46 protein-coding genes and 3 tRNA genes are annotated in these 53466 nt (G+C 71.1%); 32 read left to right on the top strand and 17 right to left on the bottom strand.

The window, feature by feature from the left end:
* Positions 1-8: 8 nt before the first annotated feature.
* Positions 9-743 carry a fumarylacetoacetate hydrolase family protein gene (locus ACWEV3_RS39230; RefSeq protein WP_452618757.1) on the top strand — a complete coding sequence of 245 codons (735 nt, stop codon included), beginning with the start codon at positions 9-11 and terminating at the stop codon, positions 741-743.
* A gap of 357 nt (positions 744-1100) precedes the next feature.
* Here the strand turns inward: ACWEV3_RS39230 and ACWEV3_RS39225 are convergent, their stop codons facing one another.
* Positions 1101-2330: an FAD-dependent oxidoreductase gene (locus ACWEV3_RS39225; protein WP_452618755.1), complete on the bottom strand. Its 1230-nt coding sequence runs from the start codon at positions 2328-2330 to the stop codon at positions 1101-1103.
* Positions 2331-2433: 103 nt separating this feature from the next.
* Here ACWEV3_RS39225 and gltX point away from each other — a divergent pair, with 103 nt between their 5' ends.
* The 7 genes from gltX to ACWEV3_RS39190 all read left to right on the top strand — a co-directional run bounded on the left by gltX (position 2434) and on the right by ACWEV3_RS39190 (position 7633).
* Positions 2434-3930: a glutamate--tRNA ligase gene (gltX, locus tag ACWEV3_RS39220; protein WP_452618754.1), complete on the top strand. Its 1497-nt coding sequence runs from the start codon at positions 2434-2436 to the stop codon at positions 3928-3930.
* Positions 3931-4122: 192 nt separating this feature from the next.
* Positions 4123-4896: an HAD family hydrolase gene (locus ACWEV3_RS39215; RefSeq protein WP_452618753.1), complete on the top strand. Its 774-nt coding sequence runs from the start codon at positions 4123-4125 to the stop codon at positions 4894-4896.
* 175 nt (positions 4897-5071) lie between these two features.
* Positions 5072-5143: transfer RNA gene (locus tag ACWEV3_RS39210), tRNA-Gln, on the top strand.
* Positions 5144-5176: 33 nt separating this feature from the next.
* Positions 5177-5249 (top strand) — tRNA-Glu (locus tag ACWEV3_RS39205).
* 449 nt (positions 5250-5698) lie between these two features.
* Complete coding sequence (locus ACWEV3_RS39200) at positions 5699-6715, top strand: GlxA family transcriptional regulator (RefSeq protein ID WP_452618752.1); 1017 nt, start codon at positions 5699-5701, stop codon at positions 6713-6715.
* Between the two features lie 38 nt (positions 6716-6753).
* Complete coding sequence (locus ACWEV3_RS39195) at positions 6754-7455, top strand: DJ-1/PfpI family protein (RefSeq protein ID WP_452618751.1); 702 nt, start codon at positions 6754-6756, stop codon at positions 7453-7455.
* A gap of 105 nt (positions 7456-7560) precedes the next feature.
* Positions 7561-7633, top strand: a tRNA-Glu gene (locus tag ACWEV3_RS39190).
* Positions 7634-8303: 670 nt separating this feature from the next.
* Here ACWEV3_RS39190 and ACWEV3_RS39185 read toward each other — a convergent pair.
* On the bottom strand, positions 8304-9005 hold the full coding sequence (locus ACWEV3_RS39185; RefSeq protein ID WP_165968088.1) for an IclR family transcriptional regulator: 702 nt from the start codon (positions 9003-9005) through the stop codon (positions 8304-8306).
* 88 nt (positions 9006-9093) lie between these two features.
* On the opposite strand from ACWEV3_RS39185, the gene leuC reads away from it, so the two are divergent.
* The 3 genes from leuC to ACWEV3_RS39170 all read left to right on the top strand — a co-directional run bounded on the left by leuC (position 9094) and on the right by ACWEV3_RS39170 (position 12018).
* Positions 9094-10497 carry a 3-isopropylmalate dehydratase large subunit gene (leuC, locus tag ACWEV3_RS39180; RefSeq protein ID WP_452618750.1) on the top strand — a complete coding sequence of 468 codons (1404 nt, stop codon included), beginning with the start codon at positions 9094-9096 and terminating at the stop codon, positions 10495-10497.
* A 26-nt stretch (positions 10498-10523) separates the two neighbouring features.
* Positions 10524-11126 carry a 3-isopropylmalate dehydratase small subunit gene (gene leuD / locus ACWEV3_RS39175; RefSeq protein WP_452618749.1) on the top strand — a complete coding sequence of 201 codons (603 nt, stop codon included), beginning with the start codon at positions 10524-10526 and terminating at the stop codon, positions 11124-11126.
* 232 nt (positions 11127-11358) lie between these two features.
* Positions 11359-12018: an HU family DNA-binding protein gene (locus ACWEV3_RS39170; protein ID WP_452618748.1), complete on the top strand. Its 660-nt coding sequence runs from the start codon at positions 11359-11361 to the stop codon at positions 12016-12018.
* A gap of 582 nt (positions 12019-12600) precedes the next feature.
* Here the strand turns inward: ACWEV3_RS39170 and ACWEV3_RS39165 are convergent.
* The 3 genes from ACWEV3_RS39165 to cofC form a co-directional block, all read right to left on the bottom strand.
* Positions 12601-13578, bottom strand: coding sequence for an NUDIX hydrolase (locus ACWEV3_RS39165; protein ID WP_452618747.1), 978 nt, complete (start codon positions 13576-13578; stop codon positions 12601-12603).
* Positions 13579-13583: 5 nt separating this feature from the next.
* Positions 13584-15863 (bottom strand): RNA degradosome polyphosphate kinase, encoded by a 2280-nt coding sequence (locus ACWEV3_RS39160; RefSeq protein WP_452618746.1) that lies wholly within the window; start codon positions 15861-15863, stop codon positions 13584-13586.
* Between the two features lie 114 nt (positions 15864-15977).
* Positions 15978-16598, bottom strand: coding sequence for a 2-phospho-L-lactate guanylyltransferase (gene cofC, locus ACWEV3_RS39155; protein ID WP_452618745.1), 621 nt, complete (start codon positions 16596-16598; stop codon positions 15978-15980).
* A 136-nt stretch (positions 16599-16734) separates the two neighbouring features.
* On the opposite strand from cofC, the gene ACWEV3_RS39150 reads away from it, so the two are divergent.
* The 4 genes from ACWEV3_RS39150 to ACWEV3_RS39135 all read left to right on the top strand — a co-directional run bounded on the left by ACWEV3_RS39150 (position 16735) and on the right by ACWEV3_RS39135 (position 20599).
* Entirely contained in the window at positions 16735-17511 is a 777-nt protein-coding gene (locus ACWEV3_RS39150) for a lysophospholipid acyltransferase family protein (protein WP_452618744.1), read from the top strand.
* Complete coding sequence (locus ACWEV3_RS39145) at positions 17498-18505, top strand: NAD(P)H-dependent glycerol-3-phosphate dehydrogenase (RefSeq protein WP_452618743.1); 1008 nt, start codon at positions 17498-17500, stop codon at positions 18503-18505. The genes ACWEV3_RS39150 and ACWEV3_RS39145 overlap by 14 nt, the downstream gene beginning before the upstream one ends.
* Positions 18506-18594: 89 nt before the next feature.
* A complete protein-coding gene (locus tag ACWEV3_RS39140; RefSeq protein WP_452618742.1) occupies positions 18595-19713 on the top strand; it encodes a cystathionine gamma-lyase in 1119 nt (372 codons plus the stop codon).
* 415 nt (positions 19714-20128) lie between these two features.
* Complete coding sequence (locus tag ACWEV3_RS39135) at positions 20129-20599, top strand: cysteine dioxygenase (protein WP_452618741.1); 471 nt, start codon at positions 20129-20131, stop codon at positions 20597-20599.
* An 84-nt stretch (positions 20600-20683) separates the two neighbouring features.
* Here the strand turns inward: ACWEV3_RS39135 and ACWEV3_RS39130 are convergent, their stop codons facing one another.
* Together ACWEV3_RS39130 and ACWEV3_RS39125 are read right to left on the bottom strand one after the other, a co-directional pair.
* Positions 20684-21109 (bottom strand): GNAT family N-acetyltransferase, encoded by a 426-nt coding sequence (locus ACWEV3_RS39130; protein WP_452618740.1) that lies wholly within the window; start codon positions 21107-21109, stop codon positions 20684-20686.
* Positions 21106-21768: a pyridoxamine 5'-phosphate oxidase family protein gene (locus ACWEV3_RS39125; protein ID WP_452618739.1), complete on the bottom strand. Its 663-nt coding sequence runs from the start codon at positions 21766-21768 to the stop codon at positions 21106-21108. Before ACWEV3_RS39125 ends, ACWEV3_RS39130 begins: the two co-directional genes overlap by 4 nt.
* A 60-nt stretch (positions 21769-21828) precedes the next feature.
* Between ACWEV3_RS39125 and pdxR the strand changes: the two genes are divergently transcribed.
* Both pdxR and ACWEV3_RS39115 read left to right on the top strand, forming a co-directional pair.
* Positions 21829-23241, top strand: coding sequence for a MocR-like pyridoxine biosynthesis transcription factor PdxR (gene pdxR, locus ACWEV3_RS39120; RefSeq protein ID WP_452618738.1), 1413 nt, complete (start codon positions 21829-21831; stop codon positions 23239-23241).
* A gap of 96 nt (positions 23242-23337) precedes the next feature.
* Positions 23338-24429, top strand: a complete 1092-nt coding sequence (locus ACWEV3_RS39115; RefSeq protein ID WP_132484744.1) for a D-alanine--D-alanine ligase family protein — start codon at positions 23338-23340, stop codon at positions 24427-24429.
* 68 nt (positions 24430-24497) lie between these two features.
* Here ACWEV3_RS39115 and ACWEV3_RS39110 read toward each other — a convergent pair whose 3' ends face one another.
* Both ACWEV3_RS39110 and ACWEV3_RS39105 read right to left on the bottom strand, forming a co-directional pair.
* A complete protein-coding gene (locus tag ACWEV3_RS39110) occupies positions 24498-25031 on the bottom strand; it encodes a DUF3515 domain-containing protein (RefSeq protein ID WP_452618737.1) in 534 nt (177 codons plus the stop codon).
* 215 nt (positions 25032-25246) lie between these two features.
* Positions 25247-25480 (bottom strand): Lrp/AsnC ligand binding domain-containing protein, encoded by a 234-nt coding sequence (locus ACWEV3_RS39105; protein WP_452618736.1) that lies wholly within the window; start codon positions 25478-25480, stop codon positions 25247-25249.
* Positions 25481-25553: 73 nt separating this feature from the next.
* On the opposite strand from ACWEV3_RS39105, the gene ACWEV3_RS39100 reads away from it, so the two are divergent.
* Positions 25554-26543 (top strand): thiamine-phosphate kinase, encoded by a 990-nt coding sequence (locus tag ACWEV3_RS39100; RefSeq protein WP_452618735.1) that lies wholly within the window; start codon positions 25554-25556, stop codon positions 26541-26543.
* A gap of 82 nt (positions 26544-26625) precedes the next feature.
* On the opposite strand, the gene ACWEV3_RS39095 is transcribed toward ACWEV3_RS39100, so the two are convergent.
* Positions 26626-27843: an MFS transporter gene (locus tag ACWEV3_RS39095; RefSeq protein ID WP_452618734.1), complete on the bottom strand. Its 1218-nt coding sequence runs from the start codon at positions 27841-27843 to the stop codon at positions 26626-26628.
* A gap of 489 nt (positions 27844-28332) precedes the next feature.
* Between ACWEV3_RS39095 and ACWEV3_RS39090 the strand changes: the two genes are divergently transcribed.
* Together ACWEV3_RS39090 and ACWEV3_RS39085 are read left to right on the top strand one after the other, a co-directional pair.
* Positions 28333-29007, top strand: a complete 675-nt coding sequence (locus ACWEV3_RS39090; RefSeq protein ID WP_452618733.1) for a uracil-DNA glycosylase — start codon at positions 28333-28335, stop codon at positions 29005-29007.
* Positions 29008-29361: 354 nt separating this feature from the next.
* Positions 29362-29955 carry an Rv1733c family protein gene (locus tag ACWEV3_RS39085; protein ID WP_452618732.1) on the top strand — a complete coding sequence of 198 codons (594 nt, stop codon included), beginning with the start codon at positions 29362-29364 and terminating at the stop codon, positions 29953-29955.
* A 59-nt stretch (positions 29956-30014) separates the two neighbouring features.
* Here the strand turns inward: ACWEV3_RS39085 and rpmB are convergent, their stop codons facing one another.
* On the bottom strand, positions 30015-30206 hold the full coding sequence (rpmB, locus tag ACWEV3_RS39080) for a 50S ribosomal protein L28 (RefSeq protein WP_093262649.1): 192 nt from the start codon (positions 30204-30206) through the stop codon (positions 30015-30017).
* A 288-nt stretch (positions 30207-30494) separates the two neighbouring features.
* Here rpmB and ACWEV3_RS39075 point away from each other — a divergent pair, with 288 nt between their 5' ends.
* The 7 genes from ACWEV3_RS39075 (at position 30495) to ACWEV3_RS39045 (ending at position 41270) form a co-directional block, all read left to right on the top strand.
* Complete coding sequence (locus ACWEV3_RS39075; protein WP_452618731.1) at positions 30495-32045, top strand: DAK2 domain-containing protein; 1551 nt, start codon at positions 30495-30497, stop codon at positions 32043-32045.
* A gap of 180 nt (positions 32046-32225) precedes the next feature.
* Positions 32226-32564, top strand: coding sequence for a GntR family transcriptional regulator (locus ACWEV3_RS39070; protein ID WP_452618730.1), 339 nt, complete (start codon positions 32226-32228; stop codon positions 32562-32564).
* Between the two features lie 50 nt (positions 32565-32614).
* Complete coding sequence (locus tag ACWEV3_RS39065; RefSeq protein ID WP_452618729.1) at positions 32615-33565, top strand: DUF1648 domain-containing protein; 951 nt, start codon at positions 32615-32617, stop codon at positions 33563-33565.
* Positions 33566-33576: 11 nt separating this feature from the next.
* The gene (locus ACWEV3_RS39060) at positions 33577-34461 is read left to right on the top strand and encodes a CPBP family intramembrane glutamic endopeptidase (protein WP_452618728.1); all 885 of its coding nucleotides are present in this window, start codon (positions 33577-33579) and stop codon (positions 34459-34461) included.
* A gap of 99 nt (positions 34462-34560) precedes the next feature.
* Positions 34561-35022 carry a hypothetical protein gene (locus ACWEV3_RS39055; RefSeq protein WP_452618727.1) on the top strand — a complete coding sequence of 154 codons (462 nt, stop codon included), beginning with the start codon at positions 34561-34563 and terminating at the stop codon, positions 35020-35022.
* Between the two features lie 84 nt (positions 35023-35106).
* On the top strand, positions 35107-37344 hold the full coding sequence (gene recG, locus ACWEV3_RS39050) for an ATP-dependent DNA helicase RecG (RefSeq protein WP_452618726.1): 2238 nt from the start codon (positions 35107-35109) through the stop codon (positions 37342-37344).
* A 548-nt stretch (positions 37345-37892) separates the two neighbouring features.
* Positions 37893-41270: a pyruvate carboxylase gene (locus tag ACWEV3_RS39045; RefSeq protein WP_452618725.1), complete on the top strand. Its 3378-nt coding sequence runs from the start codon at positions 37893-37895 to the stop codon at positions 41268-41270.
* A gap of 69 nt (positions 41271-41339) precedes the next feature.
* On the opposite strand, the gene ACWEV3_RS39040 is transcribed toward ACWEV3_RS39045, so the two are convergent.
* The gene (locus ACWEV3_RS39040) at positions 41340-42272 is read right to left on the bottom strand and encodes an NADP-dependent oxidoreductase (protein WP_452618724.1); all 933 of its coding nucleotides are present in this window, start codon (positions 42270-42272) and stop codon (positions 41340-41342) included.
* Between the two features lie 134 nt (positions 42273-42406).
* On the opposite strand from ACWEV3_RS39040, the gene ACWEV3_RS39035 reads away from it, so the two are divergent.
* The gene (locus ACWEV3_RS39035; RefSeq protein WP_452618756.1) at positions 42407-42799 is read left to right on the top strand and encodes a winged helix-turn-helix transcriptional regulator; all 393 of its coding nucleotides are present in this window, start codon (positions 42407-42409) and stop codon (positions 42797-42799) included.
* 183 nt (positions 42800-42982) lie between these two features.
* Complete coding sequence (locus ACWEV3_RS39030; protein ID WP_452618723.1) at positions 42983-44407, top strand: M28 family peptidase; 1425 nt, start codon at positions 42983-42985, stop codon at positions 44405-44407.
* Here the strand turns inward: ACWEV3_RS39030 and ACWEV3_RS39025 are convergent, their stop codons facing one another.
* The 5 genes from ACWEV3_RS39025 to ACWEV3_RS39005 form a co-directional block, all read right to left on the bottom strand.
* The gene (locus tag ACWEV3_RS39025) at positions 44408-45565 is read right to left on the bottom strand and encodes a cytochrome P450 (protein WP_452618722.1); all 1158 of its coding nucleotides are present in this window, start codon (positions 45563-45565) and stop codon (positions 44408-44410) included.
* Between the two features lie 395 nt (positions 45566-45960).
* Positions 45961-46614: a response regulator gene (locus ACWEV3_RS39020; RefSeq protein ID WP_452618721.1), complete on the bottom strand. Its 654-nt coding sequence runs from the start codon at positions 46612-46614 to the stop codon at positions 45961-45963.
* Positions 46611-47693 (bottom strand): sensor histidine kinase, encoded by a 1083-nt coding sequence (locus ACWEV3_RS39015; protein ID WP_452618720.1) that lies wholly within the window; start codon positions 47691-47693, stop codon positions 46611-46613. The genes ACWEV3_RS39020 and ACWEV3_RS39015 overlap by 4 nt, the downstream gene beginning before the upstream one ends.
* A gap of 1 nt (position 47694) precedes the next feature.
* Complete coding sequence (locus tag ACWEV3_RS39010; protein ID WP_452618719.1) at positions 47695-49110, bottom strand: alpha/beta fold hydrolase; 1416 nt, start codon at positions 49108-49110, stop codon at positions 47695-47697.
* An 88-nt stretch (positions 49111-49198) separates the two neighbouring features.
* A complete protein-coding gene (locus ACWEV3_RS39005; RefSeq protein WP_358575740.1) occupies positions 49199-51253 on the bottom strand; it encodes a HelD family protein in 2055 nt (684 codons plus the stop codon).
* Between the two features lie 226 nt (positions 51254-51479).
* Here ACWEV3_RS39005 and rsmD point away from each other — a divergent pair, with 226 nt between their 5' ends.
* From rsmD to ACWEV3_RS38990, 3 genes are all read left to right on the top strand, one after another.
* Positions 51480-52040, top strand: a complete 561-nt coding sequence (gene rsmD, locus ACWEV3_RS39000) for a 16S rRNA (guanine(966)-N(2))-methyltransferase RsmD (RefSeq protein ID WP_452618718.1) — start codon at positions 51480-51482, stop codon at positions 52038-52040.
* Positions 52041-52144: 104 nt separating this feature from the next.
* Positions 52145-52627: a pantetheine-phosphate adenylyltransferase gene (coaD, locus tag ACWEV3_RS38995; protein WP_093262682.1), complete on the top strand. Its 483-nt coding sequence runs from the start codon at positions 52145-52147 to the stop codon at positions 52625-52627.
* A 110-nt stretch (positions 52628-52737) separates the two neighbouring features.
* Entirely contained in the window at positions 52738-53163 is a 426-nt protein-coding gene (locus ACWEV3_RS38990) for a ribonuclease domain-containing protein (protein ID WP_452618717.1), read from the top strand.
* Positions 53164-53466: the final 303 nt, after the last annotated feature.

The following is a 53466-nucleotide window of genomic DNA, read 5'->3' as shown; positions in this document are numbered from 1 at the left end:
TCGTCGCACTGGAGCCGGATCCGGCCGCACCGCAGGAGAAGGTGCTCGCGGTCGAGATCGACCAGCACCCGTTCGGCGACCCGACGTTCACCGGTCGCAAGTGGCCGATGGCCGATGTCCGGCTGCTGGCCCCGATCCTGCCCACCAAGGTCATCTGCGTGGGCAAGAACTACGCCGAGCACGCCCGCGAGATGGGCTCGGAACCGCCGGAGAACCCGGTGATCTTCATGAAGCCGTCGACCACGGTGATCGGTCCCAACGCCGCCATCAAGCTGCCGCCGAACTCCGAGCGGGTGGACTTCGAGGGCGAACTCGCCGCCGTCGTCGGGCAGCCGTGCAAGGACGTGCCGGAGGCGCGGGGCACCGAAGTGCTGCTGGGCTACACGATCGCCAACGACGTGACCGCGCGCGACCAGCAGCAGGCCGACGGGCAGTGGACGCGGGCCAAGGGCTACGACACGTTCTGCCCGCTGGGGCCGTGGATCGACACCTCGGTGAGCCCGGCGGACCTGGCGATCCGCACCGAACTGGACGGCGAGCTCAAGCAGAACTCGCGGACGTCGCTGCAGATCCACGACATCGCGGCGCTCGTGTCGTGGATCTCGCGGGTGATGACGCTGCTGCCGGGAGACGTGATCCTCACCGGAACCCCGGCGGGCGTGGGCCCGATGCAGGCGGGCCAGAAGGTCTCGGTCTCCATCGACGGCCTGGGCACCCTGACCAACCCGGTCCAGCAGGGCTGACGCCGGGGCCCCCAGGATCCGCAATTTCCATTGAGGTTTTTCCATCCTCGTTTTGCGTGGCGGTGCGGGTGGCGGAACCTCAGAGGCTCCCTGGTCTGTGGGTGCCCCTCCTGATGTATGCCCAATACACGGCGGAGGGGCCGTCCTCGCCGAGGGAACCCCGGAGGGGTGGGCACCGTGAACCCGCGGCGGTGCCAGTGTCGTAGGTGGGCTATGCGCCTGCGGCGCATGCGACACCCATCGACGTGTGGCTTTGCGACCCGCGGCTGCGGGCCGACCAGCCTTGGGACGGCCGCAATTTCCATTGAAATCGAAGGTCCGATTTCAATGGAAATTGCGGGGTCCGTGGCTCGGTCCTCAGCGGAGGGCCGCCTTGGGCGGGCGCTCGCGGACCGCGCCGTAGGCGAGGATGTACGCCGGGATCCTGCGCAGCCACGGGACGTTCGAGACCGCCCGCAGGGGCAGGGGCAGGCGCGCGGTGTCGCCGAAGTCGATTTCCCCGCGCAGCGCCGGGGAGATCACGTTCTCGTGGATCATCCGCTGCAGCCGCTGGATCAGCACCGTCGTCGGCCAGCGCCGCCGCTGCACCGCCGCGACGTGCCTGCGCTCCAGACGACCGTCGCGCAGCGGCCCGGCCAGGTGGCGGGCCGCCGCGACGGCGTCCTGCACCGCCAGGTTGATGCCGATGCCGCCGACCGGTGACATCGCGTGCGCCGCGTCGCCGATGCACAGCAGGCCCGGCACGTGCCACTTGCGCAACCGGTCCAGGGTCACGTGCAGCACCTTGACGTCGTCCCAGCTGCGCACCAGGTCCCGCCCGGCCAGCCACGGGAAGAAGCGGGCCAGGCGTTCGCCGAGCTCCTCGATGGGCCGGCTGCGGCCCTCCGCGTCGGTGCCCTTGCCGATGATCGACGCGACCTGGAAGTAGTCGCCGCGGTCGAACATGACGGTGAAGGTGCGTTCCCGGATCAGGCCGATGCCGCCCGCCGGATCGCCGGCCTGCCGCGGGACCCGGAACCACCGGACGTCCATCGGCGTCGGGAAGTCCTGCAGCCCGAGCTCGGGCATCTCGCGCACGAACGACTTCCGGCCGTCGCAGGCCACCGTGATGGTGGCGCGCAGCTCGCCGGTCTCGCCGTCGGCGGTGCGGTAGCGCACCCCGTTGACGCGGCCGCCTTCCCGGATCAGCTCCGTCGCCTCGGTGTTCATCCGCAGGGTGAACGTCGGCTCCTGCTTGCCCGCGTCGGCCAGCATGTCCAGGAAGTCCCACTGCGGGACCATCGCGATGTAGTTGTACTTCACCTTGAGCGCCTTGAAGTCGCCGATGGTGAACAGCTCGCCCGCCGGGCCGATCGGCAGCCGCACCTGGCTCAGGCGTCGCTGCGGGAGTTCGGCGAACCGCTCGGCCAGCCCCAGGTCGTCGAGGAGCTGCAGCGTGGTGGGGTGCACCGTGTCGCCCCGGAAGTCCCGCAGGAAGTCGCCGTGCTTCTCCAGCACGGTCACCTCGACGCCGGCCCTGGCGAGCAGCAGCCCCAGCACCATGCCCGCCGGTCCGCCGCCGATCACGCAGCAGGTGGTCCGCTCCATTGCGATCCCCTCCAGTATTTCAACGTGTGTTGAATAAGCTCAGGATGCCCTCCCCGGATGCGCCCGTCAACCGGCGACGGCGAGTGACTACGCTGGATGTGTTATGAGCACGCCAGAAGCCGCAGCACAAGCCGATGCCAGGACCGTTCGCGCCCGGTTCTGCCCCTCGCCGACCGGGACACCGCACGTCGGCCTCATCCGCACCGCCCTCTACAACTGGGCGTTCGCCCGGCACAACAAGGGCACCCTGGTGTTCCGCATCGAGGACACCGACGCCAGCCGGGACTCCGAGGAGTCCTACCAGGCGATCCTCGACGCGCTTCGCTGGTTGGGCCTCGACTGGGACGAAGGCCCCGAGGTCGGCGGCCCCTACGGCCCCTACCGGCAGAGCGAGCGGCGCGACATCTACGCCGACGTCGCCCAGCGCCTGCTGGCCGCCGGCGAGCTCTACGAGTCCTACTCCAGCCCGGAAGAGGTCGAAGCCCGCCACAAGGCCAAGGGCCGCGACCCCAAGCTGGGCTACGACAACTTCGACCGGGACCTCACCGACGAGCAGATCGCCGGCCACCGCGCCGAGGGCCGCAAGCCCGTGCTGCGCCTGCGGATGCCCGACCGCGACATCGCCTTCACCGACCTGGTGCGCGGCGAGATCACCTTCCCCGCGGGCAGCGTCCCGGACCCCGTGCTGGTGCGCGGCAACGGAGACCCGCTCTACACCCTCACCAACCCGGTCGACGACGCGCTGATGCGCATCACCCACGTGCTGCGCGGCGAAGACCTGCTGTCCTCCACGCCCCGCCAGATCGCGCTCTACGAGTCGCTGCAGCGCATCGGGGTCACCGACTTCACCCCCGAGTTCGGCCACCTGCCGTTCGTCATGGGCGAAGGCAACAAGAAGCTCTCCAAGCGCGACCCGCAGTCCAACCTGTTCCACCACCGCGACCGGGGTTTCCTGCCGGAAGGCCTGCTGAACTACCTCGCGCTGCTCGGCTGGTCCATCTCCGACGACCGCGACGTGTTCAGCCTCGACGAGATGGTGGACGCCTTCGAGATCGGTCGCGTCAGCGCCAACCCGGCGCGCTTCGACCAGAAGAAGGCCGACGCGATCAACTCCGCGCACCTGCGCGCCCTCGCGCCCGACGAGTTCGTCGACCGCGTGGTGCCCTACCTCGTCCAGGGCGGTGTGCTCCCGGCCGAGCCGACCGAGCCGCAGCTCGCCACCGTGCGCGCCGCCGCGCCGCTGGTGCAGGAGCGGCTGATCGTGCTCTCCGACGCCGTCGGCATGATGGCCTTCCTGTTCGCCGGCGACGACTTCGCGCCCGAACCCGCCTCCGCGGAGAAGGCCCTCGGCGAAGACGCCAAGCCGGTCCTGGAAGCCGCCATCAACGCCCTCGACGCGCTGCCCGAATGGACCACGGCGGCCATCGAGCAGGCGCTGAAGGACTCCGTCGTCGACGGCCTCGGCATCAAGCCCCGCAAGGCCTTCGCGCCGGTCCGCGTGGCGATCACCGGCCGCACGGTGTCGCCGCCGCTGTACGAGTCGATGGAACTCCTCGGCCGCGACATCTCCCTCGAACGCCTGCGCAAGGCCCTCGGCTGAGAAGCGGGTTTCCAGGGTCGTTCTGCGCGGCGCGACAAGCCGGCCTGCCGGCCTCTGAGCGGTCGGTCGTGAGTGCGAGAACACACCTCGCGCTCACGACCGCCGCCGCCAACCGGACTCAACCGAAACAGGCCAACAGGATCACCGTGTTGGCCGAGTCGGACGCAGCGGGTGAGCGCCTAGCCTCTCGGGGTGACATCCGCGCCTGAAGCACCGACCACCCACGAACTCGGACAGATCAAGGCGGTCTGCCTCGATTTCGACGACACCCTGCTCGACAGCGGACGAGCGGCGCGGCACAGCCTGCGGGAGCTCGTCGGCAGCGACCGTGCCTGGCCGGTGTGGCAGCGCACCACGGACCAGCACTACGCGCGGTACGTCACCAACGAGGTCGACTTCGACGCGATGTGCGTCGAACGCACCCAAGCGTTCTTCGCGGCCTTCGGCGAAAAACTCGACACCGCCGAAGCGGCGCGCCGCGAAACCCTGCGAATGGCCGCCATGCAGCGCGCCTGGGCCCTCTACGACGACGCCTGGCCGTGTCTCGACTGGCTCCGCGCCAGCGGTCTCCGGCTCGCCGTGATCACCAACGCGCCCAGCGCTTACCAGCGCAAGAAGATCGCCGCCGTCGGCCTCGCCGACGTCTTCGACGAACTGATCATCTCCGCCGAGATCGGCGTCGCCAAACCGGACCCGCGCATCTTCCGCACCGCCTGCGACGCGCTCGGCCTGCGCCCCGAAGAAGTCGCCCACGTAGGGGACAAGCTCGACATCGACGCCCTCGGCGCCGCCCGCGCCGGCCTGCACGGCATCTGGCTCAACCGAGGCGGCAACCAGGACCCGGCCGCGAACGTGCCGACCATCGCGGGCCTCCACCAGCTGCCCGAACTCCTCATCGCCGACCTGCCCGCCGTCCCGGCCCCCGCGCAACCACCGCGCCGGACCGCCGAGCTGGTCGGCCGCTGACCCTGCCGCCGGGCCACTGCAGCCGCTGCCACCTGCGACGATCCCCAAAAGAGGGGGGCGATTTCCGGGCCTCTGAAGGGATGGTCTAATATTCTTACCAACGCGGAGGGCAGCGGCCCGGGGCCCGAACTTCTCCCAGAGGAGATCGGAAAACCGAGCTGGCCATCCGGCACCATGGGGTATGGTGTAATTGGCAGCACGACTGATTCTGGTTCAGTTAGTCTAGGTTCGAGTCCTGGTACCCCAGCGAGCTGGTCACCTCGTGACCACTCAACAACGCGGTCCCGTCGTCTAGCGGCCTAGGACGCCGCCCTCTCAAGGCGGTAGCGCGGGTTCAAATCCCGTCGGGACTACAAGGGTGGGAGGGCCCTGTCTACGCTTCGCGTAGACAGGGCCCTTTTCGTTTTTTTGATTGGGGGGCCGAGCCCCCCATGCCCCCCACGGTGCGGGGGTTGCTTTTTGTGGGCTCCATCGCTTTTCGTGGGGTACCCGGCCTGGGTTGCCGACCAGCCAGAAGACACAACCTCATCTGGGCCTTTGGAGCCGGGTTGCTTCTATCCGGGCCTTCGGAGTTGGGTGGCCCTGCGCTTCGCTTGGGCGTTTGGGGGTGGGTGGCCCTGCGCTTCGCTTGGGGGTTGGGGTGGGCCTTCGCTTTGCTTGGGCTGTTGGGGTGGGTCTGGGCTTTGGTTGGGCTTGCTTGGGGGTTGCTTTGTTGGGGTTGGTTGCTTGGGCTTTGTTTGGGGGGTTTTGGTTGCTTGGGGTTTGGGTGGGTTGTTCTTTTTTGGGGCGGTAGCTTTTTCTTGTGGGTCTTGGTGGGGGGCTTGGGCGTCGCTTTGTCGTTGTTGCTTATGACGGGGCTCAGATCCTTGATGTCGCTTGTCCTTTCGGGGCTTTGGAGGTTGCCAACTCCCGTGGGGCCTCTCCTCCTTACGTCGTCGAGTTGGCCACCGTTTCCGGGGCCGGGGCGCGTAGTTCTTCCGGGGTCGTCGTTGGGGGCGCTCGGCGCTTGGCCTCCTTGACCGGGGAGGTCGACACCCTGCTCGTTGTTGGTGGGGCCGGGACTCGGGCTGCGGCCACCGATCAGCGACTGCTGGGGCAGGTTCGGCGGTTGGCTCAGCGGAGCCGGCGGATCGCTTCCGTTTGCACCGGCACCTTCGTGCTGGCCGCCGCCGGATTGCTCGACGATCGGCGGGTCACCACTCACTGGGGGTACGGGGCATCCCTCGCCGCCGAGTTTCCCTCCGTGACCGTGGATCCCGCTCCGCTGTACATCCGGGACGGCAACGTCTACACGTCCGCCGGAGTCACCAGCGCACTGGACCTCACGCTCGCTCTGATCGAGGACGACCACGGCCCGACCTTGGCTCGTGAAGTCGCCCGCGAACTCGTCACCTACCTGCACCGTCCGGCCGACCAGGCGCAGATCAGCACCTTCCTGGCCGCTCCGCCGCCCAGCAACCGGCTGGTTCGGGACCTGCTCGCGCACATCACCGCCAACCTCGCCGACGATCTGAGCCCTTCCGCGCTGGCCGCACGCGCCGGAGTTACCAGCAGGCACCTCAACCGGCTTTTCGCCACGCACCTGGGCACCACTCCGGCACGCGCGGTGCGGGTAGCGCGGACCGAGGCCGCCGCGCAGCTGGTGCGGGCCAGCGAGCTGTCGCTGGCCGCTGTCGCGCGCCGGTGCGGGTTCCGGTCGGCGACGACGCTGCGCCAAGCCTTCCTCGACCACTACGGGGTCAGCGGGGACAAGATTCGCAGGATGCCGGACATGCCGCGTCCGCTCGACCCGGAAACCGCCAAGACTCCCCGGGCATGAGGAGTCAACCAACGACCCGACGGACAGTGCTCGCCGGCATGGCTGCCGTCGCCGCGTTCGGCATCCCGGCCGGCACCGCCGTCGCGGAAGGCAGTGGCCCGCGGATCGGAATCCTGCTCTACGACGGCTTCAGCCTGCTGGACCCCACCGGTCCGGCCGAGCTGCTGTCCCGGCTGCCCGGCGCGACCGTGACGATGATCGCCGAGCGCCGCGGCCCGGTTCGCACCGACACGCGCCAGATCTCGGTGGTGGCCGAGCAGTCGATCGCGGAGGTGGACCGGCTGGACGTGCTGCTCGTCCCGGGCGCCGGTGAGCGCGGCACGGTCGCCGCGATGGAGAACCCGGCTCTGATCGACTGGATCCGCCGCGTGGACCGGCGCACGACGTGGACCACATCGGTCTGCACCGGCTCGCTGATCCTCGGCGCGGCCGGTCTGCTCCGCGACCGCGCGACCACGTACTGGGCGTCGGCGAGCTACCTGGAGAGCACGTTCGGCGTGAAGTACGTGCCGGAGCGGTACGTCCAGGTCGGCAAAGTCATCACCGCCGCAGGCGTTTCGGCGGGCATCGACATGGCGCTCTTCCTGGCCGCCCGCCTCGCCGGCGACGAGATCGCCCGCGGCATCCAGCTCGCCGTCGAGTACGACCCGCACCCGCCGTTCGATTCCGGCAACGCCGCCACCGCGAGCCCGGAGCTCAAGGAACTCGCCCTCCGGCTGCTCGCCGAATCGCAGAAGTAGCTCGTCAACGCCCCGGAAGCGACGCCTCCGGGGCGTTGGGCACCGCTTGCCGGGGGTGGGTGTTCGAGGTGATTCCGGGGTGCTGTAAAGTTCTTCTCGTTCCAAGGTCCCGTCGTCTAGCGGCCTAGGACGCCGCCCTCTCAAGGCGGTAGCGCGGGTTCAAATCCCGTCGGGACTACAAGGGTGGGAGGGCTCCATCTGCGGAAGGCGCAGATGGGGCCCTTTTCGTTTTTTGATTGGGGGGCCGAGCCCCCCATGCCCCCCACGGTGCGGGGGTTGCTTTTTGTGGGCTCCATCGCTTTTCGTGGGGTACCCGGCCTGGGTTGCCGACCAGCCAGAAGACACAACCTCATCTGGGCCTTCGGAGCCGGGTTGCTTCTATCCGGGCCTTCGGAGTTGGCTAGCCCTGCGCTTCGCTTGGGCCTTCGGAGTTGGGTGGCCCTGCGCTTCGCTTGGGCGTTTGGGGGTGGGCGACCCTGCGGTTCGCTGGGGTTCGCCCTGCGCTTCGCTTGGGCTGCTGGGGTGGCCCTGCGCTTCGCTGGGGGTTTGGGGTTGGTTCGTCCTGTGTTCGCTTGGGTCGGTTTGCCGTCGTCTGCCGGTGTGATCGTGGCCGAGTTGGGGCTGTGGCTTCCTCGGCCTTCCGCGGCTTTCCGTGCGATCGTTGGGCGTTGTTGGTTCTGCTTCAGGTTGGTAGTGGGTGGGAACCCGTGCTGCTCGGGCACCTTCGCTTGTGCCGGGGGCGGGATGCCTTCGGCTTTCTTCTTTGGGGGCCGGTGGATGTCGCGCCTCTCCGCTGGTGGGGCGCGTGGGTTTTGGCGATGCGGGCCGTTGGCCCGCATCGCTCGGGTTCACAGGCGGTTTTGGAGGGCGTCCGCCGCCGCCAGCAGGTCCGCCGCCCAGCGGGCCCCCGGGCGCCTTCCCATCCGGTCGATCGGGCCCGAAACCGATATGGCCGCCACGACGTTGCCCTGGGTGTCCCGGACCGGCGCCGAGACGCTCGCCACTCCCGACTCCCGCTCCGCGACGCTCTGGGCCCAGCCCCTTCTCCGGACCTCCATCAGCGTTCGTTCCCCGTAGACCGCTTCCGCCAGGACCGCGCGTTGGGTCGCCGGGTCGGACCAGGCCGCGAGGACCTTCGCCCCCGAGCCCGCCGTCATCGACAGCGCCGTGCCCACCGGGACCGTGTCCCGCAGGCCGCTCGGCGGTTCCGCCGTCGCTATGCACAGGCGTTGCATTCCGTCCCTCCTGTAGAGCTGGACGCTTTCGCCCGTGACGTCCCTGAGCTTCGGTAGGACCGTCGCCGCCGCCTCCAGGAGCGGATCCACCGCTCCGCCCGCCAGTTCCGCCAGCGCCGCACCCGGGCGCCAGCGACCGTCCGAGCCCCTCCGCAAGAGGCGGTGGACCTCCAGGCCCACCGCCAGGCGGTGCGCCGTTGCCCTTGGCAGCCCCGTGCGGCTGCACAGTTCGGCCAGGCCGCAAGGTTCGGCCGCTACCGCCTGGAGGACGGCCACTGCCTTGTCCAGTACTCCGATGCCGCTATGCTGTCCCACGTACCGATACTAACTTCCCGGCATCTGGGAAGTCCACTCTGTGGGAGAGACCCGATCCGGGTCTCGGCAGGCTCGACTGGGAGCAGCGATGGGAAAAACGCTCGCGGAGAAGGTTTGGGAAGCGCACATCGTGCGCCGTGGTGAAGGGCACGAGCCAGACCTGCTCTACATCGATCTCCACCTGGTGCACGAGGTCACCAGTCCGCAGGCATTCGAAGGGCTCCGGCTGGCCGGGCGGCCCGTCCGGCGGCCCGACCTGACGCTGGCCACTGAAGACCACAACGTGCCCACCACCGGCATCGACCTCCCGATCGCCGACCCGGTGTCGCGCACCCAGGTCGACACCTTGCGGAAGAACTGCGAGGAATTCGGCATCCGGCTGCACCCGATGGGCGATGCCGAGCAGGGCATCGTGCACGTCGTCGGGCCGCAGCTCGGGCTGACGCAGCCCGGCACGACCGTGGTCTGCGGCGACAGCCACACCTCGACGCACGGTGCGTTCGGCGCTTTGGCGTTCGGCATCGGCACTTCCGAGGTCGAGCACGTGCTGGCCACCCAGACCCTGCCGCTGAAGCCGTTCAAGACCATGGCCATCAACGTCGAGGGCACGCTGCGGCCGGGGGTCACCAGCAAGGACGTGATCCTCGCCGTCATCGCGAAGATCGGCACCGGCGGCGGCCAGGGCTACGTCCTGGAGTACCGCGGCGAGGCGATCCGCAAGCTGTCCATGGAAGCCCGCATGACGGTCTGCAACATGTCGATCGAGGCGGGCGCGCGGGCCGGCATGATCGCGCCCGACGAAACGACTTTCGCCTACCTGAAGGGGCGGCCGCACGCCCCCGAGGGCGCGGATTGGGACACCGCCGTCGAGTACTGGCGGACGCTGCGCACCGACGACGACGCCACATTCGACGCAGAAGTCACGCTGAACGCCGACGAACTGACCCCGTTCGTCACCTGGGGCACCAACCCGGGGCAGGGCCTGCCGCTGGGCGAGCGGGTGCCGGACCCGGCGGAGATCGCCGACGAGGGCGCGCGGTTCGCCGCCGAGAAGGCCTTGGCGTACATGGGCTTGACGCCCGGGACGCCGCTGCGCGAGGTGTCCGTGGACACCGTCTTCCTCGGTTCGTGCACCAACGGTCGGATCGAGGACCTGCGCGCCGCCGCCGAGGTCCTCAAGGGCCGCAAGGTGGCCGCGGACGTGCGGATGCTCGTGGTGCCCGGCTCGATGAAGGTCCGCAAGCAGGCGGAGTCCGAGGGGCTGCACGAGGTTTTCACCGCGGCCGGGGCGGAATGGCGTTCGGCCGGTTGTTCGATGTGCCTGGGCATGAACCCGGACCAGCTGACGCCGGGCGAGCGCAGCGCGTCGACCTCCAACCGCAACTTCGAGGGCAGGCAAGGCAAGGGCGGCCGCACGCACCTGGTCTCCCCGCTGGTCGCCGCCGCCACCGCCGTGCGCGGAACCCTGTCCTCCCCCGAAGACCTGAGCTGAACCACATCCCACCAGGAGCAGTGACGATGGAACCGTTCAAGACGCACACCGGGGTCGGCGTCCCGCTGCGCCGGTCCAACGTGGACACCGACCAGATCATCCCGGCCGTCTACCTCAAGCGGGTTTCCCGGACCGGGTTCGAGGACGCCCTGTTCGCCGCCTGGCGCGGGGACGAGGACTTCATCCTCAACCAGGAGCCCTTCCGCGCCGGCAGCGTGCTGGTCGCCGGGCCCGACTTCGGCACCGGGTCGTCGCGCGAGCACGCCGTGTGGGCGTTGAAGGACTACGGCTTCCGGGTGGTCATCTCCAGCCGTTTCGCGGACATCTTCCGCGGCAACTCGGGCAAGCAGGGGCTGCTGGCGGCCCAGTGCGAGCAGTCCGATGTGGAGTTGCTGTGGAAGCTGCTGGAGAGCGAGCCGGGTACCGCCGTGACGGTGGATCTGGAGCAGCGGACGGTGCAAGCCAAGGACCTCACGGTGCCCTTCAGCATCGACGACTACACGCGCTGGCGGCTGCTGGAAGGGCTCGACGACATCGGTCTGACCCTCCGGCACGCCGAGACGATCGACACTTTTGAGCAGGCCCGGCCGAGCTTCAAACCGGCGACCCTGCCCGCCCACCAGGGCTGATCGAGGTGCCTTTCGGGGGCGAGTTTTTCCTGTTGTGAAAGGAAAAACTCGCCCGCCGAGGGACAACTGAACAGTTGCTCCAGGAGCTCTGCGGACCCCGTTGCCCGGACGCGAATGCCCACGCCCCAACGAAAAAATGAGGCGTGGCGAATGGCATTTGTTTGTCCGGGGCTTTACCGTTGACATTGAGTCGGCCCAACGGGGCCGTTGTTGTGTCCTGGGAGGGACTGAAGTGAACAAGGCCCAACTCATCGAGGCTCTGGCAGAACGCCTCGGAGACAAGAAGACCGCCAGCCAGGCTGTGGAAAGCGTTGTGGACATCATCGTTCGCAACGTCAACAAGGGCGAAAAGGTCAACATCACCGGCTTCGGCGTTTTCGAGAAGCGGGCCCGCGCCGCACGCACCGCTCGCAACCCGCGCACCGGTGAGAGCGTGAAGGTCAAGAAGACCAACGTCCCCGCCTTCCGCGCCGGCACCCAGTTCAAGGAAGTCGTGGGCGGACAGCGGAAACTGCCGCGCGCCACCACGGCGAAGGCGGCCACCACCCGTGGTGCCACCACGAAGACCGCGGGCGCCGCCAAGGCCGCCGCCGGTACTCGCGCCAAGGCCGCCACCACCACGCGTGCCGCCGCGACGAAGACCGCGACCCGCGCCACCACGGCGAAGGCGACCGCCACCAAGGCCGCCCCGAAGCGGACCGCCACCAAGGCGACCACCGCCAAGGCGACCCCGGCCAAGGCGGCCCCGGCGAAGTCCACCGCCAAGGCGACCCCGGCCAAGTCCACCGCGAAGCGGGCGACGACGGCCAAGGCCGCCACGAAGTCGACGGCCAAGACGACCCGTCCGGCGACCAAGAAGGCGACGACGACGCGCAAGTCCACGAAGAAGTGACTGCTCGCTGCTGCAGCGAGCACCAGTGGACCGAGCGGGCGGCGAGATGACCCGGCAAGGGGTCACCAGCCGCCCGCTCACGGCGTTCCCCGGTCGTCCGGTCATCGCCCCGACGTCAGGCGATGCCCGGAAAACCGCTTGAGAAGGCCGTGACCGCCGGGGCGCCGGCGTTCGCACAGATTCACCCGTGGACGGCGCGCAACGTCCACACGGCGCGATCAGCGCCGGACAGCGCCCGCGCAGCACACCACCGGCCCGGCCGGTTCGGTGCTGGTGCGGTCGCGGTCGTCAGTGGGAGCCGGGGCGTCGGCGGATCATTCGCCGGCACCGAATTCGCCGACGCATCCGTCTCCTGCACAGCCTGGTTTTGCTCTTGAAGCGGCGCGGCCGCTTGGCTCACCTGCGCGGCTTGCACCGCTGCGGGTTCTCAGGCTGTGCCCGCCCTTCTGGGCTACTGGGCGAGGCCAGTCCCCGAAGCCGCGCATTGGTCACGCAAGTCGGGGATCCCGGGGTCCAGACGGCGTCTGTAACTCCCGCAGGGCCGCCACTGGCGCCGCCACGCAAGAGGAGCAGAACAGGCTCTCAGGCCAGCGGGTCCGCGAGGTAGTCCGCCGCGGCCAGTCGCAGCGCCGGGGCGCTGCCGTTCCCGCAAGACCGGTCCCGGGCGAACGTCAGCGTCCAGACGCTGCCCTTCCGGCTGGCCACCTCGCCGAGCGACAGGTCGGCGGAATCGGCCAGCCGCGCCACCAGGTCCGGGATCACGCCGCCCTGGCTGCACACCACCGCCGTGCCGGGGCCGCCGGCCACCCTGCGGAGCACGTCGGCGGCCGCGTCCGGATCGCCGAGATAGCCCTCTTCGGAAAAGAGCGGCTCGGTCGCAATCCCGATTCCGAGGTCCGCCGCGATCGGCGCCACCGTTTGTTCGCAGCGCAGTCGCGGCGCGGAATAGATACGGGCGGGACCGAACAACGACAACAGCGAATGCAATGCGTCGCGCTGCCGCTGTCCGGCTTCGGTGAGCGGGCGCAGGTTGTCGTCTCCGGTCCATTCGGACCTTTTGCCTGCTTTCGCGTGCCGCACCAGCAACACGGTCGCGGATTCGGCGGGCGACTCCTCGAATGCGTCGAGCACCCCGGCGTCGTGCGGATAGCTCAGCAGCTCCCGAGCCCGGCCGGTGGGCAGCCAGCGCAGCTCGTCCACTTCGTCGTTCGGCGTGAACGCCCCGTCGCCGGCCCGGGCTGTGAAGTAGTCGACGACCTTCGGGGCCCGGCCGCCGCCGGCCACCGGCACCGAGTAGTCCACCCGGGTCAGGAATCGCGACAGCACGCAGGGAAACCCGGTCTCCTCGGCCACCTCGCGGACCGCCGCGTGCGCGGGCAGCTCGCCCGGGTCGAGCTTGCCCTTCGGCAGCGACCAGTCGTCGTAGCGGGGCCGGTGCACCAGCGCCACCTCGGTACCGCCGGCGCCCGCGCGCCACAGCACGGCGCCGGCCGCCCGGACCGGTGCGGACGCTTCTTCGTCGATTCCGCCGGGCACCGGCTGGTTCTCGGTCGTGCTCATCTTCCTCAGGACACCTTCGCACCGTGCATGCGCAGCATTTCCACCTGGTGATCGCGGACCTGCTCCCCGCTGCGCGGCGACGCCTCCCAGTCGCCCTTCGCGTTGAGCACCCAGCAGCGGGTCGCCGGGTGCAGCGCCGAATCCAGCATCGCGTCGAGCTGGCGGGTGAGCTTCACGTCGGTCACCCGGACCTGGGTTTCGATCCGCCGGTCCAGGTTCCGGTGCATCATGTCAGCGCTGCCGAGCCAGTGCTCGTCGATGCCGACGAAGTGGAACACCCGGGAATGCTCCAGGAAGCGGCCCAGGATCGAGCGCACCTCGATGTTCTCGCTGAGCCCCTCGACACCGGCCTTCAGCGAGCAGATCCCGCGCACCACCACGCGCACCGGCACGCCGGCCAGCGAAGCCCGGTAGAGGGTGTCGATGATCTGCTCGTCGACCAGCGAGTTCACCTTCATCCTGATGCCGCACGGCAAACCCCGCCGGGCCCGCTCGATCTCGTCCTCGACGCGCTCCACGATGCCGTTGCGGATGCCTTGCGGCGACACCAGGATCCGGCGGTACTCGCCGTGCCGGGCGTAGCCGGTGAGCACGTTGAACAGGTCGGTGAGGTCCGCGCCGATCTCCGGCGAGGCGGTCAGCAGGCCCAGATCCTCGTAGATCCGCGCGGTCTTCGGGTTGTAGTTGCCGGTGCCCAGGTGGCAGTAGCGGCGGATCGTGGAACCCTCCTGGCGCACCACGAGTGCCGTCTTGCAGTGCGTCTTCAACCCCACCAGGCCGTAGACGACGTGCACGCCGGCGCGCTCCAGGGTCCGCGCCCACTGGATGTTGGCCTGCTCGTCGAACCGCGCCTTCAGCTCCACCAGCGCCACCACCTGCTTGCCCGCCTCGGCGGCGTCGATGAGCGCGTTGACGATGGGGGAGTCGCCGGAGGTCCGGTACAGCGTCTGCTTGATGGCCAGCACGTGCGGATCCGCCGCGGCCTGCTCGATGAACCGCTGCACCGACGTGGAGAACGAGTCGTAGGGGTGGTGCACCAGCACGTCGCCCTCGCGCAGCGTGGAGAAGATGCTCTTCGGCGTCTGCCCTTCGGCGAACGCCGGGTGCGTCGCGGGCACGAACGGCGATTCCTTGAGGTCCGGGCGGTGCAACCGGTCCAGCTGGAACAGGCAGGACAGGTCCAGGAGTCCCTTGACCTCCACCACGTCGTGCTGGTCGACCTCCAGCTCGCGCAGCAGGAGTTCGAGCATGTTCTCGCTCATCGTGTCGGTCACTTCCAGCCGCACCGGCGGCCCGAAGCGGCGGCGCGCGAGTTCCCGCTCCATGGCCTGCAGGAGGTCTTCGTCGCGGTCCTCCTCGACCTCCAGGTCGGCGTTGCGGGTGACGCGGAAGATGTGGTGCTCGGCGACCCGCATCCCGGGGAACAGCTTCCCGAGGTGCGCCGCGATGAGTTCCTCCAGCGGCAGGAAGGTGGCGTGCTCGTTCTCCCGGTCGGTTTCGACGCGGATCAGCCGCGGCACGTTGTCCGGCACCTTGACCCGCGCGAAGCGCCGCAGCCCGGCGTCCGGGTCGGCGACGGTGACCGCGAGGTTCAGCGACAGCCCCGAGATGTACGGGAACGGGTGCGCCGGGTCGACCGCCAACGGGGTAAGCACCGGGAAGATGTGGTCCTCGAAATAGCGGGTCAGCCTGTCCTGGTCGGCGGTTTCCAGCTCGGCCCAGCGCAGGATCCGGACGCCGTGCGCCGCCAGTTCCGGCAGCAGCTCGTCGAGGAAGACGCGGCTCAGCTTCTCCATCAGGTCCTGGTTGCGGGCGGCGATCCGCACCAGCTGCTCGTGCGGGGTGAGCCCGTCGGCGCTGCGCACCGAGAGGCCGGTCTCCTCGCGGCGCTTCAGCCCGGCGACCCGGACCATGTAGAACTCGTCCAGGTTGGACGCGAAGATCGCGAGGAACTTGGTGCGCTCCAGCACCGGCTGCGACTGGTCCTCGGCGATCGCCAGCACCCGCGCGTTGAAGTCGAGCCACGACAGTTCGCGGTTGAGGTAGCGGTCTTCGGGCAGGTCGGTGGTGGCCGCCGCGCGGGTCACCGCGGGCGGGGCGGAGGGCACCCGGGCACCGTCGGCGGTGGCGCGGTCGGCGGTCGCCGGCGCCTCGGCAGCGACCGGGTTTCCGACGCGTCCGGCCGCGCGAGGCGCGCGACGCGTCCGGCCGCTGGAGGTCCGCTTGGCTGGCGGCTTCGGGATCCGGTCGCTGCTGTCGGTGCTCACCCTCCCATTGTCGCTCATCCGGGCGGTTCTCCTCGACTTCTGAGGTGCGCGTGTGATGTTCACGGTTGTGGATGAACATTCACGTACGAGCCGCTGAACGCCGCGTCTCTCGCGGCAGCTCGGAGGGCGCCGTCACGACACCCTGCGGGCCGTGTGCGGGCCGAGGCCGAGCGCCGCCGCGGCGGCCAGGTCGGCCTCCGTGTCGACGTCGCAGCGCAGCGAGTCCCACTGCCCGAGGAGCGTTTTCGCCCCGGAGTCGGCGTGCGCGTCCGCCGAGCCGGGACCGAACCGGGGCGCGAGCGGCCCGCCGGGCTCCGCCAGCAGCAGCGTGGTGCCGGTGCCGTGCCGGTCCGGGCAGAACGAGCGGTCGTCACCGGCGGCGGCGATCGCGGCGGCGAGCTCGGCGGGGCGCAGGGCGGGCAGGTCCGCCTGCAGCGCGCCGACCCGCGTCGCGACCCCGCGCCGCCGCAACTCGGCGTCGCCGTGCCGCAACGCGGCGTTCAGCCCGGCCGCCGGGGTGTCCGGGAGCACCTCGACGCCCTCGGCGGCGAACGTCTCGGTGAGCGTCGGGTCGGAGGTCACCACGACGACTCCGGCGACACCGGCCGCCCGGCGCGCGGCCGTCACTGTGTCCAAGGCCACGGCCGTGACCAGGTCGGCGTGCGCCGCGCCCCGCTCGGCGGTGCCCAGCAGCCGCGACTTCGCCAGGTGCAGCGGCTTGATCGGCACTATGAGGTACAAACCTGCGGTCACGTCTGCCATCTTGCCGTCGCGCGGCCCCGGACCGGCACCGCTCCGGCGGCATCCGGCTTCCGCCGTGCGGGATGTCCGGCGACCCGGCCCGGCAGGTAACTTGTCGGGGCGCTTGCGACCAGTTGAAGGAGATGCCGTGGCGGAACCGAAGAGCCTCCGGCGCCAGCGGAGGCAGACCAGCGAAAAGGCGCAGGGCATGGGCAAGTTCTGGCTCGGCCTCGCCCGCGGTGTGTTCTACCCGTTGACCGCCGCGCTGGCCCGCACCAAGGTGACCGGGCTGGAGCGCATCCCCGCCGAGGGCCCGGCGCTGCTGGTGTTCAACCACGTCTCGCACCTGGACCCGATCTTCGACGCCGTCACCGTGCACCGGGCCGGCCGGGTGCCGCGGTTCCTCGCGAAGAACACGCTCTGGAACGTGCCGGTGCTCAAGAGCGTCCTGGTGGGGGTCGACCAGATCCCCGTCTACCGCGGCACCGCCGACGCGCAGAAGAGCCTGCAGGACGCGCACAACGCGCTGGAGCGCGGCAAGGCGATCGTGATCTACCCCGACGGCACCATCACCAAGGACCCGGACGGCTGGCCGATGACGCCGAAGGTCGGGGTGGCGCGGTTGGCGCTGGCGCACGACATCCCGGTGATCCCGGCCGCCCGGTGGGGCACCCGCGATGTCTACGACCACTACAAGAAGCGGTTCCGGCCCTTCCCGCGCAAGACCGTGGAGCTCGTCTTCGGCGAGCCGCTGGACCTGTCGGCCTACCGCGGCATGGAGCACGACACGCAGGCGCTGCGCGAGGTCACGCAGCTGGCGATGACCCGCGTGCGGGAACTGCTCGGCGAGATCCGCGGCGAGCAGCCGCCCGCCGACTTCTACAGCAGCGCCCGCAAGAGCCGGGGCGACGATGGCGCGGCCTGAGCGGATCACCGTCCTCGGCGCAGGATCCTGGGGCACCACGTTCGCGAAGGTCCTCGCCGACGCGGGCAACGACGTCGTCCTGTGGGCGCGGCGCGCGGAGGTCGCCGCGGAGATCAACGAAACTCGCTGCAACGCCGCGTACCTGCCGGACATCCGGCTGCCGTCGACGTTGCGCGCCACCGAGGACGCCGCCGAGGCGGTGCACGGCGCCGGCGCGGTGGTGCTCGCGGTGCCCAGCCAGACGTTGCGCGAGAACCTCGCCGGCTGGCAGCCGCTGCTGCCGCCGGAGGCGACGCTGGTGAGCCTGGCCAAGGGCGTCGAGCTGAGCACGCTGAAGCGGATGAGCGAGGTGATCGGCGAGGTCGCGGACGTGCCGATGGAGCACGTCGCGGTGGTCTCCGGTCCCAACCTGGCCAAGGAGATCGCCGCCGAGCAGCCGACCGCGACCGTGGTGGCCTGCCCGGACCACGACCGGGCCGTCGCGCTGCAGCACGCCTGCTCGACGCCGTACTTCCGGCCCTACACCAACACGGATCTCGTCGGCATCGAGATCGCCGGGGCGTGCAAGAACGTGATCGCGCTGGCCTGCGGGATGGCCGCCGGGCTGGGCTTCGGGCACAACACGATGTCCTCGCTGATCACCCGCGGCCTGGCCGAGACGACCCGGCTCGGCGTCGCGCTGGGTGCCGACCCGATGACGTTCGCGGGCCTGGCCGGGCTGGGCGACCTGGTCGCCACCGCCATGTCGCCGCTGTCGCGCAACCGGACCTTCGGCGAGCGGCTGGGGCGCGGCGAAACGCTGGCGCAGGCGCAGGAGGCCGCGCACGGGCAGGTGTCCGAGGGCGTGAAGTCGTGCTCGTCGATCCGCCAGCTGGCGGCGCGGCACGGCGTCGAGATGCCGATCACGGACGTGGTGCACCGGGTGTGCCACGAGGGCCTCGCGCCCGCACCCGCGGCCGCCGAACTGCTCGGCCGCGAGCGCAAGCCGGAGTGACGGGCGGCTAGGTCGTGAGCGATTGTGGTCGCCGGAGCGGCCATCACCACTCACGACAACCGTTACCGCGAGGGGGCGCCGAACTCGCGATGGGAGAACTTGTGAGCACATCGGATCTTGGCGACGGCACGCGCTGCGTGCGCGGCGGGCACCCGGAGCCGGCCGGCGGGACGCCGCTGCTGCCGGGCCCGGTCTTCGCCGCGCCGTTCCACCTGGGCGAGGACGTCCAGGCCGCCGATTTCTACGGCCGGGCGGGCAATCCCACCTGGCGGGCGCTGGAGTCGGCCATCGGCGACCTGGACGGCGGGCACTGCGTCCTGCTGCCATCGGGCATGGCGGCGATCAGCACGCTGCTGCGCGCGGTGCTCCGCCCCGGCGACGCGCTGATCCTGCCCGGCGACGGGTATTACGCGACGCGCCAGTTCGTCCGCGACGAGCTCGCCGAGCTGGAGCTGGACGTCCGCGAGATCGACACGCCCGGCCCCTGGCACGACGACGTCTTCGCCGGGGTTCGCCTGGTGCTGCTGGAATCCCCGTCGAACCCGGGGCTGGACGTCTGCGACATCGCCGAGCTCGCGGAGCGCGCGCACGCGGCGGGCGCGCTGCTGGCGGTGGACAACACGACGGCGACGCCGCTCGGGCAGCGGCCGCTGGCGCTGGGCGCGGACGTCGTGGTGGCCAGCGACACCAAGGCCCTGTCCGGGCACAGCGACATCCTGATGGGGCACGTGTCGGTCCGCGACGAGGAGCTGGCGCAGCGGCTGGTGCGGGCGCGGACGCTCTCCGGCTCGATCCCCGGCCCCTTCGAGACCTGGCTGGCGCACCGCAGCATGGGCACGCTGGACCTGCGCCTGGCGCGGCAGGCCGAGAACGCGGCGGCGCTCGTCGAGGCGCTGCGCGAGCACCCGGCGGTGTCCGGGCTGCGCTGGCCGGGGTTGCCCGGCGACCCGTCGCACGAGCTCGCCCGGCGGCAGATGCGCCGCTGGGGCGGGGTGTTCCGGTTCGAGCTGGCCGATGCGCGGGCAGTCGAGGAATTCGTCCGGCGCAGCGAGCTGGTCGTGGCGGCGACGAGCTTCGGCGGCCTGCACAGCACGGTCGACCGCCGGGCCCAGTGGGGCGACCCGGTGCCGGAGGGCTTCGTCCGGTTCTCGGCGGGCTGCGAAGACCCCGCCGACCTGGTCGCCGACGTCCTCCAAGCCCTGGCGTAGCCGCTTTCCGGCCCCGCCTCGCGCCGTTGTTTCGGTGAGGTGAACGGCCTGTTCGTCTCGTCTATCGAGGTGAACAGGCCGTTGACTTCGCAGCACCCCGCGAGGTACGCCGCTGTGCAGAGTGAGTCGTCAGCCTCTGCGGCCGCTCCAGTGCTTGCGGGCGGGATTCGTCACCGTGGTGTGAGATCTTGCGGGTTCGAGTTGACGCGGGTCCCCGCGGACTGGTTCAGTTCTCCACGTGTTGCTGCGTGCTATGACCGATCGACGGGGTCACATCGACCTGCGCCGCGTCGCCAGCGCGCTCTGTCTGTGTTCTTCGTGTTGATCGTTCTCCCGTAATTCCCGGGCGTTTCCGGGCGCGCACGCACGCGCGCCGACGGCCCGGGGCTCATCACGATCCCGAAGGACATCCGCCGTGTTCGCCGTTCCGCCGAATACCCTTGCCGCACCTGCCGATCTCTCCATCGCGCACCCGGTCCGCATCGCCCGGGAACTCGCCGCCGACCGCGGCTCGTGGACGCACCTGCTGCGCTACGACCCGGACCAGCGCTGGTCGGGCCTGCTCGCGCGCACCGAGAGCTACGAGGCGTGGCTGCTGAGCTGGCTGCCCGGCCAGCACACCGAACTGCACGACCACGGCGGCGCCACCGGCGCCTTCACCGTGATCACCGGCAACCTGACCGAGCGCGTCGTCCAACCCCGGGGCGCCGAGGTGCTGCACCCGTTGACCGCGGGCCAGTCCCGCGTCTTCGGCCCGAACTACGTGCACCAGGTGCACAACAACGGACCGGACCCCGCGGTGAGCGTCCACGTCTACCGCCCGGCCCGGGCCGGGATGACCCTCTACACCCACGACCCGGTCACCGGCCTCCACCAGGCGCGGTGACGCGCGCGGGGCACCCGGGGGACCGGGCGCCCCGCGCCGCAACGGCTTTCGCGCCGTGTCCACAATCGACCCGGCCGCGGGGACTCAGTCCCCGGGCGCGGGTTTCGAGAAGTGGAAGGCCGCGATCGCGAATCCCGTCCCGAGGTAGCGGCGGTGCGCGTCGTGGCGGTGCGTGCCCGAATCCAGGTGGATTTCCCCGATTCCGAGTCTGCGCGCCTCCGTGTCGATCCAGTCGAGCAGCGCCTTCGCGTGCCCCTGCTTCCGGGCCGTCGGCAGGGTGACGAGGTCGTCGACGTACAGGTAGCGGCCCCACGCGAACGACCGCCCGGTGCGGAACCCGGCGACGGCGGCGACCTCGCCGTCGCCGTCGAGCGACGCGATCAGCCGGTAACCCGCCGCCCGCTGCTGCTCCGCCTGCGCGCGGAACTCCTCCGGCGAAGCCAGATCCGGGCGCAGCTCGCGGAGCACCGGGTAGGCGGGCTCGACGTCTTCCAGTTCCACGACGCTCATGCCCGGTACTGCCGCTCGCCGACGTGCCGCGGCACCTCGAACCCCGCCGGCAGGTCCGGCGCGGATTCCGGCGCACCCCAGTGCATGCGCAGCGGCAGCACCCCGGCCCACGCCTTGCCCGCCTCGACGTCCTCGGTGTCGTCGCTGGGGCCGCCGCTGCGGACCTTCACCGCGGCTTCGGCGAGGTCGACGGCGAGAACCGCCGTCGCGGCCAGCTCCCGCTTGTTCGGCTGCCGCGCGTGGTCCCACGAACCCGGCGCGAGCTGTTCGGTGATCACCCGCAGCGCCCGCAGCTTCTCGTCGTCGTCGACGACGTTCCGGGCGCGCCCGTGGATCATCGCGGAGCGGAAGTTCACGGAGTGGTGGAACAGCGAGCGCGCGTAGACGATCCCGTCGAGGTGGGTCACCGTGACGCACACCTCGACACCCTCGGCGGCCTCCCGCAGGCTGCGCGCGCCGGTCGAGCCGTGCACGTAGAGCGTGTCGTCGCTGCGTCCGTAGCCTGTGGGCACGACCCGGGGCGAGCCGTCGACCAGCAGGCCGAGGTGGCAGATCAGGCCGTCGTCCAGGGCGGCGTGCAGCTCGCTGCGCTCGGTGCGGGCCCGGTCGCTGCCGCGGCGGATGGTGGTCCGTTCGGTGGTGGAGAGCTGTCGGGTCACGAGGGACAGGATCTTTCAGCAAGTGGCATTATCGAAGTGCCAATCAGGGAGAATTTCGAAATGCCACATTCCGTGCCCGCAGCCAGCTCCCCGCTGCTGGAGCTGGCCATCGAGCTGCGCCGCGACGATCCGCGCCCGCTCGCCGTTCAGCTCGCCGACGCGTTGCGGCACGCCGCCACCCTCGGCCAGCTCCGCGGCGGCGACCGCCTGCCGTCCACGCGCGCGCTCGCGCGGCACCTCGAAGTGAGCCGCACGGTGACCGCCGCGGCCTACGAGCAGCTGCACGCCGAGGGCTGGATCGCCGGACGGCACGGCTCGGGCACCTACGTCACGACCAGCCCGCCCGGATCGCGGACCGGGGCCCCCGCCGGCGCCGACCGCGGCGCGCGGCAGGCGGACGAGCCGATGGTGGTGCTGACGCCCGGCGTGCCGTGGGCGGGCGGAGTCGACCGGGCGGCGTGGCGGCGGGCCTGGCGTGCGGCGGCGGACACCCCGCCCGATTCGAAGCCGCATCGCGGCGGGTCGATCGAATACCGCGAGGCCATCACCGAGCACCTGCTGCGCCACCGCGGTCTGGTCGTCGGCGGGCTGACGGTGGACAACGTGCTGGCCACCGGCGGCACCACGGCGGCGGTCGTCGAGCTGGCCGGCTCGGTGCTCCGCCGCGGCGCGGCGGTCGCCGTGGAGGAGCCCGGATATCAGCGGGCGGTCGGCGCGCTGCGGTCGGTGGGCGTGCGGGTGGTGGCCGCACCGGTCGATCACGCGGGCATCGTGGTCGACGCCATTCCGCGCGGCGTGCAAGCGGTCTACTGCTCGCCCGCGCACCAGTACCCGATCGGCGGCCGGTTGCCGGCGGAGCGCCGGATCGCGCTGGTGGAGCGGGCGCGCGCCGAGGGCTGGCTGATCATCGAGGACGACTACGACGGCGAGCTCCGCTACGACGTGGCGCCGCTGCCGGTGCTCGCGTCGATGGCCCCGGACGTCGTCGTGCACCTCGGCACGACGAGCAAGATCCTCACCCCGACCCTGGGCGTGGGCTGGATGCTGGCGCCCGACGACGTCGCGGCTTGCGTGCTGCAGCACCGCGATCGCACCGGGACCAGCCCGGCTCCGGCGGGGCAGCGCGTGCTGGTGGAGCTCGCCCGCCACGGCGACCTCGGACGGCACCTGCGACGCCTGCGGCGGGAGCTGTCGCAGCGCCGGGCGTTCGTCGTGGAGAAGCTCGCCGCCGAAGGCGTCGAGGTGTTCGGCGACCGCGCCGGGGCGCACGTGGTGCTGCCGCTGCCGGATGCGGAGACCGAGCAGCACGTGGTCGCGATGGCGGCGGAGCACGGACTGGTGCTCGACGGCCTGCGGCGGCACCACTGCGGTCCGCAGCAGTGGTTCGGGTTGGCGCTCGGCTACGCCGCGTGCTCGCGCGATGAACTGGAACGCGCGCTGCCGATTCTGGCCCGGCTGTGCGGGAACGCGTGAAACAGCTCGCTCACGGCGGGGGAGTCGATCGGTTCCACTGCGAACCGGTCAACCTTTGTGAAACGGGCCTTCGGCACGGCAGGTAGGGTCCGGCGCATGACACAGCGCAAGACCCGGGTGGCCGTCGTCTTCGGCGGGCGCAGCACCGAGCACGGCATTTCCTGCGTGTCCGCCGGTAGCGTGCTCGCGCACCTGGACCAGGACCGCTTCGAGATCCTGCCGGTCGGCATCACCCGAGAGGGCGCCTGGGTGCTCGGCACCGACGACCCGAAGCAGTTGGAGATCCGGGACCGCCAGGCACCCGAGGTCGCGCCGAACACCGCGCTCGCGCTGCCCGGCGACCCCACCCGCCGCGAGCTGGTGCTGCTGGAACCGGGCCGCGGCGGTGAGGTGCTGTCGTCGGTCGACGTGGTGTTCCCGGTGCTGCACGGCGCGTTCGGCGAGGACGGCACCATCCAGGGGCTGCTGGAGATGGCCGACGTGCCCTACGTCGGGGCGGGCGTGCTCTCCAGCGCCGTGTCGATGGACAAGGAGTACACCAAGAAGCTGCTCGCCGCGGAGGGCCTGGGGGTGGGGCGCTTCGAGGTGCTGCGCCGCGATCAGGCCACGCTGGACGAGCGGCAGCGCGAACGGCTCGGGCTGCCGGTGTTCGTCAAGCCGACGCGGGCCGGATCGTCGCTGGGCATCACCAAGGTCACCGACTGGGCGGACCTGGACGCGGCGATCGCGGAGGCGCGGCGCACCGACCCGAAGGTGATCATCGAGTCGGCGGTGGTGGGCCGCGAGATCGAGTGCGGCGTGCTGGAGTTCCCGGACGGCCGGATCGAGGCGTCGCTGCCCGCCGAGCTGCGGGTCACCGGCGAATCCGACTGGTACGACTACGAGTCCAAGTACCTCGACGACGTCACCGAGTTCGACATCCCGGCCAAGATCGGCGACGACGCGATCGAGGAGCTGCGCGCCGCGGCGGTGCGGGCCTTCCGCGCGCTGGACTGCCAGGGCCTGGCGCGGGTCGACTTCTTCCTCGCCGAGGACGGCGAGCTGATCGTCAACGAGGTCAACACGATGCCGGGCTTCACGGCGATCTCGCTGTACCCGCGGATGTGGGCGGACACGGGCGTCGACTACCGGACCCTGCTGACCACCCTCGTCGAAACGGCGATCTCCCGGGGCACCGGCCTCCGCTGACCCGCGAGCGAACGGCCCGTTCACCTCGTCAGGCGAGGTGAACGGGCCGTTCGCTCGTGTGGTGCCGGTTACGGGAAGACCGGCTGCTTGGGGAAGGTGTTGCGGAGGATCTCGGAGAGGTCCTGGATGGGGCCGGTCCCGGTGCCCTCCGGGGCGGTGAGCGCGACGTACACGGGGCGGTCGACCGCCAGCCACGAGGTGTCGCCGCCCTGGTTGATCTCCAGCCAGCTGACGCCGGAGACGTCCAGCAGCTGCGCCGTCGGCGTCAGCTCCTGCGGGGCGTCGATGCCGCACCGCACGGTCAGCGGGTCGTGCTTCGCATCTCCCCACGCGACGGTTCCCGCCGGCGCCGGCTCCGCCAGGGCGCGGCGCGGCACGCGCGCGTCGCCCACGGCGAGCTCGCGCGGCAGCGCTTCGAGCACCGCCGCGCACTCCGGCGACGACGCCTTCGGCGCCGGGACGGGCGCGAGCGGAAGCGGCCCGCTTCGCCGGGCCGCTTCCGCTTCCGCTTGGGCTTGCTGCGCCTGGTGCTCGCCGTACCAGCCGTACGCGCCGACGCCGGCGACCGCCAGGGCGAGGAGTGCGCCGAGCGTGATCGCCACGATCAACACCGGCCGGGGCAATCCGGGCGCTGATTGGTGAACCACGTCGTCCACTACAGCACGGCCGCCGCCGGGTGCGGTCACCGGCCCGGCCGTGCTCCACTCTGGTGCGGGCTGCCCACCCGCGCTTTCTTCGAGCGGCGCCGCCGCCCGGGGGTGGCTCGCGCCGCTGCGGGAGATCCCCGGCGACGCGGAACCAGTTCAGTGACGGATCGTCACAGGTGCACCACGGGGCAGGTCAGGGTGCGGGTGATGCCTTCGACGTTCTGGATCTTCGCCACGACCATCTTGCCGAGCAGGTCGACGTTCTCGGCTTCGGCGCGCACGATCACGTCGTACGGGCCGGTGACGTCTTCGGCGCTGATGATGCCGGCGAAGTCCTTGATCTCGCTGGCGACCGCGGCGGCCTTGCCAACTTCGGTCTGGATGAGGATGTATGCCTGAACCACGGCGTGCCCCTTCGTGTGGCCGATGTGCTCGGGGTAGGAAACTGGCAGAAAGCTACCCCATCGGACCGAGCGGATGCTCAAGGAAGGAAGGTCCCAGTTGGGTCCTGATTCATCGCAGGACGCACAGACCGTTTCCCAGTTGGGTGAGTTCGGCCTCATCGATCGGGTTACGGCCGGGCGGCCGCAGTCACCTGGCACGTTAATCGGGCCGGGTGACGACGCCGCGGTCCTGGCGGCCCCGGACGGCCGGGTGGTGGCCGCCACCGACGTGCTGGTCGAAGGGGTGCACTTCCGTTTCGACTGGTCGACACCGGAGCAGGTGGGCCGCAAGGCCGTGGCCGTGAACCTCTCGGACATCGCCGCGATGGGCGCGGTGCCGACCGGCCTGCTGGTGGGCCTGGCCTGCTCCCCGGACCTGCCGACGAACGTGGTCGACGAGCTGTCCGCGGGCATGTGGGAAGAAGCACAGCGGGTCGGCATCGGCATCGTCGGCGGCGACATGGTGTCGGCGACCTCACTGACGATCTCGATCACAGCGCTGGGCGACCTGCAGGGCCGGGAGCCGGTGACGCGGTCGGGCGCGCGGCCGGGGGACGTGGTCGCGGTGGCCGGCCGGCTGGGCTGGTCGGCGGCCGGATTGGCCGTGCTGGGGCGGGGTTTCCGCTCGCCGGTCGCGGTCGTCGGCGCGCACCGCGTGCCGGAGCCGCCGTACGCGGCGGGGCCGCAGGCGGCCGTCGCGGGCGCGACGTCCATGGTGGACACCTCGGACGGGCTGCTGGCCGATCTCGGGCACATCGCGGAGGCGTCGCAGGTGGCCATCGACGTCCGGACCGAGCAGGTCGAGGTGCCGCAGCGGCTGACCGAGGTCGCCTCGGCGCTGGGCGCGGACGCCCGGCACTGGGTGCTCACCGGCGGCGAGGACCAGGCGCTGGCCGCGACGTTCCCACCGGGACGTCCGCTGCCGGAGGGCTGGCGCGCGATCGGCGTGGTCGCCGAGGGCGCCGGTGTCACGGTGGACGGCGGCGAGTACGAGGGCCCGGCGGGCTGGGAGCACTGGCGTTGAGGCGGGATCGCCGAGGACTTCCCCGAACGCGGAGAACCCCGATGCGCCACTGGCGCATCGGGGTTCTCCGCGTTCGGGGCGATCAGCTCGCCGAGGAACCCGCCGGGGCAGGCGCGTCCTGCATCAGCGGCTTGTTCGCCGTCTCCTTCATCAGCAGGATCGGCACCAGCGCCACCAGGGCCGCGGCCATCAGGTAGAACGCCGGGAACATGGTGTTGCCGGTCGAGGTGACCACGGCGTCGTTGACCAGCGGCGCGGTCCCGCCGAAGGCCGCCGTCGAGATGTTGTACCCGATGCAGAAGGCCGCGTAGCGGACCTTCGTCGGGAACATCGCCGGCAGCGTCGCCGCCAGCGGCCCGATCAGCTGCACGTGCCCGATCGCCAGCAGGCCCAGCCCCAAGATCGTGGTCAGCACGGTGCCCTGGGAGATCAGCATGAACGCCGGGATCGGCAGCACGATGAAGCAGATCGCCGCGGACAGGAACAGCGGCTTGCGGCCGACCCGGTCCGACAGCGCGCCCACCGGCGTGATGATCACCATCATGAACAGCACCGTGAGCAGCAGCGGGACCAGGACCTGGTATTCCTGGCCGGGCTCTATGTGGAGCGTGTTCTTGAGGTACGTCTCCATGTAGGTCAGGATCGTGTAGTTGGCGATGTTGATCAGCACCACGATGCCCATCAGGATCAGCAGCTGCCGCCACCATTCCTTGATCAGGTCCTTCAGCGGCGACTTGGCCACCTGGTGCGTCGCTTCCAGCTTCTTGAACGCCGGCGTGTCCTCCAGCTTGCTCCGCAGGTAGAGACCGACGCCGCCGAGCGGACCGGCGATCAGGAACGGAATGCGCCAACCCCAGCTTTCCATCGAGGCGGTGTCCAGATTCAAGATCAGGATCGTCGGCACCAGCGCGCCGAATCCGAATCCGACGAGCGTGCCGAATTCCAGCCAGCTACCCCAGAAGCCGCGGCGGCGGTCCGGCGCGAACTCGGCGATGTAGGTCGCCGCGCCGCCGTATTCGCCGCCGGTCGAGAAGCCCTGCAGCAACCGGCACAGCAGCAGGAGCATCGGCGCGAAGACGCCGATGGCTTCGTAAGTCGGCAGCAGGCCGATCACGAACGTCGATCCGGACATCAGCAGGATCGTCAGCGCCAGCACCTTCTGCCTGCCGATCCGGTCGCCCAGCGGGCCGAAGAACAGGCTGCCCAGCGGCCGGAACAGGAAGGAGATCGCGAAGACGCCGAAGGCCGAGATGGTCTCCAGCGGGCCGGGGAAGAACTGGTGGCCCACGTATGCGGCCACATATGCATATACGCCGAAGTCGTACCACTCCGTGCAGTTGCCGATTGCCGCTGCGCCGACCGCGCGACGGAGCAGAGAGCGCTGCTCGGCTGATGTTTCGGCTGATTCCTGCGAAGTCATGAGTTTGCGGCCCACCTCCGGGTCATGCCATCCACCCTTGCGGTCTTCAGAACTCCGGTGAACCTAGCCGAGCGGCCTTGTGGAGGCCACCAAAAGCCGTGGATTGCGTTATTCCGATGTTATTTCCTATATGCAAAAGGTCACCGATCGAGCGGCCCGCGCGTTGTGTCGGAGTGTCGCCGATTTGACAGCCGAATTCGGCGGATGACTAGCGGAAATGGTGCTTTCGTGTGACAGCCGGATACGGGTGTGCGCCATATCGCCCGGCATGTTACTTCCATCGAGTGTGACGTGCGACACGTTGACCGTCCGAAGTCGATCTCGGGGGTTGTCCGGAGGGCGATCTTGGTAGCTCGCTAGGGTGCTCGGATGGTCGCACAGCCGTTGCACGAACTCGTGGAGGCCGGGTGGGCGAAAGCCCTGGAGCCGGTCGCCGATCAGATCAAGAAGATGGGCGAGTTCCTGCGCACCGAGGTAGCCGAGGGCCGGACGTACCTGCCCGCCCCGGAGCACGTGCTCCGCGCCTTCCAGCAGCCGTTCCACGACGTGCGGGTGCTGATCGTGGGCCAGGACCCGTACCCGACGCCCGGGCACGCGGTCGGCCTCAGCTTCTCCGTCGCGCCCGGCGTCGCGCCGCCGCGCAGCCTGGTCAACATCTACCGCGAGTACACCGAGGACCTCGGTCACCCCACGCCCTCCGGCGGCGACCTCACGCCGTGGACCGAGCGCGGGGTGCTGCTGCTCAACAGGGCGCTGACGGTCCGGCCCCGCAACTCCGGTTCGCACCGGGGCAAAGGCTGGGAGGAGATCACCGCGCAGGCCATCCGCGCGCTGGCCGCGCGGGAGGAGCCGCTGGTGGCGATCCTCTGGGGTCGCGACGCCCGCGACCTGCGCCCGCTGATGCCCGGCGTGGAGTGCGTCGAATCGCCGCACCCGAGCCCGATGTCGGCCGACCGCGGCTTCTTCGGTTCCCGCCCGTTCAGCCGGGTGAACGAGATCCTCGAACGCCGCGGCATGGAGCCCATCGACTGGAAGCTGCCGTAGAGGGGGTTTCTGCTCGCTTTGCTCAGCGGTGCGGGTAGCGGCCCCCCTGCGGGAGTTGCAGACGCCGTCTGGACTGCGGGAGCCCCGACTTACGTATGACCAATACGCGGCATCGGGGACTGGCCTCGCCCAGTAGCCCGGAAGGGGCGGGCACCGTCTGAGAACCCGCGGCGGTGCAAGTTGCGTGCGTGGCGAAAGAGAAAGCGGCTGCGCCGCTTGCCTGGCCGCCCAGTGCCGCCGAGCAAGCCCCGGCGCAGGCGCGTTTTGCCTGCTCGCGGCGTATGGATTTCGGTTCCGCCCGGTCGTACATTGGCCCTTGCCGGATGATGCGTTCAGGGCGGAAGAAGGCTCGTCATGAGAGCCGGCCGGAACGGCAGCGAGCTGCGGTGCCTGATCCGCAGGATATTTCCGGGCGCGAACCCGCTGCGGCGGCGCACCGACTACTTCGAGCCGGCCGCGCTGCTGCTGGTCGCGCTGATCGCGGTCGCCACCGTGGTGGCGGCCCTGTTCGTGGCGCAGTCCGAGCTGCGCGGCCGGCTCGCCGACGTGGATCGCGAGCAGGTGGCCAAGCACCAGGTGGTGGCGACGGTCGTCGCCGAGCTCGGCGACGGCGGCGGCGCCGGGAACGCGCACCGGCCGGTCGCGGTGCGCTGGGGGCAGCCGCCGGACGAGCGCTTCGCCGTCATCGAGCTACCGGCCCGCGCCCCGGCGGCCGGAACCGTCCCGGTGTGGCTGGACCAGCAGGGCCTGCCGACCTCGCCGCCGCTGACCCGCGCCGAGGCGACCCAGGCGGCAGGCATGGCCGGGGCGAGCGTGCTGCTCGGATCTGCGCTGGTCACCACGGTCGCCCTGATGGGGGCCCGACTGATCGTGACCCGCAGGCGACTCGCGGCCTGGGCCGCGGAGTGGGAAAAGGTAGGCCCCCAGTGGCGCAACCACGCCTCGTGAGGCCGTGAACGCAGAAAACCCCGGGGCGCTGGGCCCCGGGGTTTTGCGCGCAGTCGAGTTCAGCCGCGGACGACCTTGCCGGCCTTCAGGCAAGAGGTGCACACGTTCATGCGCTTGCGCTGCGAAAGACCGATCTTGGCGTGCACGGTCTGAATGTTCGGGTTCCACCGGCGCTTGGTCTTCCGGTGGGAGTGCGAGACCGAGTTGCCGAAGCCTGGTCCCTTACCGCAGACGTCGCAGACGGCAGCCACGTCAGACACCCCTTAACTTTGCTTGACGGTTACAGCGATGAGAGCCGCAAGCGCACCACGGCCGCATCAGCCTCGCGTGAGCGCTCACTGTCCACCGCCGTGACCGGCGGCCTCAGCCCGGAGAACCCGGTTGCCCGGGGTCATCGCCACCCTGGGACCGGATCAGTGTAGCCCACCGGCGAAGGCGCTCCCGGCGGTGGGGGCGAGTGCCGATGCGTGCCGAACCCGGCGCGGACAGCGACTAGTCTCGGACAATCCGATCGTAGGTGGCGGCGTGGGAGGTCGCGGGTGTTGCGGACGCTGACTGCGGCGGCTGCCCGCAGGTGGGCTGACCTGGCGCTGGCCGGGCTGGCGGCCGAGCGCGACGCGATCGACCGGATCAACGTCTACCCGGTCGCCGACGGCGACACCGGCACCAACCTGCTGCACACGATGCGCGCGGCGGTGGAAGCGCTCGACGCGGTCGAGCCGGACACGCTCGGCGGTGTTCTCGCCGCGCTGTCGAAGGGCGCGCTCGGCGGCGCGTGCGGGAACTCCGGTGTGCTGCTCTCACAGGCCCTGCGCGGTATCGCAGAGTCGTTGCGCGACGTCGCCGAAGCCGACGGCGGGGCGTTCGGTGTGGCGTTGGCCCGCGCGGACGAGCTGGCCAGGCAGGCCGTCGCCGAGCCCGTTGAGGGCACGGTGCTGTCGGTGTTGCGCGCCGCGGCGCTCGCGGCCGGTTCCGGCGAGCTCGACGCGGTCGTGCACCGCGCGACCCGGGCGGCTGTCGACGCGTTGGCCGCCACTCCGGGCCAGCTCGCGGCGCTCTCCGGCGCCGGCGTCGTCGATGCCGGCGGGCGGGGCCTGGTGATCGTGCTCGACGCGTTGCACGCGGTGGTGCGCGATGGCGAGCGGCTCGCGCCGGAGGCGCCGGTGCCGGGCGATTCGGGTGTGCTGGAGCACGAGTCGCAGCACGAGTACGAGGTCATGTACCTGCTGGCCGACACCGATCAGGACCGGGTCGCGGCGCTGCGCGCTGCGTTGTGCGCGCTCGGCGACTGCGTGTCGGTGGTCGGTGACGGCGCGGATTCCTGGGCCGTGCACGTGCACTGCGACGACATCGGGGCGGCGATCGAGTCGGGCATCGGGACCGGGCGCGTGCACAAGATCAAGGTCACCCGGTTCGCCGACCAGCAGGCCGCGTTCGCGCGGGATGTCGCCGTGCTCGCCTGCGTCACCGACGACGTCCTGGGAGAGCTGTTCGCCGCCGAGGGCGCGGATGTGCTGGTCGGCGGCGCGGAGCTGACCGAGGAGCGGCTCCGCGAGGCGTTCGTCGCGACCGGCGCCGCGCACGTCGTCGTGCTGCCCAACGACGCGGCCACGGCCGCCGCGGTGGAGCGGGTCGGCGCGGTCGACGAGGGGCAGGACGTGGTCGTGGTGCCGATGGCGTCGCCGGTGCAGGGGCTGGCCGCGCTCGCGGTGCACGATCCGACCCGGCGCCGGGCCGCCGACCAGGTGGCGATGGCCGAGGCGGCGGCCGCGACGCGGCGCGGCGAGCTGCGCATCGCCGATGCCGAGGCGCTGACCTGGGTCGGCCGCTGCCTGCCCGGCGACGTGCTCGGGCTGATCGACGGCGAGGTCGTGCTCATCGGCGACGACGTGCCCGTCGCGGCCCGCGAGCTCGCCACCAGGATGCTCGCCACCGGTGGCGAGCTGCTCACGGCGCTGGTCCGGGCCGATGCCCCGGACGGTCTGCCGGACGCGCTGGCCGGACACCTCCGCCACGCCCATCCCGAGGTCGAGTTCGCCCACTACCCGGGCGGGAACCTCGACGCACTGCTCCTCATCGGCGTCGAGTAGCACCTCCGCCGACACCCGCATCGCTCCGATGCGTTCGCGTTTTGCCTGGTCAGGCCCGTGTGCATTTCTTGCTGCTATGGCGACAAGAAGTACGCACGGGTCCTGACCTGCGCGAACGGTGAGGCTGCTGGCACATAAGAAATGAATGGTGCTAGTGTCATTAGCACCATGTTGCTTTCGTTGGATTTGCACGATCAGCGGCCGCTGCACGAGCAGGCCGCCGACGCCATCCGGCGCGCCATCACCGACGGCGAGGTCGCGCCGGGCGATCGGCTGCCGCCCGCGCGGGACCTGGCGGTCGCGCTGCAGATCAACCCCAACACCGTGCTCCGCGCGCTGCGCGAGCTGCGCGAAGAGGGGCTGCTGGAGTTCCGCCGCGGGCGCGGCGTCACGGTGCTGCGCCGCCCGGATGCGAAGGCCGCGCTGCAGCGGAAGGTCGGCGACCTATTGGCCGAGGCCGAGCGCCACGGCTATCGGCCGGACGACGTCATCGAATGGATCAGGCAGGGGGAGAGATGAGGGATTCATCCGGGCCGGAGTCGGGTGGCCCACCAGACGCAGGAGGCGAAATGACCTACCGCACCCGGTTCCTGGCCGCCTCGGGCCTCTGGGTCGTGGCCGTGGCGGCGGTGCTCCACTTCGGCATCCGGGCCTTCCGCGACCGGCTGCCCGATCCGATCGCGTCGCACTGGGGCTTCGCCGGCGCGCCGGACGATTCGACGTCGGTCGCGGGTTTCCTGATCTTCGTGCCTATCGGCTGGCTGGTGCTCGGGTCGGCCGTCGCCGGGTACGCCGCGCGCGGCTGGCGGGTACGCCGCACCCGCGCCGCCGCGGGCGCCATCCTCGCCGCCGGCGCGGTGTTCATGATCGGCCTGGCGGCGCTGACGGTGTGGGCGAACCTCGACGTCGCCGAGTGGCGGCAGGCGCGGTCGATGAACTGGCAGATGATCCCGGTGCTGCTGATCGCGGCGCTCGCCGGCCGGCTCGGCTGGTTCGCCTGCCACCGGGGGCCGGACGAGGGCGCGCAAGACGCGGCCGAGGGGCCGGAGCTGGCGCTGAAGCCGGGCCAGCGGGCGGTGTGGCTGGCGTCGGTGTCGAGCCCGGCGCTCCGCGCGGGTGGCTGGCTCGTGCTGCTGGCCGCGGCCGCGACCGCCGTCTTCCAGCCCTGGCCGGTCGTGCTGGTCCCGCTGCTGGCGGGCGCGGCCTGCCTGGCCCTGTCCTCGGCGCGGGTGCAGATCGACGAGCGCGGGGTCCGGGTCGCGTTCGGGCCGCAGCGCTGGCCGGCCCGGCTGATCCCGCTGGCGAAGATCGACGGCGCGCGGGTCGGGACCCGCCGGCCGCTGGAGGTCGGCGGCTGGGGTTACCGGGTTCGGCCGAGCAGCACCGCGATCATGCTGCGCGGCGGCGAATGCCTGGTCCTGCGGCTGACCTCCGGCCGCGATTTCTACATCAGCGTCGACCACGCCGAACGCGGCGCGGAACTGGTCAACGCGCTCATCACCGAACGCTCGGCGCTGTGAGGGGAGACGACGTGGGACGTCGCGATCTGTGGGTGTACTTGCTGGTGGCGCTGGGCGGCGCGTGGCTGGTGGCGCTGCCGCTGTGGCTCGCGGGCGGCCTGGGCAGCGGTTTCCCGTGGCTCGCCGGAGTCATGATGTTCACGCCGACGCTGGGCGTGCTCGCGGTGCGACTGCTGGACCGCCGCGTGCCGGCCCGCGAATGGGCCCGCGCGACCGGCCTGACCTTCGGGCCGCGCAAGGGGCGCACGGTCGTGCTGCTGCTGGCCGCCTGGCTCGGCACGCCGCTGCTCAGCGCGGCGGCCGTCGCGCTGAGCGCGGCCGTCGGGGTCCTCGCGGTGGACTTCGACTTCAGCCTGATGCGCGAGGCCATGGGCGGCGCCCCGCCGGTCGGCGTCGGGACCCTCGTGCTGATCCAGCTGGTGGCGATGGTCCTGTTCGCGCCGTTGATCAACTCGGTGCTCGCCTTCGGCGAGGAGTGGGGCTGGCGGGGCTGGCTGCTGCCTCGGCTGATGGAGTTCGGCACCTGGCCCGCGCTGCTGCTCTCCGGCCTGATCTGGGGCGTCTGGCACGCACCGCTGACGCTGCTCGGCTACAACTACCCGCAGCTCGGCGCCTGGGCGGCGGTCCTGTTCACCGGGTTCTGCGTGATCTACGGGGTGCTGATGGGCTGGTTGCGGCTGTACTCGGGCAGCGTCTGGCCCGCGGTGCTGTGCCACGGCTCGTTCAACGCGTCCGCCGGTCTGCCGATGATCCTGGGCTCCGCGGCCGAGCCGCCGAACGTGGTCATCGCCGGGGTCACCGGCCTGGTCGGCTGGGTGCTGATGGCCGCGCTGGCGCTGTTCGTGACGCGCCGGTGGCGCCTGGACCGGGCCCCGCAGCCGGTCGCGGCCGCCTGACCAGCCCCGGCCCGGTCGGCGATGCCCGGCCGGGCCGACCGGTGGCGGCGGCCTGGCGCTACTGTCGTTACTGGTCCTCGACTGTCCCGGGAGCGTCCAGTGAGTGTCCGAAGCCGGTATCTGTGGTTCGTCGGTGGCTGGACCGTGCTCATCGCGCTGCTGATGATCGCCGTCCCGCTGCTGCTGCGCGCGCGGTTGCCGGAGCCCATCGCGATCGAGTGGACGTCGTCGGGGGCGCCGAAGAGTTCCAGCTCGCTGCGCGACTTCCTGTTCGACAAGCTCGTCTGGTGGCTGGCGGTCGCCGCGGTGTGGAGCGTGTTCGGGGTCCGCGGGGTGCTGCGGCGGCGCGGCCTGGCCTGGGCCGGGGCGGCGCTGGGCGTCTTCGGCTCGCTGATGCTCGGCACCGTCGTGCTGACCACGCTCACCAACCTGGACGCCACGGACTTCCGGGACACCGTCGATCTCCACGCGCAGGGCTGGCTGCTGCTGGGCGGTGCGCTGGCGGGCTGGCTCGGCTGGCGGCTGGGCAGCCAGAGCGCGCGGGTCGCCGCCACCGACTGATCGACTCGTCGGTGCCGTCCGATAACTTGCGGGTGCCTGCCCGGCGGGACGACCGGTGACGATGCGCACGGCGGAGGACATGCAGTGACCACATTGGACGCGAAGCTCGATCGGGTGCTCGGCGCCAAGACCGGCAAGGCGCTCGATTCGGCGCTGGGCCTCGTCACGGTGGGGGATCTGCTGCGCCACTACCCCCGCCGCTACGCCGAGCGCGGCGAGCTGACCGCGATCGCCGGGCTGGAGCTCGGCGAGCACGCCACGGTGCTCGCGAAGGTCGAGCGGGTCAGCAAGCGCACCATGAAGTCCCGCCGCGGCACCATCGTCGAGGCCCGGATCACCGACGGCCACCGCTCGCTGAGCTGCACGTTCTTCAACCAGGCGTGGCGGGAGCGCGAGCTGCTGCCGGGGCGGCGCGGCATGTTCGCGGGCAAGGTCACCGCCTTCCGCGACCAGCTGCAGCTGGCGCACCCCGAATACCAGCTCTTCGACGCGGACAAGACCGATCTCGGTTCGGCGGCCGAGGAATTCGCCTCCGCGGTGCTCCCGGTCTACCCGGCCGCGCAGGGCCTGCCGTCGTGGTCCATCGCGCGGTGCGTGGGCCAGGTGCTGGACGTCTGGGACGGCGCCGAAGACCCGCTGCCGGCGGAGCTGCGCGACCGGATGGGGCTGGCCGATCTCGAGTCGGCGCTGCGCAAGATCCACCGCCCGCAGAACTTCGGCGACGTCCAGGCCGCGCAGGACCGGCTGAAGTGGGACGAGGCGCTGGCGGTGCAGCTGGCGCTCGCGCAGCTGCGCGGCGCGGCGAAGTCGCACCCGGCGCCGGTGTGCCGGATGCGCGACGACGGCGTCCTGGCGGCGTTCGACCAGCGGATGCCGTTCGAGCTGACCAAGGGGCAGCAGGAGATCGGCGAGCAGATCGCCGCCGATCTGACCACCGAGCACCCGATGAACCGCCTGGTGCAGGGCGAGGTCGGCAGCGGCAAGACGGTGGTGGCGCTGCGCGCGATGCTGCAGGTGGTGGACGCCGGCCGGCAGGCGGCGATGCTCGCGCCGACCGAGGTGCTCGCCGCGCAGCACGCCCGATCGCTGCGGGAACTGCTCGGCGACCTGGCGATGGCCGGCGAGCTCGGCGGCGCGGAGAACGCCACCCGCGTCACGCTGCTGACCGGCTCGCTGAACGCGGCGCAGCGCAAGAAGGCCTTGCTGGAGGCGGCTTCCGGCGAAGCCGGGATCGTCGTCGGTACGCACGCGCTGATCCAGGACCGGGTGTCGTTCGCGGATCTCGGCCTGGTCGTGGTGGACGAGCAGCACCGCTTCGGCGTCGAGCAGCGCGATGCGCTGCGGGCGCGCGGCGGGGACGACGCGTCGCCGCACGTGCTCGTCATGACCGCGACGCCGATCCCGCGCACGGTGGCGATGACGGTCTACGGCGACCTGGAAACCTCGGCGCTGCGGGAACTTCCGCGCGGCCGCTCGCCGATCAGCACGAGCGTCGTTCCGGTGGCGGAGAAGCCGGCCTGGCTGGACCGGGCCTGGGCGCGCATCCACGAGGAGGTCGCGGCCGAGCACCAGGTCTACGTGGTGTGCCCGCGGATCGGCGACGACGAGGAGAACCCGGGCAAGGGCAAGAAGAAAGCGGCGAAGTCCGCTGTGGACGACAGCGACGGCGGCGGCGAGGAGCCGCCGCCGGAGGACGGCGAGGAGCGGCGGCCGCCGCTGGCGGTGCTCGACGTCGCGGAGCAGCTCGCGGCCGGGCCGCTGGCGGGCCTGCGGCTGGGCATCCTGCACGGCAGGCTGCCCGCCGACGACAAGGACGCGGTGATGCGCGCCTTCGCCGCGGGCGAGCTCGACGTGCTGGTCGCCACCACCGTCATCGAGGTCGGCGTCAACGTCCCGAACGCGACCGTCATGGTGATCATGGACGCCGACCGGTTCGGCGTCAGCCAGCTGCACCAGCTGCGCGGCCGCGTCGGCCGGGGCAGCGCGCCGGGCCTGTGCCTGCTGGTCAGCGAGGCGATGGCGGGTACCACGACGCGGGACCGGCTGGACGCGGTCGCCTCCACCACGGACGGCTTCGAGCTGGCGCGCCTGGACCTGGAGCTGCGCCGCGAGGGCGACATCCTCGGCGCGGCGCAGTCGGGCCGGAAGTCGGGGCTGAAGATGCTGTCGCTGCTGCGCGACGAGGAAGTGATCGCCCAGGCCCGCGAGGAGGCGGACCGGGTGGTCGGCGACGACCCGCGGCTGCGGAACCACCCGGGTCTGGCGCGGATGGTCGCGGAGGTCGTCGACGCCGAACGCGCGGAGTACCTGGAGAAGAGCTGAGCGAACGGCCCGTTCGTCTCGGTTGGTGAGGTGAGCGGTCCGTTCGCCTCGGAAATGCGATGCGGGCCGTGCCGGTGTCAGCGCCTGGGGTCAGGTGCGGGGCTCAGGGCGTCGAGAGAGGAACGAGGCCACCGTGCGCAGGCCTGACCGGGAGCTCGGCCGGGTCGGCGGGGTGGCGGTCCAGGCGTGGACGTCGGCTGCCCTGGTGTCGAGAACGTGAGGGCGCGGTGGCATCGGTGGCTCCCCGGTGCGGCGTCGCGGTCGGGTTTTCAGCGCCATCCACGGTCTTGTGGTCTTCTGGGGTCCGCCGGCCGCCGATCGGGCGGCAGTCCGGAGCGGGCGCCACGCCTGAGCGCTAGTAAGAGATCGAAAATTCGGCAGAAGAAAAATTAGCGTCGATTTCTTTTGGTTTAGACCTTGCATCAATTGAGTATTTGGGCAGGTCATAAAGGTAGCGAGGTGTCCATCACCTGAGAGGTTCTCCCGGTTAGGGGAATTTTCGCGGTACGGTGCTCACACCGACCGACACCTGCCCAGGAGGAGCCGGCATGTTCCGCAAGGTCCTCGTCGCGAATCGCGGCGAGATTGCGATCCGCGCGTTCCGCGCCGCGTACGAACTAGGCGCGGGCACGGTCGCGGTGTTCCCCCACGAAGACCGCAACTCGCTGCACCGCCTGAAAGCCGATGAGTCGTACGAGATCGGCGAGCCTGGGCATCCCGTCCGCGCTTACCTGTCCGTCGAGGAGATCGTCAAGGCCGCGCGGGAGGCCGGCGCGGACGCCGTCTACCCCGGCTACGGCTTCCTCTCCGAGAACCCCGAGCTGGCGCGCGCCTGCCGGGAAGCCGGGATCACCTTCGTCGGCCCCAGCCACGAGATCCTGCAGATGACCGGCAACAAGGCGACCGCGGTCGCCGCCGCCCGCGAGGCCGGCGTGCCGGTGCTGGACTCCTCGGCGCCGTCCCGCGAGATCGACGAGCTGCTCGCCGCCGCCGAGAGCATGACGTTCCCGGTGTTCGTCAAGGCCGTCGCCGGTGGCGGCGGGCGCGGCATGCGTCGCGTCGACGACCCCGCCGGGCTGCGCGAGGCGCTGGAAGCCGCGATGCGCGAGGCCGAATCGGCCTTCGGCGACCCGACGGTCTTCCTGGAGCAGGCGGTCATCAACCCGCGGCACATCGAGGTGCAGATCCTCGCCGACGCCGCGGGCAACGTGATCCACCTCTACGAGCGCGACTGCTCCGTGCAGCGCCGCCACCAGAAGGTCATCGAGATCGCCCCGGCGCCGAACCTGGACCCGCGGCTGCGGGAACGGATCTGCGCCGACGCCGTCGCCTTCGCCCGCAAGATCGGCTACGTCAACGCGGGCACCGTGGAGTTCCTGGTCGACGAGCAGGGCCGCCACGTGTTCATCGAGATGAACCCGCGCATCCAGGTGGAGCACACGGTCACCGAGGAGGTCACCGACGCAGACCTGGTGCAGTCGCAGCTGCGCATCGCCGCCGGCGAGACGCTCGAAGACCTCGGCATGACGCAGGACGCGATCCGGTTGCGCGGCGCGGCCCTGCAGTGCCGCATCACCACCGAGGACCCGGCCAACGGGTTCCGCCCGGACACCGGCATGATCAGCGCCTACCGCTCGCCGGGCGGCGCGGGCATCCGGCTCGACGGCGGCACCGCGTTCGCCGGCACCAGCGTCAGCGCGCACTTCGACTCGATGCTGGTGAAGCTGTCCTGCCGGGGCCGCGACTTCGCCACCGCCGTCGCCCGCGCCCGCCGCGCGGTCGCCGAGTTCCGGATCCGCGGCGTGTCCACGAACATCCCGTTCCTGCAGGCGGTGCTGGACGACCCGGACTTCGCCGCGGGCAAGGTCACCACGTCGTTCATCGGCGAGCGGCCGCACCTGCTCACCGCCCGCCACTCGGCCGACCGCGGCACCCGGCTGCTGAACTACCTCGCCGACGTCACCGTCAACCGGCCCAACGGCGAGCGCCCGACCACCCCGGACCCGGTGCACAAGCTGCCGGCGATCGACCTGTCGGTGCCGCCGGCGGCCGGCTCCAAGCAGCGCCTCACCGAGCTCGGCCCGGAGGGCTTCGCCCGCTGGCTGCGGGAATCCAAGGCCGTCGGCGTCACCGACACCACCTTCCGGGACGCCCACCAGTCGCTGCTGGCGACCCGAGTACGCACCCGCGACCTGCTCGCGGTCGCGCCGCACGTGGCGCGGCTGACGCCGGAGCTGCTGTCCCTGGAGTGCTGGGGCGGCGCGACCTACGACGTGGCGCTGCGGTTCCTCGCCGAGGACCCGTGGGAGCGGCTGGCGAAGCTGCGCGAGGCCGTGCCCAACATCTGCCTGCAGATGCTGCTGCGCGGCCGCAACACGGTCGGCTACACGCCTTACCCGACCGAGGTGACCGAGCACTTCGTGCAGGAGGCCACCGACACCGGCATCGACATCTTCCGCATCTTCGACGCCCTCAACGACGTCGAGCAGATGCGCCCGGCCATCGAGGCGGTGCGGGCCACCGGGAAGTCGGTCGCCGAGGTCGCGCTGTGCTACACGGCCGATCTGTCCAACCCGGACGAGAAGCTGTACACGCTGGACTACTACCTGCGGCTGGCCGAGCAGATCGTCGACGCCGGCGCGCACGTGCTGGCGGTCAAGGACATGGCCGGGCTGCTGCGCCCGCCGGCGGCGGCGAAGCTGATCTCCGCGCTGCGCAAGGAATTCGACCTGCCGGTCCACGTGCACACCCACGACACGCCGGGCGGCCAGCTGGCCACCTACCTGGCGGCAGTCCAGGCCGGGGCGGACGCGGTGGACGCCGCGACGGCGTCGCTGGCCGGCACCACCTCGCAGCCCGCGCTGTCGTCGGTGGTGGCCGCCACCGACTACACCGAGCAGGCCACCGGGCTGGACCTGCAGGCGGTGTGCGACCTGGAGCCGTACTGGGAGTCGGTGCGCAAGGTCTACCAGCCCTTCGAGGCGGGCCTGGCGTCGCCGACCGGGCGCGTGTACAAGCACGAGATCCCCGGTGGCCAGCTGTCGAACCTGCGCACCCAGGCGGTCGCGCTCGGGCTGGGCGACAAGTTCGAGGAGATCGAGGCGATGTACGCCGCGGCCGACCGGATCCTCGGCCGGCTGGTCAAGGTGACCCCCTCGTCGAAGGTGGTCGGCGACCTGGCGCTGCACCTGGTGGGCGCCGGCGTGGACCCGGCCGACTTCGAGGCCGACCCGCGCAAGTTCGACATCCCGGACTCGGTGATCGGGTTCCTGCAGGGCGAGCTCGGCGAGCCGCCGGCGGGCTGGCCGGAGCCGTTCCGCACCCGCGCGCTGGCGGGCCGCACCGCGGTGCGCAAGCTCGCGGAACTGTCCGATGAGGACCGCGAGGGACTCGTCTCGGACCGCCGGGGCACCCTGAACCGGCTGATGTTCGCCAAGCCCACCAAGGAGTTCACCGAGCACCGCGAGGCGTACGGCGACACCTCCCTGCTGCGCAGCAAGGACTTCTTCTACGGGCTGCGCGCGGGCGAGGAGTACTCGGTGGACCTGGAGCCGGGCGTGCGGCTGCTGATCGGCCTGGAAGCGATCAGCGAGCCCGACGAGCGCGGCATCCGCACCGTGATGGCCATCCTGAACGGGCAGCTGCGGCCGATCCAGGTCCGCGACCGCTCGGTGGCCACGAACCTGCCGGTCGCGGAGAAGGCCGACCGGTCCAACCCCGGCCACGTGCCGGCGCCGTTCGCGGGCGTGGTGACGCTGTCGGTCGGCGAAGGCGACGCGGTGGAGTCGGGCCAGACGATCGCCACCATCGAGGCGATGAAGATGGAGGCGGCGATCACGGCCCCGCAGGGCGGCCGGGTGAAGCGCCTGGCGATCGGCGCGGTCCAGCAGGTCGAGGGCGGCGACCTGATCATCGAGCTCGGCTGATCCGGAAACCGAAGGCGGGCCGTCTCCTCCAGGAGGCGGCCCGCCTTCGCGTTCCCGTGGTGGGCGCGGTCAGACGGTGAGGACGATCTTGCCGGTGGTGCTTCCAGCGGCGACGAGTTCGTGCGCCTTTGCCACGTCCTCCAGTGGGAAGGTCCGGGCGACGTGCGGGCTGAGTTTCCCGGCCGCGACCAGGCCGGCCATCCGCTCCAGCGCGACGTAGTCGGGCTCCACGGTGATGCCGACGAAACGCCGTCCCGCCGCCGCCGCTTCGGCGGCGAGTGCCTCGTTGCCCCGGTCCACGGCAGAGACCAGCAGGCCGCCGGGGCGTAGCGCCCGCAGCGATCGGGGGCCGTTGTCGCCGCCGATCACGTCGAAGACGACGTCCGCGTCCTGGACCGCCGCCGCGAAGTCCGTCGTGCGGTAGTCGATCACCTCGTCGGCACCGAGGCTTCGAACGAAATCGTGCTTGCCCGCGCTGGCGGTCGCGATGACGTGGCAGCCGTGCGCCTTCGCGATCTGCACCGCGACGTGCCCCAGCCCGCCGCCGGCGCCGTGGATCAGCACCCGCTGCCCTGGACCGACCTCGGCGACCTCGACCAGTCCTTGCCACGCGGTCAGGCCTACGAGCGGCAGCGCTGCGGCGTGCGCGTGATCGAGGTTTGCGGGTTTGCGGGCGAGTTGGCGGGTCGGCGCCACCACGTACTCGGCGTAGCCGCCGGCGGCGCGCGGGAAGAACGGCATCCCGAAGACCTCGTCGCGGACCGCGAACCGGGTGGCGCCCGGTTCGACCGCTTCGACGACGCCGGAGATGTCCCAGCCGAGGGTGAACGGCGGCTCGCCGAGAAAGGGTAGGGTCCCGGCCCTGACCATCGCCTCGACCGGGTTCAAGCCGATGGCGTGCACCCGGATCAGGACCTCCGAGGGCAGCGGCCTCGGGCGGGCGGCATCGACGACTTCCAGGACTTCGGGCCCGCCGAACGAGCGCTGGGTGATCGCGCGCATGGTTTTTGCTCTCCTGTACCGGACGGATTCGGCCGGTGTCCTCGGCCGCGATCTCCATTCTTCGAAAACCCGGTACCGGTTGGGAAGAAGGCACCTGAACGATATACAGGTACCTCGTGGATACCTTCATCGACATGCGCGAACACGGCGGAGCCGACGCATATCTGCGCACCTGCCCATCGCGGACGGTGCTGGACGTGATCGGGAACAAGTGGACGATGCTGGTGGTGAGCGCGCTGCGGGCGGGGCCGCGCCGGTTCAACGAACTCCGCCGCCGGCTGGACGGGATCACGCAGAAGAGCCTGACCCAGACGCTCCGGAACATGGAGCGGGACGGGCTGGTCAGTCGCAGCGTCTACCCGACGATCCCGCCGCGGGTGGAATACGAGCTGACCGAACTCGGCCGCAGCGCCGGCGAACTGCTGGACTCGGTGCTCCGGTGGGCGGAGGGAAACCTGGCAGACATCCTGCAGGCCCGGCACGCCTACGACGAACGCGCGGACCGGCCGGTGGAACCGGTGCGGTAGGCCGCGCGGCCGGAAACCGAAAGCGGGCCGTTTCCCCAGGAGGAGGCCCGCTTTCAGTGTTTCAGAGGGGGTTCTGGGCATTGCGGCTTCCGACCGGACGGGGTGGGCTGGGTTGGTCCGTTCGTCGCTGCCGGGGAGATCGGCTCCGTGCCATGATCCGGTTACTGATCCGGGAGGTTCGGCATGAGACGGCTGGGTGTTGCGTTGGCGGTGTTGCTGGTCCTCGCGACGGCGCCGAGCGCAGGTGCGGTGGACCGCGAATGGCTCGCCGACCGGATCGCCGCAGGTGACGACGAAAGCGTGGCGCACCTGGCCGCGCTGGACGGCATCGCCGCCGCCAACGGCGGGAACCGCGCTACGGGCACCCCCGGGTACGACGCTTCGGTGCGCTACTTCACCGACCAGCTCCGCGCGGCCGGGTACCAAGTGACCTACCAGGACGTGCCGTACCACGGTTTCCGCGCCGATGTGGAGCGTCTGACCGCGCCGGACGGATCGGCGGTGCGCATCCTGATGTCCCAGTACGCGCCGTCCACCCCGGAAGGCGGTATCACCGCGCCGCTGTTCGTGCTCGGCGCCGCCGACGACGCCACCCCCGGCTGCGAGGCCGCCGATTTCCCGCCCGACGTCCGAGGCGCGGTCGCATTGGTGCGCACCGGCGGTTGCACCACCCCGGACAAGGCCCGGGCCGCCGGCGCGGCCGGTGCGGCAGCGCTTGTGCTGCACGACGTTTCGCCCGCGCCGTGGGCGGTCCTGCGGTTGCGCGCACCGGATTCGGCGATCCCCGTCGGGCACGTCACGCAGCTCGTCGCCGAGGAACTAGCGGGCCAGGCGGGGCGACCGGTCACAGTGGATCTGCGCGGGCACGATGAGTACGGCACGACGGTGAACGTGTTCGCCGAGACCGCCGGCGGCGCTGCCGACAACGTGGTGATGGTCGGTGCCCACCTGGACAGCGCGCCGGACGGCCCGGGCGTCAACGACAACGGGTCCAGCGCTGCGGCGGTGTTGCAGGCGGCGTTGCGGCTCGCGCCCTACCAGCAGGTCGTGCCGAACAAGGTCCGGTTCGCGTTCTGGGGCGCGGAGGAGCTGATCAACGTCGGGTCGCACCACTACGTCGACTCGCTCACGCCGGAGGAGATCCGCGACATCGCGCTGTACCTGAACTTCGAGATGCTCGCCTCGGGCAACTACGCGCACTTCGTGATGGACGGCGACGACAGCGAGCACCCGGACACCGGGGGCCCGGGCGCGCCGCCCGGTTCCGGTGCGGTGGAGGGCGTGATGACGCAGGGGTACCGCGTGCAGCACGCACCCGTGCTCAGCGCCGACTTCGCCACGATGCCGTCCGACAGCGAGGCTTTCATCGCGGCCGGGGTGCCCTCGGGCGGGGCGCACGGTGGCATCCGCGGCATCAAGACGCCGGAGGAGGCGGCGATCTTCGGCGGTACCGCGGGGCAGTTCTACGACCCGTGCTACCACCAGCCGTGCGACGACCTGGCGCACATCAACCGGGATGCGATGCGGCAGAGCGCCGGTGCGGTGGCATGGGCAGTCGGCCGGTTCGCGGTGTACGCCGCGGACGTCCGCGCCGAATCCGGGCGCTGATCAGCTCGCGCGCAGCGGCAGTTCGTCCAGGCCGCGTTGGGTGGCAGTGGGGCGTTGCCGCGCCGCTCCGGCCGGTTCGATGCGATCGAATGCGTCCGCCATCGCGTGCAGCAGCGCGACGCCGATCCGGTTGGCGAGGTGTCCGCCCAGGCACGAGTGAGCGCCGCGCCCGTACAGCAGGTTCGGGCCTGCGGGGCGGGTGAGGTCCGGCTCGTCCGGGTTCGGGAAGACCGCCGGGTCGTGGTTGGCCGCGCCGAGCATGGCGATCACGACGTCACCGCGCCGCAGCGGGCGTCCGCCCAGTTCGACGTCCGCCAGGCAGAACCGGCTCACCGCCTGCACCACCGGGTCGAGGCGGCCGAGTTCGGCGACCCCGTCGGTGCCCAGCCCGCGCAGTCTTTCCGTTTCCAGCGGTTGCCGGCGCACCAGCCGGTGCACCACGTTGCCCAGCATGTTGCTGGTCGAGGAATAACCCGCGTCGAACACCGCTTTCGCCGAGTTCACCAGGTGTCGCCGGTCGATCGAACCGATTTCGGCGAACCCGGCGAACAGCCCGGTCCGCGCGGTGGAAACCCACCGCGCCACGATGTCGTTGAGCACCTCGCGGGCCGCCAGCGCCGGTTCCCGGCGTTGCGGGTCCAGGCCGGAATCCATGCCGAGCACCATCGTTCGGGACGCTCCGCGCAGCGGTCGGTCGTCGTCCGGGTACGGGACCTCGCACAGCAGGCACATCGCGTGCAGCGCCAGCGGTTCGGCGATGTCGGCGACGAAGTCGAACGGACCGCCGGCGGCGCGGCGGAGCAGTTCGTCGGCGGTCGTGCGGACCTCGGCGGCCCAGCGGTCCAGGTCCTGCCCGCGCAACGCCCGCACGAAGTGGTGCCGCACTTCCGGGTGTTCGGGGGCGTCCATCGTCTGCAGGCTGATCACCGAGTCCGGGATCGGCAGCCCGAGCCGGCGCGGGTCGGACCCGAAGACGGTCGGCTCGCGCAACACGCGAGAGCAGTCGTCGTGGCCGGTCAGCACCCAGGATTGCAGTTGTTCGTGCCAGTGCACCGGGTCGGTGGCCCGCAGCCGCGCGTAGACCGGGTAGGGGTCGGCGAGCATCTCGGGGGACAGCGGGCGGAAGATCTCACCGGTGTCGGTGGGCGAAGCGGTCATCGGCACTCCTCGGCACGACTGGAAAGCCGGTGCCTCCCGCGCTTCGCGGAGGCACCGACCATTGCTCAGCTTCGCGACTGTTCTCAGTGGACGTAGGACATGGCGGACCTCCCATCGCTCACGTGATCAGAAGGCGGTGCATGAACCGAACCGGTGGCGTGCGGACGCGCGGGTGGAAGAAAGCGAATTCGGACTCGTGCGAAGTGCGGACCTGAGTGCGGTCGCGCCGCCGAATTCTCCGGACCCAACGCGGAGTCGCCCCGCGTTCGAAGGCGACGCTACTCCCGGGCGCGCCCGCCTTCCAGCAAGTCCGCCTGATCGGCGCACCTTCTGGAGAAAGTGTGGAATTCCCATTCAGCGCAGGAGAAAAACGGGAACACCGGAAAGGCAGGCTCTCACCGGTCGAGGGAGACGAGGCCGTGTTCGTAGGCGTAGATCACCGCGTGCACTCGGGTTCGCAGGCTGAGCTTCGCCAGGATCCGGTTCACGTGGGTCTTCACCGTGCCTTCCTCGATCGTGCAGGCGGCGGCGATCTCGGCGTTGCTCATCCCGCGCGCCACCAGCCGCAGCACGTCGTGCTCGCGGGGCGTGAGGCGGTCCAGCTCCGGGGTCGCCGGGTGCGGCGAGAGCGCCGCGAAGCGGCTGATCAGGCGCCCGGTGACCTGCGGGTCGACCAGCCCCCGGCCCCGGTGCAGCTCGCGGACCGCGGCCACCAGCACGTCGGGTTCGTTGTCCTTGAGCAGGAACCCGGCCGCGCCCGCCTGCAGCGCGCCGAAGAGGTATTCGTCGAGGTCGAAGGTCGTCAGCGCCAGCACCCGGGGCGCGGGTCGCGCGCCCATGAGCCGGCGGATCGCCGCGATCCCGTCCAGGTGCGGCATCCGCAGGTCCATCACCACGACGTCGGGCCGTCGCCACTGCGCGAGCCGAACCGCTTCGGCTCCGTTGGCCGCCACGTCGACGACCTCGATGTCCGGCTCGCCGTCCAGGACCAGGCGGAGCGCGTCGCGCACCGCCTCCTGGTCGTCGGCCACCAGCACCCGGATCGTCACCGGTCCGTCCTCTCCACGGGCAGTTCCGCCGCGACCCGCCAGCCGCCCGGATCGGCCGGGCCCGCCGACAGCGTCCCGCCGAGCAGGTGCACGCGTTCCCGCATGCCGCGGATGCCCTGGCCCTCGGCTCCCGCGGCGGTCGGCGGGCCGTCGTCGGTGACCTCGATGTGCAGGCTCCGCTCGTCCTGCCGCAGGTGGACGACGACTTCCGCCGCACCGGAATGGCGCGCGGCGTTCGTCAGGGCCTCCTGCACCACCCGGTACGCGGTCCGGTCGACGGCCGGCGGCAGCGCGGCCGCGATGCCGGTGCGGTGCAGGCTGACCTCGCGCTCCGGGGAGGAGAGCCGGTCGGCGAGCCGGTCCAGGTCGGCCAGGCCCGGCTGACCGCAGGCCGGTTCCTCCCGCAATTCCCGCAGCAGGTTCCGCACTTCGCCGAGCGCGGTCCGCGAGAGCTCCGAGATCGTGCCCAGCGCACGGTCGGCGACCGGCGAAGCCCCGTCGAGCGCGCGGCGGGTCGCGGTGGCCTGCAACCTGATCGCGGTCAGGTGGTGGCCGACGCTGTCGTGCACGTTCCTGGTGAGCCACGCCCGTTCTTCGGCCAGCAGGCGGTCCGACTCGGCGCGCTGCAGCCGGAGCGCCTGGCCCGCCCGCTCGCGGTGCAGCCGCAACGCGTAACCCGTGGCTACCGGGGCGATGGCCATGACGATCAGGTCGGTCGCGGTGAAGACCTGGACCGGCCCGCCGGCGATCAGGAGCGTGCCCACCGACCAGCAGGTGGCGATCGCCAGCACCAGCAACGGGTTTCGCGGCCGGTGGTAGACGGCGGCGCAGAACGCACCCATCGCGACGAGCATTCCGGGCCAGTTCGGCAGGAAAGCCATGCCCAGCAGCGCGATCACCGCGGACGCCACCGCGACGGTCAGCGGCAGCGCCCGGCGGGCCGGCAGCGGGAGGCAGACGCCGATGCTGAAGGCGGCCAGCAGCGGCAGGTCCACGGGGACCCGCCGCTCCAGGCACGCCACCAGCATCAGCGCGGCCGAAACGCCCGCGATGAGCAGGATTTCCCGCACGTAGCGCATGTCAAGAGGATGCAGCACCGCACGCGGTGCCTTCCGGCGGCAGTTCGCCGGTGGTCAGGTACCGGTGCACCCGGTCCCGCACGCAGGGGTGCCCGCTGAGGTAGAGCGCGTGAGCGCCCTTGGCCGGCAGGTAGCGGGCGCCGTCGAGCTGTGCGGTCACCCGGCGCGCGTCCTGCGGCGGGGTGGTGCTGTCGTATTCGCCGCTCGCGATGAGGATCGGCGGGAGGCCGTGCGGGCGGATCGGATGCGGCCGGAAGTTCGTCGTCTCGGGGAGACCGGCGCAGTGGTAGGACATCTGCCACGCGGTGGCCCAGCCGATGCGCGGAGTTCGGCTCCGCAGAGCGGTTTCCAGCGCCTTGACCTCGCCGTACTCGGTCGGATACGGGAAGTCGGCGCAGAACATGATCCGGCTCAGCGCGGGATCCATCCCGCCGGTGGGGGTTTTGGCGAATCTGGTGGCGTCACCGGCGTGCGCCTCCAGCAGCGACGTGGCCAGTTCGGGCCACCGGCCCTCGTAGCCGGGATTGGCGCGCGAGACGATCAGCGTCGCGCCGGCGGTGGCGTTCGGCCCGGCGCCGGGGGCGGGGATGGGATCGCGCTCGGCGCGCGCCAGCACCTCGTCCCACACTTGGAGCACGTCCCGGCCGTGCAGCGCGCATCCCGGTTCCGCGGCGCACCACTGCGCGAAGCGGTCGAGGTTCGCCTCCATGGTCTTCGCGCGCGGCAGCAGCCAGGCGGGCCAGGACCGGTTGGTGTGGTCCATGACGCTGTCCAGGTACATCCGGCCGATGCGGTCCGGGAAGAACTCGGCGTAGGCCTGCCCGAAGACCGTTCCGTAGGAGTTGCCGTAGTAGTTCAGCTCCTCCTCGCCCAACGCGGTCCTGATCGCGTCCATGTCGCGGGCGACCTGCCACGTGTTCAGCCTGCCCGCCAGCGGCCCGGCCGCTTCGGCGCAGCCGGTGCCGAAACGCCGGTTCCCGGCGGCGTAGGCGTCGTAGGTGGCCCGGTCCGGGAACACCCATTCCGCGTTCTCCGGCATGGGCATCGGGTCCGGGCACCGCACCCCGGCGCTCTCCTCGAAGCCGCGCGGGTCGGAGACGACGACGTCGAACCACCGGGTGAGGTCGGCGAAGGCGGCCTTCGACTGGCGCAGCACCGAGATCTGCTGGGCGGGGCCGCCGACGTTGACCAGCAGCGTGCCCTTGCGGTTGGCCGGATCCTGCGCGGGGAGCCTGGCCAGTCCCAGGTCGATCCGGTCGCCGCCGGGATCGGCCCAGTCGACCGGCACGTCGATCCGGCCGCACTGCAGGCCGTCCCCGCAGTCCTGCCAGGACGGCCCCGGTTCGGCGGACGCGACGTGCACCGTCCCCGCCGCGAGCAGCCCCGCGCCGAGCACGATGGTGAGCAGTTTCTTCATGCGCCCAGGCTTTCGGGAACCCGGGCGGCCTGGCGTCCAACTTTCGATAGATCTTCGCGGGCCGAGAGGTCGTTTCGGGCGACCACTCCTACGGCGTCTTGAGGACCGTCAGGAGCTGGGTCGCCCGGCTGAGCGCCACGTAGAGGGCCCGGCGGCCGGTGCTGGATTCCGCGGCCAGGCCGTCCGGGTCGACGACCACCACCGCGTCGTACTCCATGCCCTTGGCCTCCAGGCTGCCGACCACGCGGAGCCGGTCCGAGTCGGAGCCATCCACAGTGGACAGCCACTCGCGGACCTCGTCGCGGCGGGCCATCGTGGTGACCACGCCCACCGTGCCCTCGGCCGCCGCCACCAGCTCCACCGCGGCCGACCGCGCCGCCTGCGGCAGCTCGTCGGCGGCCACCTCGCGCACCGCCGGCTCGATGCCGGTCGTGCGCACCGCGACCGGCAGGTCGTCGGCCGGCACCAGGTCGCGGACCGCGTCGGCGGCGACGGCGAAGATCTCCGCCGAGTTCCGGTAGTTGGTGCGCAGCGTGAACCGGCGGTGCGTGCGCTGCGCGCTCAACGCCTCCTGCCGCGCCGCGGCGGCCTCCGCCGGATCGGGCCACGACGACTGGACCGGGTCGCCCACGATCGTCCAGCTCGCGTGCCGCCCGCGGCGGCCCACCATGCGCCACTGCATCGGCGAGAGGTCCTGCGACTCGTCGACCACCACGTGCGCGTACTCGTCGTAGTTGACCGCGCGGCGCGACTGCTCCGCCTCCGGATCGGTGCGGCGGCGCTTCGGCGGCGGCCCGGCCAGCACCCGCAGCTCGTCGATCAGCGCGATGTCGGCGACCGTCCACTCGGTCACCTCGGACCACGACTTCGCCAGCAGGTCGACCTCCTCGGCCGACAGCAACCGGCGGGCGGCCTGGGACAGCCGCGCCGGGTCGGACAGCCAGCGCAACACCTGCATCGGGTACAGCGGCGGCCACCACGCGACCAGGAACCGGTGGAACTCGATGCGCTCGCCGATCTCGCTGATCAGCCGCTCCCGGTCGGGCTGGAAGTCCTCGTCGGCGGCCTGCTTCGCCTGCTGCCACAGGGCTTCCAGCAGCGCGTCGGCCGCGCGCATCCGGTACCGGTTGGGCTGCCCGCCCTTGTTGTGCAGCGAGCGGCGGATCCGCTTCAGCTCGTCGGCCTGCAGCTTCAGCACCGTGCCCCGGTAGAACATCTGCAGGTGGTCCGGGGCGTCCGGCGGCGGCAGCCGCAGCGCCCGCCGGAGCACCTTGACCATCCGCGAGGAGCCCTTGACCTCCGCCGTGCGCGGATCGTCGATCTTGGCCGTGCCGATGCCGTCCAGCACCTCGCCGAGCGCCCGCAGCTCGACGTTGTGCTCGCCCATCGACGGCAGCACGCGGGAGATGTAGGACATGAACACCGGGGACGGGCCGACCACCAGCACCCCGGGGCCGCCGAGCCGGCGCTGCTCGCGGTAGAGCAGGTAGGCGGCGCGGTGCAGCGCCACCGCGGTCTTGCCGGTGCCCGGGCCGCCGGTGATCTCGGTGACCCCGCCCTCGGGCGCCCGGATCGCGTCGTCCTGCTCCTTCTGGATGGTGGCGACGATGTTGCGCATCGAGTCGCCGCGCGACCGGGTCAGCGCCGCCATCAGCGCGCCGTCGCCGATCACCCGCATGTCCGCCGGCGCCCGGTCCGGGTCCAGCAGGTCGTCGGAGAGGTCGACGACCTGCTCGCGGGAGGAGCGGATCACCCGGCGCCGCACGACGTCCAACGGCTGCTCGGGAGTGGCCTGGTAGAACGCCGCGGCCAGCGGGGCCCGCCAGTCCACCAGCAGGTTGTCGAACTGCGGGTCGCGGATGCCCAGCCGGCCGATGTGCACGGCGTCGCCGCCGGCGAAGTCCAGGCGGCCGAACACCAGCCCCTCGGACTCCGCGTTCAGCGCCTGCAGCGTCCGGTTCGCGTGGTACAGCATCACGTCGCGCTCGTTCAGCGCTTCGGGAGTGGCCTCCAGGCCGTACTCGTAGCTCTTGTCGCGCATCGCCTCGGCTTCGGCGCGCAGTTCGTCGAGCCGGGCGTAAACCCGGTCGACGTGCTGCTGCTCGACCGCGATCTCGGCCTGCTTGGTGGACGCTTCGGACACCTGTGTCGTTCTCCCCGTGTGGTGCAGTGGGCAGACCAATCAGCCTACGGCCCGTCGCGGCAGCTGCTTGCTGCTCCCAGGAGCTAAGAACCCGAATACCCAGGCGTAAACTGAGCCGAACACCAACGCCCGCCGCGCGAGAGCGCCCGGCGGGCGTTTTGCGCCGCGGTGCCGCTTGCCAGGCCCGCGGAGCACCGGTCGGACGCGGGTGCGCGACGATGGTCGGGTGACTCGGATCGTGGCCGGAAGCGTGGGCGGGCGGCGCATCGACGTGCCCCCGCGAGGCACCAGACCCACCTCGGAGCGGGTGCGGGAAGCCCTGTTCAGCGCGCTCGAATCGGCCATCGAGCTGGCCGGCGCGCGGGTGCTCGACCTCTACGGCGGCTCCGGGGCGCTCGGCCTCGAAGCCCTCTCCCGCGGCGCCGCGCACGCCACGTTCGTCGAATCCGACCGGCGCGCCGCCCAGCTGCTGCGCCGCAACGCCGCGTCGCTCGGGTTCCGCGACATCCGGGTGGAGCAGGCGAAGGCCGAGACCCTGATCGGCACCCCGACGGCGCAGCCGTTCGACGTGGTGCTGGCCGACCCGCCCTACGACCTCGCGCCCGAGCTGCTGCAGCGCGTGCTGGCCGGGCTGGCCCCGAACGGCTGGACCGCGCCGGGCAGCCTCGTCATCGTCGAGCGCGCGGTGCGTAGCGGCGAACCGGACTGGCCGCCGCCGCTGCGGGCCTTCCGCACCAAGCGCTACGGCGACACCGCCGTCCACTGGGCCGCGCACGAGCAGTCGTGAGCGCGAAGCCGGGCTGGAGCCCGTTTTCGCACTCACGACCCATGCGGTGACCCGCGCCACGTGATCGTGGGGGCGGCCCCTGGCTGCTGCTAACGTGCCAGCTCATGAGGCGTGCCGTGTGTCCTGGCTCCTACGACCCGGTGACGAACGGTCATCTGGACATCATCGAGCGAGCGTCGAAGCTGTTCGACGAGGTCGTCGTCGCGGTGCTCATCAACAAGAACAAGAAGAGCCTGTTCAGCGTCGAAGAGCGGCTGGAGATGCTGCGCGAGGTCACCGCCCAGTGGCCGAACGTGCGCATCGACGCCTGGCACGGCCTGCTCGTGGACTACTGCAAGGCGCACGACATCGGCGCGATCGTCAAGGGCCTGCGCGCGGTCAGCGACTTCGACTACGAGCTGCAGATGGCGCAGATGAACCAGCAGCTGTCCGGGGTCGAGACGATGTTCATGTCCACCAACCCGCTGTACAGCTTCCTGGCCAGCTCGCTGGTCAAGGAGGTCGCCACCTACGGCGGCGACGTGTCGAACCTGCTGCCGCCGACGATCGAGCGCCGGCTCCTCGACCGGCTCGCCGAGCAGAACTGACCGCGATTGGGCCGATCGGCTCAATCGCGTCCCACGATGGTGCCACGTGACATTTCGGGTTCACGTCAGCGCCAGTGCGTGATCACGTCATCGACGTAGCGTGCTCGACCATGAAGCGGATCACGTCGAAGACGCTCCAGGTCCTGTTGGCCGGTCTGATCGCCGTGGTGGGGCTGGTCGGGTTCCAGGCGAGCGCCCTGTCCGCCGCGCCGACGGCTGCCGTCGCGCAGGCGCCGTGCGGGGACACCTCGGGCTTCCAGAAGGTCGACCTCTCGGCGCTGCCGAAGGAGGCGACGGACACGGTCAACCTGATCAAGAAGGGCGGCCCCTACCCGTACCCGCAGGACGGCACGGTCTTCCAGAACCGGGAAGGCATCCTGCCGCAGTGCGCCAGCGGCTACTACCACGAGTACACCGTCAAGACCCCCGGCAGCGACGACCGCGGCGCCCGCCGGTTCGTGGTCGGCGACGGCGGCGAGTACTTCTACACCCAGGACCACTACGACAGCTTCCAGCTGACCAACATCAACGCGTAGAGATGTTTCGAAATTGGTTTGCGTAGCGGTGCGGGTGGCGGAACCTCAGATGCCCCCTCGCTGTGGGATCCCCGACTCATGAATGACCAATTCACCACGTCGGGGCTGTCCTCGCAGGGAGAACTCCAGGGGAGTGGGCACCGTGAACCCGCGGCGGTGCGAGTTGAGTCCCGCACCGCAAGCGGCTACCGCCGCTTATAAAACACGACCTAGTGTTCTGAGTCGTTAATGGTTTTATTGATTCTGGTGCAGTAGTGGGCGAGGCTGGCGAGGATCTCGTCAGCGGTTTTGGTCCACACGAAG

The organism is Saccharopolyspora sp. NPDC003752 (assembly GCF_053605825.1).
The sequence above is the reverse complement of the archived record's forward strand: the minus strand, read 5'-3'. Positions and strand labels throughout refer to the sequence as shown.

Excerpts from the sequence above, each read along its gene's own strand:
- ACWEV3_RS39130 (WP_452618740.1), bottom strand. The coding sequence starts at position 21,109 with ATGAGCGTCGTGGAACTGGAAGACGTCGAGCCCGCCTACCCGGTGCTC.
- ACWEV3_RS39010 (WP_452618719.1), bottom strand. The coding sequence starts at position 49,110 with ATGAAGAAACTGCTCACCATCGTGCTCGGCGCGGGGCTGCTCGCGGCG.
- leuC (WP_452618750.1), top strand. The coding sequence starts at position 9,094 with ATGGGAAAAACGCTCGCGGAGAAGGTTTGGGAAGCGCACATCGTGCGC.
- gltX (WP_452618754.1), top strand. The coding sequence starts at position 2,434 with ATGAGCACGCCAGAAGCCGCAGCACAAGCCGATGCCAGGACCGTTCGC.
- pdxR (WP_452618738.1), top strand. The coding sequence starts at position 21,829 with ATGCCACATTCCGTGCCCGCAGCCAGCTCCCCGCTGCTGGAGCTGGCC.
- ACWEV3_RS39100 (WP_452618735.1), top strand. The coding sequence starts at position 25,554 with ATGCTCAAGGAAGGAAGGTCCCAGTTGGGTCCTGATTCATCGCAGGAC.
- ACWEV3_RS39140 (WP_452618742.1), top strand. The coding sequence starts at position 18,595 with ATGGGAGAACTTGTGAGCACATCGGATCTTGGCGACGGCACGCGCTGC.
- ACWEV3_RS38990 (WP_452618717.1), top strand. The coding sequence starts at position 52,738 with ATGAAGCGGATCACGTCGAAGACGCTCCAGGTCCTGTTGGCCGGTCTG.
- coaD (WP_093262682.1), top strand. The coding sequence starts at position 52,145 with ATGAGGCGTGCCGTGTGTCCTGGCTCCTACGACCCGGTGACGAACGGT.
- ACWEV3_RS39225 (WP_452618755.1), bottom strand. The coding sequence starts at position 2,330 with ATGGAGCGGACCACCTGCTGCGTGATCGGCGGCGGACCGGCGGGCATG.
- ACWEV3_RS39195 (WP_452618751.1), top strand. The coding sequence starts at position 6,754 with ATGGCTGCCGTCGCCGCGTTCGGCATCCCGGCCGGCACCGCCGTCGCG.
- ACWEV3_RS39090 (WP_452618733.1), top strand. The coding sequence starts at position 28,333 with ATGGTCGCACAGCCGTTGCACGAACTCGTGGAGGCCGGGTGGGCGAAA.
- ACWEV3_RS39030 (WP_452618723.1), top strand. The coding sequence starts at position 42,983 with ATGAGACGGCTGGGTGTTGCGTTGGCGGTGTTGCTGGTCCTCGCGACG.
- ACWEV3_RS39145 (WP_452618743.1), top strand. The coding sequence starts at position 17,498 with ATGGCGCGGCCTGAGCGGATCACCGTCCTCGGCGCAGGATCCTGGGGC.
- ACWEV3_RS39065 (WP_452618729.1), top strand. The coding sequence starts at position 32,615 with ATGACCTACCGCACCCGGTTCCTGGCCGCCTCGGGCCTCTGGGTCGTG.
- leuD (WP_452618749.1), top strand. The coding sequence starts at position 10,524 with ATGGAACCGTTCAAGACGCACACCGGGGTCGGCGTCCCGCTGCGCCGG.
- ACWEV3_RS39015 (WP_452618720.1), bottom strand. The coding sequence starts at position 47,693 with ATGCGCTACGTGCGGGAAATCCTGCTCATCGCGGGCGTTTCGGCCGCG.
- ACWEV3_RS39165 (WP_452618747.1), bottom strand. The coding sequence starts at position 13,578 with ATGAGCACGACCGAGAACCAGCCGGTGCCCGGCGGAATCGACGAAGAA.
- ACWEV3_RS39035 (WP_452618756.1), top strand. The coding sequence starts at position 42,407 with ATGCGCGAACACGGCGGAGCCGACGCATATCTGCGCACCTGCCCATCG.
- ACWEV3_RS39040 (WP_452618724.1), bottom strand. The coding sequence starts at position 42,272 with ATGCGCGCGATCACCCAGCGCTCGTTCGGCGGGCCCGAAGTCCTGGAA.
- ACWEV3_RS39085 (WP_452618732.1), top strand. The coding sequence starts at position 29,362 with ATGAGAGCCGGCCGGAACGGCAGCGAGCTGCGGTGCCTGATCCGCAGG.
- ACWEV3_RS39115 (WP_132484744.1), top strand. The coding sequence starts at position 23,338 with ATGACACAGCGCAAGACCCGGGTGGCCGTCGTCTTCGGCGGGCGCAGC.
- ACWEV3_RS39045 (WP_452618725.1), top strand. The coding sequence starts at position 37,893 with ATGTTCCGCAAGGTCCTCGTCGCGAATCGCGGCGAGATTGCGATCCGC.
- ACWEV3_RS39025 (WP_452618722.1), bottom strand. The coding sequence starts at position 45,565 with ATGACCGCTTCGCCCACCGACACCGGTGAGATCTTCCGCCCGCTGTCC.
- ACWEV3_RS39160 (WP_452618746.1), bottom strand. The coding sequence starts at position 15,863 with ATGAGCGACAATGGGAGGGTGAGCACCGACAGCAGCGACCGGATCCCG.